This window comes from Klebsiella sp. (genome assembly GCF_027492335.1).
GTDB classification, from domain to species: domain Bacteria; phylum Pseudomonadota; class Gammaproteobacteria; order Enterobacterales; family Enterobacteriaceae; genus Klebsiella; species Klebsiella huaxiensis.
On sequence record NZ_JAPUEW010000050.1, the window covers coordinates 1 to 57,671 of the forward strand.

At 53.5% G+C, this 57,671-nt stretch carries 57 protein-coding genes and 1 other annotated feature (1 of these 58 running past the window's edge); of the genes, 24 read left to right on the plus strand and 33 right to left on the minus strand.

Features of this window, described 5'->3' with window-relative positions:
• On the minus strand, positions 1–312 hold a 312-nt coding region (locus QVF11_RS15925), incomplete at its 3' end, for a winged helix-turn-helix domain-containing protein (protein WP_287858182.1).
• A gap of 784 nt (positions 313–1,096) precedes the next feature.
• Here QVF11_RS15925 and QVF11_RS15930 point away from each other — a divergent pair.
• The 9 genes from QVF11_RS15930 (at position 1,097) to QVF11_RS15970 (ending at position 9,700) form a co-directional block, all read left to right on the plus strand.
• Positions 1,097–1,597, plus strand: a complete 501-nt coding sequence (locus tag QVF11_RS15930) for a helix-turn-helix transcriptional regulator (protein ID WP_110275407.1) — start codon at positions 1,097–1,099, stop codon at positions 1,595–1,597.
• A gap of 40 nt (positions 1,598–1,637) precedes the next feature.
• Positions 1,638–2,180 (plus strand): type 1 fimbrial major subunit FimA, encoded by a 543-nt coding sequence (fimA, locus tag QVF11_RS15935; RefSeq protein WP_110275408.1) that lies wholly within the window; start codon positions 1,638–1,640, stop codon positions 2,178–2,180.
• 72 nt (positions 2,181–2,252) lie between these two features.
• Entirely contained in the window at positions 2,253–2,792 is a 540-nt protein-coding gene (gene fimI, locus QVF11_RS15940) for a type 1 fimbrial minor subunit FimI (RefSeq protein ID WP_130624362.1), read from the plus strand.
• Between the two features lie 66 nt (positions 2,793–2,858).
• On the plus strand, positions 2,859–3,548 hold the full coding sequence (locus QVF11_RS15945; protein WP_376767697.1) for a fimbria/pilus periplasmic chaperone: 690 nt from the start codon (positions 2,859–2,861) through the stop codon (positions 3,546–3,548).
• A gap of 76 nt (positions 3,549–3,624) precedes the next feature.
• On the plus strand, positions 3,625–6,252 hold the full coding sequence (locus tag QVF11_RS15950) for a fimbrial biogenesis usher protein (protein ID WP_112216570.1): 2,628 nt from the start codon (positions 3,625–3,627) through the stop codon (positions 6,250–6,252).
• A 13-nt stretch (positions 6,253–6,265) separates the two neighbouring features.
• On the plus strand, positions 6,266–6,793 hold the full coding sequence (gene fimF, locus QVF11_RS15955; RefSeq protein ID WP_287858235.1) for a type 1 fimbrial adaptor subunit FimF: 528 nt from the start codon (positions 6,266–6,268) through the stop codon (positions 6,791–6,793).
• A gap of 12 nt (positions 6,794–6,805) precedes the next feature.
• Positions 6,806–7,309 carry a type 1 fimbrial minor subunit FimG gene (gene fimG, locus QVF11_RS15960; protein WP_112216572.1) on the plus strand — a complete coding sequence of 168 codons (504 nt, stop codon included), beginning with the start codon at positions 6,806–6,808 and terminating at the stop codon, positions 7,307–7,309.
• 17 nt (positions 7,310–7,326) lie between these two features.
• Entirely contained in the window at positions 7,327–8,232 is a 906-nt protein-coding gene (locus QVF11_RS15965) for a fimbrial protein (RefSeq protein ID WP_112216573.1), read from the plus strand.
• Positions 8,219–9,700, plus strand: a complete 1,482-nt coding sequence (locus tag QVF11_RS15970; RefSeq protein WP_407657793.1) for an EAL domain-containing protein — start codon at positions 8,219–8,221, stop codon at positions 9,698–9,700. The genes QVF11_RS15965 and QVF11_RS15970 overlap by 14 nt, the downstream gene beginning before the upstream one ends.
• A 15-nt stretch (positions 9,701–9,715) precedes the next feature.
• On the opposite strand, the gene QVF11_RS15975 is transcribed toward QVF11_RS15970, so the two are convergent.
• The 10 genes from QVF11_RS15975 to QVF11_RS16020 all read right to left on the minus strand — a co-directional run bounded on the left by QVF11_RS15975 (position 9,716) and on the right by QVF11_RS16020 (position 20,553).
• Positions 9,716–10,321: a hypothetical protein gene (locus QVF11_RS15975; RefSeq protein WP_287858183.1), complete on the minus strand. Its 606-nt coding sequence runs from the start codon at positions 10,319–10,321 to the stop codon at positions 9,716–9,718.
• 28 nt (positions 10,322–10,349) lie between these two features.
• Positions 10,350–11,615, minus strand: a complete 1,266-nt coding sequence (locus tag QVF11_RS15980; RefSeq protein WP_287858185.1) for a fimbrial protein — start codon at positions 11,613–11,615, stop codon at positions 10,350–10,352.
• Positions 11,612–12,337, minus strand: a complete 726-nt coding sequence (locus tag QVF11_RS15985; RefSeq protein WP_287858186.1) for a fimbrial biogenesis chaperone — start codon at positions 12,335–12,337, stop codon at positions 11,612–11,614. Before QVF11_RS15985 ends, QVF11_RS15980 begins: the two co-directional genes overlap by 4 nt.
• Before the next feature lie 49 nt (positions 12,338–12,386).
• Entirely contained in the window at positions 12,387–14,891 is a 2,505-nt protein-coding gene (locus tag QVF11_RS15990) for a fimbria/pilus outer membrane usher protein (protein WP_287858187.1), read from the minus strand.
• 216 nt (positions 14,892–15,107) lie between these two features.
• Positions 15,108–15,677, minus strand: a complete 570-nt coding sequence (locus QVF11_RS15995; protein WP_287858188.1) for a fimbrial protein — start codon at positions 15,675–15,677, stop codon at positions 15,108–15,110.
• A gap of 112 nt (positions 15,678–15,789) precedes the next feature.
• Positions 15,790–16,374: a hypothetical protein gene (locus QVF11_RS16000; RefSeq protein ID WP_287858190.1), complete on the minus strand. Its 585-nt coding sequence runs from the start codon at positions 16,372–16,374 to the stop codon at positions 15,790–15,792.
• An 860-nt stretch (positions 16,375–17,234) separates the two neighbouring features.
• On the minus strand, positions 17,235–17,573 hold the full coding sequence (locus QVF11_RS16005) for a DUF1869 domain-containing protein (RefSeq protein WP_110275567.1): 339 nt from the start codon (positions 17,571–17,573) through the stop codon (positions 17,235–17,237).
• Positions 17,574–17,581: 8 nt separating this feature from the next.
• A complete protein-coding gene (locus tag QVF11_RS16010) occupies positions 17,582–17,914 on the minus strand; it encodes a TehB-like domain-containing protein (RefSeq protein WP_112216580.1) in 333 nt (110 codons plus the stop codon).
• Between the two features lie 205 nt (positions 17,915–18,119).
• Positions 18,120–20,045, minus strand: coding sequence for a putative bifunctional diguanylate cyclase/phosphodiesterase (locus QVF11_RS16015; protein WP_287858193.1), 1,926 nt, complete (start codon positions 20,043–20,045; stop codon positions 18,120–18,122).
• 10 nt (positions 20,046–20,055) lie between these two features.
• The gene (locus QVF11_RS16020) at positions 20,056–20,553 is read right to left on the minus strand and encodes a putative pterin-binding protein (protein WP_110275423.1); all 498 of its coding nucleotides are present in this window, start codon (positions 20,551–20,553) and stop codon (positions 20,056–20,058) included.
• A 301-nt stretch (positions 20,554–20,854) separates the two neighbouring features.
• Between QVF11_RS16020 and shiA the strand changes: the two genes are divergently transcribed.
• Entirely contained in the window at positions 20,855–22,180 is a 1,326-nt protein-coding gene (shiA, locus tag QVF11_RS16025; protein ID WP_287858194.1) for a shikimate transporter, read from the plus strand.
• Between the two features lie 16 nt (positions 22,181–22,196).
• Positions 22,197–22,940, plus strand: coding sequence for a lipoyl protein ligase domain-containing protein (locus QVF11_RS16030; protein ID WP_142512890.1), 744 nt, complete (start codon positions 22,197–22,199; stop codon positions 22,938–22,940).
• On the opposite strand, the gene QVF11_RS16035 is transcribed toward QVF11_RS16030, so the two are convergent.
• Entirely contained in the window at positions 22,933–23,850 is a 918-nt protein-coding gene (locus QVF11_RS16035; RefSeq protein WP_287858196.1) for a LysR family transcriptional regulator, read from the minus strand. The genes QVF11_RS16030 and QVF11_RS16035 overlap by 8 nt on opposite strands.
• Positions 23,851–23,964: 114 nt before the next feature.
• Here QVF11_RS16035 and QVF11_RS16040 point away from each other — a divergent pair, with 114 nt between their 5' ends.
• Positions 23,965–24,354 carry a tautomerase family protein gene (locus QVF11_RS16040; RefSeq protein ID WP_142512891.1) on the plus strand — a complete coding sequence of 130 codons (390 nt, stop codon included), beginning with the start codon at positions 23,965–23,967 and terminating at the stop codon, positions 24,352–24,354.
• A 16-nt stretch (positions 24,355–24,370) separates the two neighbouring features.
• Here the strand turns inward: QVF11_RS16040 and QVF11_RS16045 are convergent, their stop codons facing one another.
• From QVF11_RS16045 to QVF11_RS16070, 6 genes are all read right to left on the minus strand, one after another.
• Positions 24,371–25,369, minus strand: coding sequence for a LacI family DNA-binding transcriptional regulator (locus QVF11_RS16045; RefSeq protein WP_112216585.1), 999 nt, complete (start codon positions 25,367–25,369; stop codon positions 24,371–24,373).
• Between the two features lie 123 nt (positions 25,370–25,492).
• On the minus strand, positions 25,493–26,434 hold the full coding sequence (locus QVF11_RS16050; protein WP_181485696.1) for a sugar phosphate isomerase/epimerase family protein: 942 nt from the start codon (positions 26,432–26,434) through the stop codon (positions 25,493–25,495).
• Positions 26,431–26,880, minus strand: a complete 450-nt coding sequence (locus tag QVF11_RS16055; protein WP_112216587.1) for a PTS sugar transporter subunit IIA — start codon at positions 26,878–26,880, stop codon at positions 26,431–26,433. The genes QVF11_RS16050 and QVF11_RS16055 overlap by 4 nt, the downstream gene beginning before the upstream one ends.
• 24 nt (positions 26,881–26,904) lie before the next feature.
• A complete protein-coding gene (locus QVF11_RS16060; RefSeq protein ID WP_287858199.1) occupies positions 26,905–27,915 on the minus strand; it encodes a Gfo/Idh/MocA family protein in 1,011 nt (336 codons plus the stop codon).
• Positions 27,916–27,936: 21 nt separating this feature from the next.
• On the minus strand, positions 27,937–29,361 hold the full coding sequence (locus QVF11_RS16065; protein ID WP_112216589.1) for a sugar porter family MFS transporter: 1,425 nt from the start codon (positions 29,359–29,361) through the stop codon (positions 27,937–27,939).
• A gap of 384 nt (positions 29,362–29,745) precedes the next feature.
• Positions 29,746–30,477 (minus strand): HPP family protein, encoded by a 732-nt coding sequence (locus QVF11_RS16070; protein WP_287858202.1) that lies wholly within the window; start codon positions 30,475–30,477, stop codon positions 29,746–29,748.
• A gap of 188 nt (positions 30,478–30,665) precedes the next feature.
• Between QVF11_RS16070 and QVF11_RS16075 the strand changes: the two genes are divergently transcribed.
• Positions 30,666–31,775, plus strand: a complete 1,110-nt coding sequence (locus tag QVF11_RS16075) for an adenosylhomocysteinase (protein ID WP_287858204.1) — start codon at positions 30,666–30,668, stop codon at positions 31,773–31,775.
• Positions 31,776–31,895: 120 nt separating this feature from the next.
• On the opposite strand, the gene cobS is transcribed toward QVF11_RS16075, so the two are convergent.
• The 7 genes from cobS to dacD form a co-directional block, all read right to left on the minus strand.
• Entirely contained in the window at positions 31,896–32,636 is a 741-nt protein-coding gene (gene cobS / locus QVF11_RS16080; protein ID WP_287858205.1) for an adenosylcobinamide-GDP ribazoletransferase, read from the minus strand.
• A 65-nt stretch (positions 32,637–32,701) separates the two neighbouring features.
• The gene (locus QVF11_RS16085) at positions 32,702–32,914 is read right to left on the minus strand and encodes a bifunctional adenosylcobinamide kinase/adenosylcobinamide-phosphate guanylyltransferase (RefSeq protein ID WP_110275436.1); all 213 of its coding nucleotides are present in this window, start codon (positions 32,912–32,914) and stop codon (positions 32,702–32,704) included.
• 197 nt (positions 32,915–33,111) lie between these two features.
• Positions 33,112–33,447 carry a DUF496 family protein gene (locus tag QVF11_RS16090; protein ID WP_112216594.1) on the minus strand — a complete coding sequence of 112 codons (336 nt, stop codon included), beginning with the start codon at positions 33,445–33,447 and terminating at the stop codon, positions 33,112–33,114.
• 168 nt (positions 33,448–33,615) lie between these two features.
• The gene (locus QVF11_RS16095; protein WP_287858208.1) at positions 33,616–34,674 is read right to left on the minus strand and encodes an FUSC family protein; all 1,059 of its coding nucleotides are present in this window, start codon (positions 34,672–34,674) and stop codon (positions 33,616–33,618) included.
• Between the two features lie 98 nt (positions 34,675–34,772).
• On the minus strand, positions 34,773–35,246 hold the full coding sequence (sbmC, locus tag QVF11_RS16100) for a DNA gyrase inhibitor SbmC (protein WP_112216596.1): 474 nt from the start codon (positions 35,244–35,246) through the stop codon (positions 34,773–34,775).
• A gap of 125 nt (positions 35,247–35,371) precedes the next feature.
• Positions 35,372–36,808, minus strand: coding sequence for a capsule assembly Wzi family protein (locus tag QVF11_RS16105; protein ID WP_287858209.1), 1,437 nt, complete (start codon positions 36,806–36,808; stop codon positions 35,372–35,374).
• A gap of 154 nt (positions 36,809–36,962) precedes the next feature.
• On the minus strand, positions 36,963–38,129 hold the full coding sequence (gene dacD / locus QVF11_RS16110; RefSeq protein WP_287858210.1) for a serine-type D-Ala-D-Ala carboxypeptidase DacD: 1,167 nt from the start codon (positions 38,127–38,129) through the stop codon (positions 36,963–36,965).
• Positions 38,130–38,309: 180 nt separating this feature from the next.
• On the opposite strand from dacD, the gene sbcB reads away from it, so the two are divergent.
• On the plus strand, positions 38,310–39,734 hold the full coding sequence (gene sbcB / locus QVF11_RS16115) for an exodeoxyribonuclease I (protein ID WP_287858212.1): 1,425 nt from the start codon (positions 38,310–38,312) through the stop codon (positions 39,732–39,734).
• A gap of 114 nt (positions 39,735–39,848) precedes the next feature.
• On the opposite strand, the gene fusA is transcribed toward sbcB, so the two are convergent.
• Entirely contained in the window at positions 39,849–41,951 is a 2,103-nt protein-coding gene (fusA, locus tag QVF11_RS16120) for an elongation factor G (RefSeq protein WP_142514890.1), read from the minus strand.
• Positions 41,952–42,189: 238 nt separating this feature from the next.
• On the opposite strand from fusA, the gene QVF11_RS16125 reads away from it, so the two are divergent.
• Complete coding sequence (locus QVF11_RS16125; protein ID WP_004103633.1) at positions 42,190–42,501, plus strand: ArsR/SmtB family transcription factor; 312 nt, start codon at positions 42,190–42,192, stop codon at positions 42,499–42,501.
• Between the two features lie 157 nt (positions 42,502–42,658).
• On the opposite strand, the gene QVF11_RS16130 is transcribed toward QVF11_RS16125, so the two are convergent.
• The 4 genes from QVF11_RS16130 to QVF11_RS16140 form a co-directional block, all read right to left on the minus strand.
• A complete protein-coding gene (locus QVF11_RS16130) occupies positions 42,659–44,017 on the minus strand; it encodes an APC family permease (RefSeq protein WP_287858214.1) in 1,359 nt (452 codons plus the stop codon).
• The gene (gene yoeI, locus QVF11_RS28640) at positions 44,007–44,069 is read right to left on the minus strand and encodes a membrane protein YoeI (RefSeq protein ID WP_353738530.1); all 63 of its coding nucleotides are present in this window, start codon (positions 44,067–44,069) and stop codon (positions 44,007–44,009) included. Before yoeI ends, QVF11_RS16130 begins: the two co-directional genes overlap by 11 nt.
• Positions 44,070–44,304: 235 nt before the next feature.
• Positions 44,305–45,195, minus strand: coding sequence for a LysR family transcriptional regulator (locus QVF11_RS16135; protein ID WP_287858216.1), 891 nt, complete (start codon positions 45,193–45,195; stop codon positions 44,305–44,307).
• Positions 45,196–45,234: 39 nt separating this feature from the next.
• Positions 45,235–46,059 (minus strand): SDR family oxidoreductase, encoded by an 825-nt coding sequence (locus tag QVF11_RS16140; RefSeq protein WP_142512894.1) that lies wholly within the window; start codon positions 46,057–46,059, stop codon positions 45,235–45,237.
• Positions 46,060–46,233: 174 nt separating this feature from the next.
• On the opposite strand from QVF11_RS16140, the gene hisL reads away from it, so the two are divergent.
• The 9 genes from hisL to hisIE all read left to right on the plus strand — a co-directional run bounded on the left by hisL (position 46,234) and on the right by hisIE (position 53,471).
• Positions 46,234–46,284: a his operon leader peptide gene (gene hisL, locus QVF11_RS16145; RefSeq protein WP_009654477.1), complete on the plus strand. Its 51-nt coding sequence runs from the start codon at positions 46,234–46,236 to the stop codon at positions 46,282–46,284.
• Positions 46,260–46,382: a sequence feature (His leader region), on the plus strand. (Overlaps the previous gene by 25 nt.)
• A 47-nt stretch (positions 46,383–46,429) precedes the next feature.
• Positions 46,430–47,329 carry an ATP phosphoribosyltransferase gene (gene hisG, locus QVF11_RS16150; RefSeq protein ID WP_110275568.1) on the plus strand — a complete coding sequence of 300 codons (900 nt, stop codon included), beginning with the start codon at positions 46,430–46,432 and terminating at the stop codon, positions 47,327–47,329.
• Positions 47,330–47,369: 40 nt separating this feature from the next.
• The gene (hisD, locus tag QVF11_RS16155; RefSeq protein ID WP_287858218.1) at positions 47,370–48,674 is read left to right on the plus strand and encodes a histidinol dehydrogenase; all 1,305 of its coding nucleotides are present in this window, start codon (positions 47,370–47,372) and stop codon (positions 48,672–48,674) included.
• Positions 48,671–49,732: a histidinol-phosphate transaminase gene (gene hisC / locus QVF11_RS16160; RefSeq protein WP_287858219.1), complete on the plus strand. Its 1,062-nt coding sequence runs from the start codon at positions 48,671–48,673 to the stop codon at positions 49,730–49,732. Before hisD ends, hisC begins: the two co-directional genes overlap by 4 nt.
• The gene (gene hisB, locus QVF11_RS16165; RefSeq protein WP_110275450.1) at positions 49,729–50,796 is read left to right on the plus strand and encodes a bifunctional histidinol-phosphatase/imidazoleglycerol-phosphate dehydratase HisB; all 1,068 of its coding nucleotides are present in this window, start codon (positions 49,729–49,731) and stop codon (positions 50,794–50,796) included. Before hisC ends, hisB begins: the two co-directional genes overlap by 4 nt.
• Positions 50,796–51,386 carry an imidazole glycerol phosphate synthase subunit HisH gene (hisH, locus tag QVF11_RS16170; RefSeq protein WP_112216606.1) on the plus strand — a complete coding sequence of 197 codons (591 nt, stop codon included), beginning with the start codon at positions 50,796–50,798 and terminating at the stop codon, positions 51,384–51,386. Before hisB ends, hisH begins: the two co-directional genes overlap by 1 nt.
• Positions 51,386–52,123: a 1-(5-phosphoribosyl)-5-[(5-phosphoribosylamino)methylideneamino]imidazole-4-carboxamide isomerase gene (gene hisA, locus QVF11_RS16175; protein WP_112216607.1), complete on the plus strand. Its 738-nt coding sequence runs from the start codon at positions 51,386–51,388 to the stop codon at positions 52,121–52,123. Before hisH ends, hisA begins: the two co-directional genes overlap by 1 nt.
• On the plus strand, positions 52,105–52,881 hold the full coding sequence (hisF, locus tag QVF11_RS16180) for an imidazole glycerol phosphate synthase subunit HisF (RefSeq protein ID WP_142512897.1): 777 nt from the start codon (positions 52,105–52,107) through the stop codon (positions 52,879–52,881). The genes hisA and hisF overlap by 19 nt, the downstream gene beginning before the upstream one ends.
• Positions 52,875–53,471 carry a bifunctional phosphoribosyl-AMP cyclohydrolase/phosphoribosyl-ATP diphosphatase HisIE gene (hisIE, locus tag QVF11_RS16185; RefSeq protein ID WP_142512898.1) on the plus strand — a complete coding sequence of 199 codons (597 nt, stop codon included), beginning with the start codon at positions 52,875–52,877 and terminating at the stop codon, positions 53,469–53,471. The genes hisF and hisIE overlap by 7 nt, the downstream gene beginning before the upstream one ends.
• A gap of 41 nt (positions 53,472–53,512) precedes the next feature.
• Here the strand turns inward: hisIE and QVF11_RS16190 are convergent, their stop codons facing one another.
• The 3 genes from QVF11_RS16190 to QVF11_RS16200 form a co-directional block, all read right to left on the minus strand.
• Entirely contained in the window at positions 53,513–54,628 is a 1,116-nt protein-coding gene (locus tag QVF11_RS16190) for a glycosyltransferase family 4 protein (protein WP_287858223.1), read from the minus strand.
• 9 nt (positions 54,629–54,637) lie between these two features.
• Positions 54,638–55,783 (minus strand): glycosyltransferase family 4 protein, encoded by a 1,146-nt coding sequence (locus QVF11_RS16195; RefSeq protein ID WP_287858226.1) that lies wholly within the window; start codon positions 55,781–55,783, stop codon positions 54,638–54,640.
• A gap of 66 nt (positions 55,784–55,849) precedes the next feature.
• Positions 55,850–57,671 carry the 3' portion of a glycosyltransferase gene (locus QVF11_RS16200; protein WP_287858228.1) on the minus strand. Its footprint extends 1,817 nt past the window's final position, so only the last 1,822 of its 3,639 coding nucleotides appear in the window; its start codon lies beyond the right edge, outside the window — the gene reads right to left on this strand; the stop codon is at positions 55,850–55,852.

Consider the following 57,671-nt stretch of genomic DNA (forward strand, 5'->3'; position numbering starts at 1 on the left):
AATGCTTTCAGATACCCTGAACCCAATTTTGGGCACGGTAACAATAACCTCTTCAGTACACCCCATATTCCTGAATACGGCTCTCAGGTCCGAAATATACTTATTGAGACTATGGCTGGAAGTTCGTAGCCCATGCGCATCCCAGACTTTTTCAAGGATCTCATCCCGATAAACCACACGCTCCCTATGGTCTAAAAGGAATTTAAGCAGGCGACTTGTTGTCGCTGTTAGCGCGACGTTAGAGTCATCATCGAGCCATACCAGCCCGTCATCACTCCTGAAATGAATCGTACCTTGAATTTTGTAGATCATATACTAGCCTTTCAAATAATCTTCAGACGCACACAATCCGCATAGATTTAGCATAAACAGCATCTTATGCTGAATTCCATTATAATTTTCTTATAAATTAGATTATAACATCTAAAAATCGAAAAAACAAAATACATATAACCAATAAAAAATTCAGTGGTATTATTGTTCTCATCGAAACAAGGGGGCAGCCTGACTTATCGGAGCTCACCTTCCACTGGAGACAACATGACCACGCCGCGATAAGCAGAGATAAAGAAGCCTGCTGCTGCGGTGAAGATTAAGAGACAAATACATAAGCATAAAATAATAACATCATGTAACTAATTTCATGATAACACATAGCATTTATGGTGGTATTTTCCTCTTCAGGATTAGATGCCCGGAGCGGAATATGAAGATATTTTATATGAGTATAAAAGAACAAAAATATGCTCTTAGCGTACTAATGATAAGTAACACTGGAAAGCAGGAAAGAATATTCCCTAAGAAAATTCCAATATAAAGAGCATGCCTATTGTTTTACGTAAAATGATAACTAAATCCTATCATTTTATTTATATAAAAGTCGTTATGGACATTGAAATTTGAGATTTTAAACCACCAGACAGCCAGTTTAGCAACATATAACCCTGCAATCTGTGTGTTTAATAGCCATTAAATCCTTTAGCTTATCTGCTGCGTGTCTCATAACGATATGCGATGGTAGATTACTCCTAATTCGCTGAATGGTTTTAATAACGATGAGTTAAAGGTCAACCCAAGGATGAGATTGCGTTCAGATATGAATCTATCAACTAATATTTTATCTAAGGATAAATATTTTACCCGGGGCCTTATTGAACTGCTTGGGGTAGAGTTTATTGACAATTTCTTTTTGATTATAGACCTGGACTCCAATGATCTTTCAGGCTCGGAGTGGATTTATTTTTCGAATAAGAACATTGTTGCCTTTGCATCCAGCGACTTAGCCTTTTATAAGTCGGAGCTGTTTGAAAAAATAACAGTACTAGACAAAAAGAGTAACACAAAGAGCATCCTGAATTTCTTCTTAAAGAAAGAGATGTCGGGAAACTATCATACTAAATTCCATCTGAGTCTGCGTGAAAAGCAGATATTAAGTATGTTAAGCAGAGGGGAAAGCAACCAGGAAATAGCAGAAGAATTTGGCGTGAAACTTAAGACTATTTATACGCATCGCCGCAACCTGATGAATAAGCTGGGTTGTAGAAATAGGATTACGTTTCAAAAATTATTTTTTAACAACAAATGTTTTTTTAAGTGAAGCACCGCTTCAGGATTATTTAATCAACAGGAGATTTACCATGAACAAATTAGCACTCATCGTTATTTCAGCATTGTCCCTGAGCTCTGCAGCGGCCCTGGCAGCGGATGCCACGGTGAACGGCGGGACGGTGCATTTTAAAGGTGAAGTGGTTAACGCAGCCTGTGCAGTTGATGCCGGTTCTATCGACCAGACCGTTCAGTTAGGCCAGGTTCGTTCAGCACGTCTCGCTACCGCGGGCAGCACCAGCTCTGCAGTCGGCTTTAACATCCAGCTGAATGATTGTGACACTACCGTTTCCGAAAAAGCGGCCATCGCTTTCACCGGCACGGCGATTGACAGCACCAACCCAACCGTACTGGCACTGCAGAACTCCGCTGCGGGCGGCGCGACTAACGTCGGCGTGCAGATCCTTGACCGTACCGGTGTGCCACTGGCGCTGGATGGTGCAACCTTCGGTGCGCAAACCACTCTGAACGATGGCACCAACGTCATCCCGTTCCAGGCTCGCTACTTCGCGACAGGTGCAGCCACTGCGGGTACTGCTAACGCTGACGCTACCTTTAAAGTGCAGTACGAGTAATTTCTTCATCAGGCAGGGAAGCACATCGGGCCAGGATGGCCCGTTATCCGAATTAAGACTGGGGTGATAACGATGCAAAGGATGAAGTCAGGTCTGTTGATATTTTTGCTCCCACCGCTGGCGCTGGCCGGTAACCAGTGGGACATCATGCTGCCCGGCGGTGGCATGCGTTTCCAGGGGCTTGTCATTGCCGAGTCATGCCGCGTTGAAGCGGGCGATCGGCAGATGACGGTCAAGATGGGGCAAATCAGCAGCAATCGGTTTCATTCTGCGGGCGAGGATACCAATCCCGTCCCCTTCGACATTCACCTGCAGGAGTGCAGTACCGCCGTGAGCCAGCGCGTTGGCGTGGCATTTCACGGCGTCGCGGACGGTAAAAACCCGGACGTGCTCTCGGTGGGCGAAGGACCGGGGATCGCCACCGGTATTGGCGTGGCCCTGTTTGATAAAACAGGCAATCTGATCCCACTCAATGCGCCACCAGCATCATGGACACAATTGCACACGGGTCCGACTACCCTGCATTTTGTCGCCAAATATCGTTCCACCGGGAATCAGGTCACCGGAGGAGCAGCAAATGCTCAGGCCTGGTTCTCCCTGACCTACCAGTAATCAGTACCGGTAACAGGAATAACAGTGAGTAAGAAAGAGGTAAGCATGAAAAATACACTGGGTACTATGCGCGGGATGCGCGGTTTACTGGCAGGACTTTTACTGATCGCCACCACCGGTTTCGCCGCGCAGGCGCAAGCCGGGGTCGCGCTGGGTGCAACTCGCGTCATTTATCCGTCCGGGCAAAAGCAAGTTCAGTTGGCAGTAACCAATAACGACGAGAACACCTATCTGATTCAGTCCTGGGTAGAAAATGCCGATGGCGTGAAAGACGGACGTTTTGTTATCACTCCGCCGCTGTTTGCCATGCAGGGGAAAAAGGAGAACACCCTGCGCATCCTTGATGCCACCAATAACCAGTTGCCACAAGACCGGGAAACCCTGTTCTGGATGAACGTCAAAGCTATCCCGTCGATGGACAAATCGAAACTCAGCGACAATACCCTGCAGCTGGCGATTATCAGCCGCATCAAGCTCTATTATCGCCCGGCAAAGCTGGCGCTGCCGCCGGATCAGGCTCCGGAAAAGCTGAAGTTTCGTCGCAGCGCGGGCTCGCTCACGCTGATTAATCCGACGCCTTATTTTCAGACGGTTACCGAGCTCAATGCCGGAACCCGCATCCTGAAAAATGCGCTGGTCCCGCCGATGGGCGAAACCACCGTCCAGTTACCCTCCGATGCAGGTAGCGAAATTACCTATCGGACGATCAACGACTACGGCGCACTGACTCCGCGTATGAAAGGCGCTATGCAGTAACTGAACGGGGAGCCGCGCTCTCCCCCCCTGAACTGAAAATATACCGATTGCCGGGCGACTTTGGACCGGAGGGACTATGTCACATCTGAAATATGGACTCGACTGTTTGGATACCCGGCGCATTGCTCCAGGATCTGCGCGCATATTCGCGCAGATCCCTCTTGCCTTTTTACTTGCCTCACCAGCCTTTTATGCACAGGCGGAACTCTATTTTAACCCGCGTTTTCTGGCGGACGATCCCGCAGCCGTAGCGGATCTTTCCGGTTTTGAAAAAGGCCAGGAGTTGCCGCCAGGTACCTATCGCGCCGATATCTATCTGAATGACGGGTATATGACCACCCGCGATGTCACCTTTAATGTCGACGAAAAAAACCACGAACTGGCCCCCTGCCTGACGCGTGGGCAGCTTGCCAGCATGGGCGTCAATACGTTGGCCATTGCCGGAATCGACGTACTGGCAGCGGACGCCTGCGTGCCGTTGACCGAGATGATAAAAGACGCCACTACCCGCTTTGATGCCGGGCAGCAGCGGCTCTGGATAACCGTTCCCCAAGCATTTATGGGCAACCGCGCCCGCGGCTATATTCCGCCTGAGCTCTGGGACCACGGAATTAACGCCGGACTGCTGAACTACAATTTCACCGGCAACAACGTCCACAACGACGTGGGCGGCAGCAGCAACTACGCCTACCTGAACCTGCAAAGCGGCCTGAATCTGGGCGCCTGGCGCCTGCGTGATAACACCACCTGGAGCTACAGCAGCAGCGGTAGCTCGTCGATCAGTGAAAACAAATGGCAGCACGTTAACACCTGGCTGGAGCGTGACATCACGCTGCTGCGCTCACGCCTGACGCTCGGCGACAGCTATACCAACGGCGATGTTTTCGACGGCATTAACTTCCGCGGCGTACAGTTGGCGTCCGACGATAACATGCTGCCGGATAGCCAGAAGGGCTTTGCCCCGGTAATCCACGGGATTGCCCGCGGCACGGCCCAGGTCTCGGTGAAACAGAACGGCTATGAGATCTACCAAAGTACGGTACCGCCTGGTCCGTTCACTATTAACGATCTCTATGCCGCAGGCAGCGGCGGCGATCTGCAGGTGACCATCAAAGAGGCAGACGGCAGCAGCCAGGTCATCAGTGTCCCCTACTCGTCGGTCCCGGTGCTCCAGCGCGAAGGCCATACCCGCTATGCCGTCACTACCGGTGAATACCGCAGCGGCAGCACCCAGCAGGAAAAACCGAAATTCTTCCAGGGCACCCTACTGCACGGGCTTCCGGCTGGCTGGACGCTGTACGGCGGCACCCAACTGGCGGACCGCTATCGCGCCTTTAACCTCGGCGTGGGTAAAAATATGGGCGAACTGGGTGCCTTGTCTGTGGACATCACTCAGGCCAACGCCACTCTGCCCGATGACAGCGATCATCAGGGGCAGTCAATACGCTTTCTGTATAACAAATCGCTCACGGATACCGGCACCAATATCCAGCTGGTGGGATATCGCTACTCCACGCGCGGCTATTTCAGCTTCGCCGATACCACCTACAATCGGATGAGCGGCTACAACGTCGAAACGCAGGATGGCGTGGTTGAAGTGAAGCCGAAGTTCACCGACTACTACAACCTCGCTTACAACAAGCGCGGCAAGGTACAGCTCAGTGTCACCCAACAATTGGGTCGTACCGCCACCCTCTATCTGAGCGGTAGCCATCAAACCTACTGGGGCACCGGCAAGGCCGATCAGCAGCTACAGGCTGGACTGAACGCCGCCGTCGACGATATTAACTGGACGCTGAGCTACAGCCTGACCAAAAACGCCTGGCAGCAGGGGCGCGATCAGATGCTGGCGGTTAACGTCAATATTCCGTTCAGCCACTGGATGCGCTCGGACAGCAACTCCGCCTGGCGACACGCCAGCGCCAGCTACAGCATGTCAAACGATCTCAACGGCCGGACCACCAGCCTCGCAGGCCTGTACGGCACGCTGCTGGAAGATAACAACCTGAGCTACAGCGTGCAGACCGGCTACGCGGGCGGCGGCGAAGGCAACAGCGGCGCGACCGGCTACACCGCGCTGAACTACCGTGGCGGCTACGGCAACGCCAATATCGGCTATAGCCGCAGCGACGGCATCAAGCAGCTTTATTACGGTCTGAGCGGCGGCGTACTGGCCCATGCCGATGGCGTCACCCTGAGCCAACCAATGAACGACACCGTGGTGCTGATTAAGGCCCCCGGCGCTGACAATGTGAAAGTGGAAAACCAGACCGGGGTTCAGACCGACTGGCGAGGTTACGCCGTGCTGCCTTACGCCACCGAATACCGGGAAAACCGGGTGGCGCTGAATACCAACAGCCTCGCCGATAACGTCGATCTGGACGATGCGGTGGCCAGCGTGGTCCCGACCCACGGGGCGATTGTCCGCGCTGAATTTAAAGCTCACGTCGGGCTCAAGCTACTGATGTCGCTTATCTATAACGGCAAACCGGTCCCCTTCGGCGCGCTGGTCACCTCGGACAGCAACCAGGGCAGCAGCATCGTCGCCGACAACGGCCAGGTTTATTTGAGCGGGATGCCGCTGGTCGGCAAAGTGCAGGCGAAATGGGGTGAAGGCCCGAACGCCAGCTGCGAAGCCGACTATAGCCTGTCGCCGGAAAGCCAGAACCAGATGCTGAGCCAGCTATCAGCCGAGTGCCGCTAAGGAAACCATGATGATGAGAAAAACCCTTTATCTGCTGTGCGCCATCCTGTCACTGGTGGTTGCCAACGCCAGCGCGGCGGACAGCACCATCACCATCAGCGGTTACGTTCGCGATAACGCCTGCGCCGTCGCGGGCGAATCCAAAGATTTTACCGTCGACCTGCTGGATAACGCCGCAAAACAGTTCCATGCGGTCGGGGCCACCACACCTTTGGTGCCCTTTCGCATCGTCCTGTCGCCCTGCGGCAGCTCGGTCACGGCGGTGAAAATCGGTTTTGTTGGTATTGCCGATAGCATCAATACCGACTTGCTAAAACTCGACGGCGGGGCAACATCCGCAGCGGGCATGGGCGTGCAGATCCTTGACGCGCAGCAGACAATGCTACCGCTTAACGCCACGTCAGCCACGATCCCATGGACCACGCTGACCCCCGGCCAGACCAACACGTTGAACTTTTATGCCCGGTTGATGGCCACTCAGGTACCGGTGACCGCCGGACACGTAAATGCAACCGCAACATTCACTCTCGAATTTCAGTAACCGGAGGCGCTGATGAAATTTACCCACACCGGATGGCTTCTGGCCGCGATGCTGGCAGCGACCGCCCCAACGCTACAGGCCGCCGACGTCACCATTACCGTTAACGGTAAAGTGGTGGCCAAACCCTGTACGGTTTCCACTCTTAACGCCACCGTTGATCTTGGCGATCTTTACACCTTTAGTCTGGTGTCTGCCGGCTCCTCTTCCCCGTGGCACAGCGTAGCGCTCAACCTGAGCAACTGCCCGGTCGGCACGTCGCGGGTCACCGCCAGCTTCAGCGGTACGGCAGATGCCACTGGCTACTACAAGAATCAGGGTACCGCAGGAAATATCCAGCTTGAACTGCAGGATGACGGCGGTACCACGTTGAATACCGGCGCGAAAAAAGAGGTCCAGGTGGATGATGCAACCCAGTCCGCCAGCTTCCCGCTACAAGTCAGAGCGCTGACGGTCAACGGCGGGGCCACCCAGGGAACTATTCAGGCAGTGATTAACGTCACCTACACCTACGCCTGAGCCAGGAGAACAGAGTAATGAGAAAAATATTAACCCTGCTGATGACGCTGCTGCTGGCGGGCTGGTCGCTAAACGCCTGGTCATTCGCCTGCAAAACCGCAGCTGGCGTCACCATCCCCATCGGCGGTGGTACAGCGAACGTTTACGTCAACCTCGCTCCAGCGGTCAGCGTCGGGCAGAACCTGGTGGTAGATCTCTCAACGCAGATTTTTTGCCATAACGACTATCCGGACACCATGATCGATTATGTGACGCTACAGCGCGGCTCGGCATACGGCGGCGTGCTGTCGAGCTTTTCCGGTACCGTCAGATACAACGGCACCAGCTATCCGTTTCCAACCACCAGCGAAACGGCGCGGATGACTTATGATACCAAGATCGATAAACCCTGGCCTACGGTCCTCTACCTGACGCCCATCAGCACCGCAGGCGGGGTGGCAATTTCCGCCGGGTCATTAATCGCCGTGCTAATCCTGCGTCAGACCAACAACAAGGATAACGACGACTTCCAGTTCGTGTGGAATATTTACGCCAACAACGACGTCGTGGTTCCGACGGGCGGCTGCGACGTTTCTGCCCGCGATGTGACGGTGACGCTGCCGGAATACCCCGCTTCGGCCGCAATTCCGCTGACGGTTTACTGCGCACAAAGCCAGAATCTGGGTTATTACCTCTCCGGCACCACGGAAAACGCGGCTAATTCGATATTTACTAATACCGCGTCGGCCTCCCCGGCCCAGGGGATTGGTGTTCAGTTGACGCGTAACGGCAGTGTCGTTCCCGCTAACAGCCTTGTGTCGTTAGGATCCGTGAGCACCTCAGCGGTCAGCCTGGGATTAACCGCCAACTATGCACGTACCAGTGGACAGGTGACGGCGGGCAACGTGCAATCTATTATCGGGGTGACCTTTGTTTACGAATAATTCGCCCATACCAGACTGCGAGTCGAGGGGGGATTATATCTTGTCTCCCTGCTCGCTGGCCGCCACGGGACTAGTCGCCATGATGATTGAAGGCGGGATGCCGCCCGTGGTGCTGTCCTCTGACGACCTGGTGATACCCGTCAACACCCACGTTCACCGTATCGTGGTGTTTTTGCCCGACGCGCCAGGCAAGCTCCTTAGCACACTACGGCAAGCCGCAGACCTGCTGGAGCACTCCGACATGCCGCTACCAATGTTGCTCCTTAGCCGCAGCCCGGCCAACTGGCTGTGGCACACACTGTTGCATCAGGTTACAGACCGGCATCTGCTTTCTGAAGTGCGTGCCGCCGCCTCCGACCTCCCCGTCTCCTGCCTGTCAGCACTGCTTCAGGACCACATTCTCGAGAGCTATCCTTTACTTGAGCAATTATCAGACGAAGAGGCACAAGTTCGTGGAAAACGCCCCGGCGGGCTAACCAGGCCGGAGCTCAACGCCATTCTTGGTTTATTCAGTGAATACAGCGCTATCGTCCAGGCAAAACGCCGCGGCATCAGCCACAAAACCCTCTACAACCAAAGAACTGCAGGACTGAAAAAGATGTTGGAACACCACCCTCAGCTGGCCGCTTGTTTTCCCGGCGGTCATCTCAAAGGAACGACAAATGAAGCCCTCAACGCGCTGTCCACTTTTGAGCGCGAATTTGTGCATGCTATTTACAGTCGGCAAATTTTCCCGGTTTTCCAGCCGATCACCGATGAGCATCTGCAGGTACGGGGAATAGAGATCCTTTCCCGCTGGCGTCGGAATGGCGATGTACTGCTTGCCGGCGATTTTTTGCCACAGGTACATTCTGAGTACGCATGGCTGGTACTGACCGCGTTTGTGCTTCAGGAGGCGGTACAGAATATTAATCAGCATCCTGGCGAGTGTTATTTCTCGGTGAATATTCCCACCGCTATCGCCAACAATGAAAACCTGATCAGAATGATGGAAACGGCGCGTCAGCAGCTACGTCATCCCCGAATGTCTGACCGACTAGTGCTAGAATTTGCTGAAACCATAGACCCTAATCAACATGGAAAAATAGCTGAAAATATCGCCCGACTACGCAAGCGCGGCTTTCGTATCATGTTGGATGACTGCTTTTCACAAAGCAGCGTGATGTTTCCGGTGCGCACGGTCATATTCGACGCATATAAGTTAGATATGAGTATTGTGAAAGATATGCAGTGCGACCTGCACGCGCTGACTCTGATAAAGAGTCTGATCTATTATTGCCAGCTTACCGGTAGCCGCTGCATTGCCGAAGGCGTAGACAGCCAGGAAAAATTCAACCAATTACGTGCACTGGGAATCAATCGCTTTCAGGGATATTACCTCTCGCCACCGGTCAGCAGGGACAACGTGGCGGATCTTATCCAGAAAATCTCACCAGGGGTTAACTATCAATCCTCCGGCGTGTATTGATAAAACATAAACAGATCAGCGGCCCGCTAACGGATTCATCCTAATAATATCCCAGCACAGCAATAATCCATGCACACCCGTCAATCCACCAATACGGGACATCAGGCGGTTTTTTAAGATATTAACATATCGCGGTGAGCATCCGGTTTTCAGTGAAATTTCCTTCAGCCCTCCGCCCTGAAGCAAACTTTCAATAATACAATACTCGCTGCGGCTAATCCGTATATTTAGCGATCCGCTACTAGCGGTGAAAACACACTGTAAAAAATCGCCAATAGAAATATTTTCTGGAATAACAACAACCTCATGAATATCGAGCCAGTGCTGTCCCCGACTGAATAACCCTGGGGGAGATAAAACCAGCACATTCCCTTTGCACATCCCCAATTCATTTAAAATCGTTTTTCGTAGCCGAATACATCTCACCGACAGGATAATTAAGGTCACCGGGTATTGTGCTATTCTCTCCCGAAGCTCGCTAAGATTACCCCCTTTTTCATCCAGCAGGGTGGTATAACATGCAGCAACTTCAGTGACGGTCTCAGTTAATACCGAAAGAATACCGTTCCCCAGATAATAATTGTCGGTAATAATATGATATGACTTATCTCTTACGGGCATCACTCGCCTCCCATGATTATTCTGCCAGCTAATCGTAAGTCACATACATGTTCACTTTACCCGTTACAGGTCCGGTGTAGTTAGCTCCAGAACGCGTCACGGCAGCATTCTGGACATAGCGGGCATGGAAAGCCGCCGTGCCAAAAGAATCAAAAGCGGGTGTCAGAGAAACAAAAGCGCCGTGGCTTCCGGTATCCGTTATTGTCGTATTATCAACATTCACCTTACTGCCGTTGTATAACATTTCAATTTCCAACCCCTCAATCTTGCTTCCTCCGGCAGTATCATACAGGCTGATATTCTTGTTGCTGGAAAGCGATGTACCGGTATCTTCGAATCGAAAACGAACATGATTTACTTTACCCGTACACTCAAGAGAGAGATTAACCGGCACCTGCGCGCCGTAGGCTGGCGCACCGGTATAATTAATCACGTCTGCCGCCCAGCGCCCCATCGGTAAAGTGTAATCCGTGGTTTTCAATTGGCAGGCAGGTGGGGCTATCGTGATACCCGAACCATCTAAAAACCCGGTTAAAGTCGCCGTGTTTGTATTCTGGCGAATGGTGTTACGCATGGCGATGGCTGGAGATTTTGCGGTCAGTGCACCATTATATTGTATTGTGCCTATTTTAACTAACGACATTCTTACTGAAACGCTTCCCGTATGAGTAGGAAAAATATAATTCACTGGGGAAAAGTTAAATCTGTACTTCCTCATAGCTTGCGTTACCCCCTGAGATGTATATCCTGCTAAAGTACCATCAACCTCAGTACCAACGGGGACCTTCTGAGTATAGGAAGGAGAGTAATAAGAGGTATCATAGTACTCACACTGAACGGTTACCCCCCCACATCCCGTATAATTAAATCCTGGCGAAGTATTATATCTGAACCAGAGTTTCAGACCCAGTCCGCTGTCGCTAAGTGGAATATAACCTCCAGTATCATAAGACATAAGTATGCGACTATCTAAATAGCCATCAATGTCTGCGCCGCCGCCGCTAATCCCGCTGGAGGTACAGAGAACAATAAAATCAGAAAATGCCTCACCATAGCCCCACGAAAAAATCTCGGTTCCGTTCGGCACATCATTACCGACAACAAATGTTCGAGGTACCGTCAGCGGTCTTTCGTCAGGCACAATATAATTACACCAGGCAGCTACCTGCCCCACCACAGTTCCGCTAGACCATGCAGCAGTGAAACTGTGAGTCGCGGCAGAGACTTCCGCGACAGTCATTCCAGCGAATGCGACTATACCTGAGCATGTTACCGCCTTTAATAAACCGTTCACTGGTGCACCTCCGCCGTCTGCTCTTTGCCTGCCCCACCCCAATCGTTCATCCCGCTCCACGTCACACTAATGTTATTGCCCTTGATTGAGGATGGCAGTTCATAACGTTCACTTCCTCCCGGCGGCACCATCAGATACTTATCGTCCAGACGTTTTGCCGTACCCAGCCCTTTTACCGAAAGCTCACCGAAGCTGACATAGTAAACGCTGGGGTTCGTCGCCCGTAGCCAGCGCTTCCCGTCCGCCTGCTCCATTCGCCACGTCAGCTTTGACGGTGCATCGACATTTCCCTGGGCATCCAGCCCCGCTGGACGAACAAATACCTTCAAGCGACTGCGAATCGCAATCACCAGGCTATTGCCATTATCATCGGCTTTAGGCGGGATTTCCTGCAGGGACAGCCAGTACACAGACTCCTTGTCCTGAGGAATATTGCCTTTCATCACCACCAGACGAAGCTTGCCATTCTTTTTGCCCTCAAGTTTCATCACCGGCGGGGTCAGCACCAGCGGGATATCTTTATCTTTTCCGTCGGTATCCTCCAGCCAGGACTGCACCATGTAGGTTTCCGTACTCTCATTGACAATTTCCACCGGCGTTTCCCGGTCTTCGGCATAGGCCACGATACGCGTTAGCTGGGGACGAACCGCTGACTCTGCTGGTACGGCTATTGCGCCAGCCACTAACATTACGCCCAGTATCGATTTGGTGTTGATCATCATGCTTATCTCCCTTCATCCTTTTTATGCTGCCGTTTGTGACTTAACGTCATCAACGGCAGTTCACAGTTTGTTTCTTGTACCAGTCTTCCGGTGACTGGCGTCCTTCAGGCAGCGCAAGTAGCGTAAAGCTGCACTGCTCTCCCTGCTGCTTACCCCATACAACGCTCAGCTGCTGGTCATTACGGGCATCGAGGCCGCTCAGATAAGCCTGGCCGTGATTGCCGACAATCCCCGCTTCCTCTTTTTCCCCTGCCAGGTACACCATTGCACCGAGCGGGATTTTTTTATGGCTTTGAATATCCACCATCGCGCGGCGACCGACGCGGGTAGCAAATTTCAGTAATACCGCCGCGCCTTCGCTAGGCACGACCCGGCGGGAAGACTCCTTCAGTTCAACATTTTGTGATTTGGCGCTACGACCGGTATCCAGACTGATGTCGTTGTAACGATACGGCGTCAACCAGGTCACCATGGCGTGACCAAAATAGTCGGTCTCAGCATTACCCGCCCCTGAGACGCTGATACCTGATGCGCCAGGCGTTTCAATAATAGCTACCGTGTTGCCCAACTGCGGGGAAAGCACTACCCCGCCGCGATACAAGGTGACACCGCCGCTCATGCCAGCCGAATACTGGCTATGACCGCTGCTGTGGCTCATCCCCCCGGATATGCTGGCCAGACTACCGTTGTAGCCCACCGTTCCCGACTGGCTATACTCCCCATGCGCATCGCGCATCACGTTGGCGGAATAGTTGACCCGGCTGTCCAGGGTGCTACCGGAATAGCCCATCGACTGGCTGTACTGATTATTACGATCGCGATTAATGCTGTAGTTAATGGAGCCATAATCACGGCTGCGCGCGTCAAAAATGCCCAGCGGCAGGCTAACGGACAACCCTATTTGGGTATCTGAATTATTGGTATCCCGGGTCCTCGTCAGAGACAGAGAGACGCTGGCAGAGCCTATCGTGGTCCCGGCGCCTCCGCTAATCGAGGTGCTTTTACGACTGGTCCCGTAGTAGCGGTCCTCACTCATCCCCAGATAGAGACTGCCGTATTGACTCAGGCTTTGGTTGAGGGTCATCTCCACCCGGCTGCGTTTACGCTGCATCCACTCTGAATCGCCCCAGGAATATCCCCCGATACGCTCATAGCTCTGGCGAGAAAGAAACTCCGGAAACTCCAGAAAATCAGCAGAACGGTACTGATAGCCGAGGATCTGCAAGGAGGTGCCCGTCGCATCAAAGTGACGGGCATATAAAAAGCGTACCGCCGAACCATCGCGAATGTTGCCTTCACCCCAGGTTTCCTTATGCCGGGCATGGGCAATTTCGGTGGAAAATGCGCCAATACTCCCCACGTTCCACGCCACTCCGGCAGAAAGAGACTGATACTCTTCAGAGATCAGGGAGGAACCGCTGAGGGTGAATTTTTCCAGCCCGTACTCGAGGCTTCCGCTCGTTAACCAGGGCTCTTTCGTGCCGTGTCCCTGATTGCGATAGCGCCCTAACGCCAGGCTATAGCGTGAGGCCCCTGGTCGTATCATGTTCGGCAATGCGGTATAAGGAACATGGAATACCTGTACCTGACCATCCGACTCTTCGACGGTGACTTCCAGGTCAGCGCCCACCTGGGCACTGTACAAATCATCGATGGCAAAGGGCCCGGGCGTCAGGGTGGTGCTGTAGATAATATTTCCACGCTGGCGAATCACCAGGCGCGCGTTAGTCCTGGCGACTCCACGTACAACCGGAGAGTAGCTGAACTGATTATCCATAGACATTTTTTGACTGGTGGCCAGCGATACCCCGGTCATCGGAATAGCGCCAACCATGTACCCTGATGTATCAGTATAAATCTCACCGGCCTGCAAGCTGCTGCGCAGAAGCGCAATATCGCGGCTCAAATAAGAACGATCATGATTCGACTCCCAGCCGCTTCCTGGGTTGCGATAAAAGGAGTCAATGCTGAACAGCCTCCAGGCGCCAAGAGAGCCGATGGTATTCAGGTTAAGATAGGCGCTGCGCGAAGTGGTATCATCGCTGTCCCCGTTTTCACCCGAATAACCCTTGGTTTTAGTCGTATAAAAATAACCGTTATAGCTGGTTCTCAAGCTCGGCACACCATGATCCCACTCTGCTGGAGCAATCATAATAAAACGCTGCTTATCAATTGCCTCCTGCGGAACCGTCAGGTTCAGCACCTGCTGCGCGGCATCATAAACCACTGTGGATGAGGGGATCTTCTGCTCCACACGTTCGCATTCTGTTAACGCATCTTTCCCGGTAGTGGCCGCATCATCATATAATTCAATCTTGATTCCCAGCGCCTGCAACTGTTCGCGCGAAAGGCAAGGGATAACCCTTTGTTTGCCGTTGTCGACGAAACGAACCTCCATATGCTCGGCCAGATTTTCGTTTACTCTGATGTCGACAGGTTTCATTCCCGGAGTGATGGCATCACGCCAGATAAAAACCTCTGGCGATGCCTCACCTCTGTCCCTGCGTAAAAAGACCTCTTCAAAATCTGTGTCAGCCAGAGTACTTGTGGCCACACAACCGAAGACACAAAGAATTCCCGGGCGAAGCCATCTTGCAGAGAAACACCGGGAATTCTTTCTGTCCGTGGCGAATGAAGACGGGCTTGCTGTTGGCATTCCGTTACCCTCTTTACTGTATTATTGTTTTTCGTGTTGCCGATTCTGGTCTGTCAAACACGCCGCTGCGTAATAAAGAAACAGCCTGCCCAAACAGGCGCAGGCTGTGGGTCATCAGAAGTAAGAGATGGTGTAGTTGGCAGTGCCGGCAACCGGGCCGGCAGTGACGCTGGTGCTCAGGGATTTATACGCCGCGACGAAGTCCATATTGATAGCGCCAGAAGTGGATGGCAGCGTATAGCTGGTTGCCAAAGAAGTACCGCCGTTCATGTCAATCTGGGTACCGCCAGAGGTCAGGATAGCAACAGCCACATCAGCCGCACCTGACGGTGCGGTGTTACCTGCCACGTACGCGTCGCCTGCTGGTGCGAAAGGTGTATCAAACACAGCACGGACGTTTGCCAGGGCGCCAACTGCCGCACAACCGGTCAGTTGAATCTGGAACGCGGTATGGCCCAGATAAGTACCTGATGCAACGTTCAGAGCCGGAGCCGGAACGGCAGGTAATGTAATAGTCTGGTTAACCGCAGGTGCACCGCCGCCTACTGATACACCAGCAACCGCAGTACAAGCGCTTGCAGTAACGGTGCCCGCAAACGTAATCGTACCGTCAGCCGCCATCGCGCCAGTGGAAAGCATTGCTGAGGCCGCAACCATAGAAGCAAAAATACGGTTTAATTTCATGGTAAATACTCCATTATTTATATTTTACAAAAACCCTGACGACCACTGTTTTAAATGTGGCTAGGGCAACTTAAAATCACTTAGAAAATGAATCCAGTAGTGATAATTAATACTACGAGTGACAAACAGGCATTTTATTCCCGCTCACACCTGAAAGTTCTGTAATGAGATTAATATCCCGACAAATGAGCATTGCAGTACGATTGCAATCGGCCATTCCGTAACGCATAACCTCTTCCCGAGTGACGCGGTAGATATAATCTCTGGTGAGATGTGAGCAATTTGCCACATCTTCTACCGACGCCCCTTTGGTTATCAAATCAAATATATTACGTAGTTGTCGTGTTTTACTCTGATACTTGACTTCCGTTATTCTGGCCATCCTGATTAACGAGAGTAAATCTTGTATCGAAACCGATGCATTCACTAACCATGGGAAATATGTTCTAACAGACCGGAATACCGGGACGTCCACGAGGATAAAAACCCGACACAGCCGCAACGAACAAAAACGCATAAATTGAGTGCGATAGCGATGATTTGAAATATAGAGAACAACAACATCGCCAGGAGAAATACTTAACCATTTAATATCAAATGGTAATTTCACCAATTCCACGGCATGTCCATCCTGTTCACTGAGCCATTCCATGCCGGACAGAAAAAAGCTATTATCTGATATCAAATGATATTTCATCCATGTAATCCTTTATTTGTTATCCCGTCCAAATCATTAACAGAAAAATACCCCGTTACCTGATGAATTTATTTGTAACACGATGAACTCATTTTTATCAATCGTTTATAGCGATCAAAAAACAATTAAATAATAGATTATAACTATCAATAAGAATGTATTGATCGCAAATTACAATTAAAATTAATTAGCATTATTTACCATTGACATAAATCAATATGCCCTGCTCTCATGCATTAAAATTTCTTTTAAAATCAAATGGTAACAATAAGAAATAAACAGAAAAATCTTATTTATCCACCATGAATGGAAGCAATACAATACGTAATTGAAGAGTTTTCTTCATCAAATCGATAATTACAGCATAAACAGTTAATCAATAATTATGCTTGAGTATAATTATCTGGACTACTATTCCTAAGGTAAAGGCATAATGAATAACATATATTTCGGTGACGCTTTTTTGCCCGATTAAACATTCAGATATAATTGATGTCGAATTCTTAAGCGCAAGACAGGATGGAATTATATTTATCGGTTGTAATATGACCATTCTCTGCCCATATAAGCCATTTCTTCATTACAGGAGAAGCGAGGAACATGCCGTCAGAAGATGGCGCGATGCGAAAAATTGACCAGGGAAGCTGTTAGCTGGACATATCCTGGACCACCGCGGGAAAGTTATGGATGGGAAAGTTCTCAAATATGGCTAATGTTGACGGACGCCAGCGAGCGCCCGATCGGGCCTGCAAATACGACAACCTCATCAGGTTGTACGTTTTCTAAAGGCCCACACATGTGACGCGCCGCTGCTCGTTACAAGTAGCCTGGTCAGCAAAAAGGATGGTTCCGGTAAACCACTACCAGCCGCAGACGTTGGTCTCTTCATCAGACTCGTAGCCGCGCACGATGTTGATCAGGTCTTTAACCGCATCAGCGGCGATGGTCGGATCCTGCAACTCAGCCAGGGTAGCGAATTCATTGTCTACCGATACACCATTATTATTGTTGGTGACCGTCAATATAAACCCTTTTCCTCCAGCATTATCCGCGGACAGCGTAGAAATAAGCTCCGATACGGCTTGCACGGCGATGTCAGGGACATAAAGCGCCATCGGCTTAAGATAGACTTTCTCTTTTTTATCTTTATTGTTGCCGTTAATCACCGCTAATGAGTAACCCAGATTTTCACTGTTCATCTTCTTCCTTAGCCCTCAATCAGAATTTTAGGATCGACATAAAAATCGACATTAAAAACGGTATCCTCCGTTAACGCCTCAATGCAGTGCCATTTTTCGGGCGGGAAAACGCCAAATTCACCTTCGGCAATGGTTAACGTTTCCACCGGATCGGCGCTGGTCTCATCAGCAAAGCCCAGATAGCGTATCGCCCCTTTCATTACCGACAGCCGTGGATAGACTCCCTGCCGGGTCCCGGCATCAAGATGTCTTTTCCAGATTGACGCCGGAGCGGTCTCTTTGGTCCACAGCGGCGTGCTACGGGTATGCACATAGTGGGTCGGGATAATGATTCGCTGCATGATTCTGCCTCTCTTTACGCACTATCAGTACGATCGGGAACGGGAAAATATGTTGCATATCATATACCCCTTTCAATCACTGAGGGGATTATTTTTTGGCAAACGTTGCACCTACCCCTATTTATACCCACCAGGAGTTAGGTACTCACTAAAATAGATACGAGCGATTCTATAAAATCGAAGTCGCCCGCAAAAACAAGATAATTTAATTATTCCCAGATGAGTTCAGCGGCCCGGGCTTACCAATTAAATATCCTTGCACCAGATCGCATCCTAATTTCTGTAACGACTTCAGCTGCTCTTCTGTTTCAACACCTTCGGCAACGATGCGCATATGCAAGCTTTTACCCATGCTGATAATCAAGCGGACGATATCGAGATCATCTTTCTGACCCGGAATATTAATCACAAATGAACGATCGATTTTTATCTTATCAAAGGGGAAATAACTCAAGCGCGATAGCGATGAATACCCGGTACCAAAATCATCAATAGAAATTTGAACGCCCAGTTCGCGCAGTTGGCTGAGGATCTCTAAGGAACGGGTGTTTTCGTTAAATACATCCGACTCGGTAATCTCCAGATCGAGGCGGAGTGGATCGAGCCCGGTACTTTTCAGTATCGAAATGACGGTATCGGTCAGCGAACTGTTAATAAGCTGAATGGGCGAAACGTTAACCGACACCTTGAGCGGCGATGACCAGCTGGTGGCCTCCCGGCAGGCGGTTCTGAGTACCCACTCGCCCAACGGGTTAATCAGGCCAATTTTCTCAGCTACCGGGATAAATTCGCTCGGCGATACGCTACCGCGCAGCGGATGAAACCAACGGACAAGCGCTTCATAACCGTAGATTTCACCGTTAATCGTATCGGCAATGGGTTGGTAGTAAACCCTGAACTCACCTTTATCCAGCGCCTGCAGCAGATCGTCTTCAAAGGATTTATTCTCCTGCAAACGCTCAAGCATATCGGGACGGAATATCTGTACTTTGCCGGAACCCTCTTTTTTCGCTTCGTACAGCGCCAGATCGGCACACTTGTATAAATAATCGGTACGGCTCTCGCCATCAGAAATAACAATCCCGATGCAAGCGCCGATATGGATCAGCGAATCATAAATCTGATACGGCTGACTGATTTTTTCGCGAATGATATTCGCCCTCTCCAGCGCCATCTCCTCGCTTAAATCATGCGAAACAAGCGCAAACTCATCGCCCCCCAGCCGATACAGGGTCTCTGACGTTTTGCGAAAGAAGGAGAGACGGCTGGCTAAATCCTGCAAAAGCTTATCCCCGGCATCGTGGCCCTGGGTATCATTCACATCCTTAAAATTGTCGAGATCGAACAGCATCACCACCGCCGAGCCGTTATAGGGCCGGACCTGGTTAACTATCTCCTGCAGCCGTTGCCAGAAAGAGAGTCGGTTGGGCATACCGGTCAGTGAATCATGATAGGCGTCGTACTGCAGCCGACGGTTCTGCACCTGCAGTTTCTCTTTTGATGTCTGCAGATCGTTGGCCAGTAATTTCATCCGCACATGAGCACGGCGCAGCGTATTATTTTGCCGCAACATCAGCAGACCCAACGTGATACAGAGGGTAATCAACAGGATAGAAATGGCCGAATAGATATAATACAGGTTCTGTATTTTATCGTGGGTCAGATTAACAATATTGATGTCCTGAGCGAGCGAGGTTGACGCTATTGAGGTCATAGGTCCGTCCAGCGTACTCATTTCGCGCAGTAGCGGTTTTAACTGCGCGGTCGTCATGGTATCCAGTTGCTTATCCAACTGATTCAGGATACGCACCAGGCGGGCAACCGTCGCCTTACGCTGCGCATCTTTACCAATAAACTTTCCCAGATCGCCCTGCTGTAGCAGCGCAATCTGGCTCATCATAATTTCCAGGCGCAGGCGCACCTCATCGCGATCGCTCCCCTCAACGCCCATCCCCATCGCACTCAGCCGCGCTTCAAGGCGCATGTACTCGGAGACTATTTGTGAGACTGACCACGAATCGGTGTAACGCGTTAATTTTTGCAGCTCACTTTGTCGCTCATGTACCAGATAGGTAATGTATCCGGTAACAATGAAAAGCGATAAAATAATGGCAGTGAGTATTCGATTCAAGATCAAACCCTTACTCAATTATAATCTTCGAAACCTGCCATGCTGAACGGGAATAATAGATTTGATTCTGCAATTCCGGGCTGCTGTCATAGGGGTAAACAATAAATAAAGGCCCTTTATCGCGAATGCGCATATATTCGCCATTCATTTTTAAAGCCAAAATAACAGGGAATTTTTGAAAATCATCAAGCGGAACGATGGTGGTATAATCATTTAGCGCCAGCACCCTGGCGGACTTACCTTTAGCACCGACTAAATCCATGAGTTTACTAAGGGAAACCCCGTCAAAGCGGACTTTCCCGGAATACCATGGCGTCGTGGTCACTGTCGTTTCCATGCCCAGTTTTTCTAATGCTGCGACATCAAAAACGGCCGTATCGCCTTCATTCGTATTCCCAATCAGCCCGGAAATAGTTAAAACGGGTTTCCCCACAGGCATCGGCAGTTTTTCTGCAAAAGCGGAAGGCAAAACCATGACACAAAATAAAGCTGCAAAAAATAAACGCATTTAACTCACCATTCCGAAATTGGAGACATGTTAATTGTAAACCATTTGCGTGAATTCTTAAAAGATGTCCCCATCGAGACTAAAAAATAAATTAAAGACAATAAGCCAACTCTGAAGCTCACATTCTGAGCAGCCAGGAAGATCGTTGTCCTTTCCTCTGTCCAGGTGCTATATGCCTTTCAGAACAAAGCCCAAGTAAAAATCTTTTCTCTTTTCCATCAGCGCGGTAGTCTCAATAGAACGCTAATCAGGAAAGCGTCTCATTCCAAAAATTATAAATTCAGCAACAGACAGGACAAGTATGGACTCAACGCTCATTTCTAATCGCCCCGGCAAGGAGGCAAACTCACTCAATCGCGCCCGCAGGGCGGCCTGGGGCAGCTTCGCCGGGGCCGTGGTCGACTGGTACGATTTTCTCCTCTATGGCATTACCGCCGCGCTGGTTTTTAACCGGGAATTCTTTCCGCAGGTCAGCCCGGCGATGGGCACCCTGGCCGCCTTCGCCACTTTCGGCGTAGGTTTCCTCTTCCGCCCGCTCGGCGGAATTATCTTCGGCCACTTCGGCGATCGCCTTGGGCGCAAGCGTATGCTGATGATGACCGTCTGGATGATGGGGATCGCGACCGCCTGCATCGGCCTGCTGCCTTCGTTCAATCAGATTGGCTGGTGGGCACCAGCGCTGCTGGTTCTACTGCGTGCCGTGCAGGGTTTTGCGGTAGGAGGTGAATGGGGCGGCGCGGCGCTGCTGGCGGTAGAAAGTGCGCCAAAAAATAAAAAAGCGTTCTACAGCAGCGGCGTGCAGGTGGGCTACGGCGTCGGCCTGCTGCTCTCTACCGGCCTGGTGTCGCTGATAAGCTCTTACACTACTGATGAACAGTTCCTGAGCTGGGGCTGGCGTCTGCCGTTCTTGTTTAGCGTGGTGCTGGTGTTGGCGGCGCTGTGGGTCCGTAACGGCATGGCAGAATCGGCTGAATTCGAACAGCAGCAGCGTGATCAGCAGAGTGAAACGAAGAAAAAGCGTCTGCCGGTGGTAGAAGCTCTGCTCCGCCATCCGGGCGCTTTTTTAATGATCATCGGTCTGCGCCTGTGCGAACTGCTGACGATGTACATCGTCACCGCCTTCGCACTTAACTACTCCACGCAGAATCTTGGCCTGCCTCGCGAACTGTTCCTTAATATCGGCCTGTTAGTCGGTGCCATCAGCTGCCTGACCATTCCCTGCTTCGCATGGCTGGCGGACCGCTTCGGGCGACGTCGGGTGTACATCACTGGGGCGCTGATCGGTACGCTTAGCGGTTTCCCATTTTTTATGGCGCTCGAAAGCCAGTCCTATTTCTGGATCCTGTTTTTCGCGCTGATGCTGGCAAACATCGCCCACGATATGGTGGTTTGCGTCCAGCAGCCGATGTTTACCGAGATGTTTGGTGCCAGCTACCGCTATAGCGGGGCCGGGGTGGGATATCAGGTCGCCAGCGTGGTTGGCGGCGGCTTTACACCGTTTATCGCCGCCGCGCTGGTCACCTTCTCAGGTGGTTCATGGCACAGCGTCGCTATCTATTTAACCGCAGGCTGCCTGCTCTCCGCCCTGACGGCGATGTTAATGAAGCCCAGTCGCCACGCTGAATAGTCGTTAAGGAGACAAAATGACTCAGGACTCTCGCGGCGAGGCATGCTGGCCGACGCGTTTTAATCACCAGCTTCTGCCGATTCAATATTGTTCCGACCCGACGCTGGCGGAGCAGCCGCTGTTTGATCGGGCTATTAACGGGGAAGCCGTCGCTCAGCTATGGCAGGCTCCGCAGGGGTTTGTGGTCCCCGGAAGCTACCGAAAGTTCACGGAACTGGCGGCGATAAGTAAGCAATTTGCCCGTCAGGGTTGGCCGGTCTGGCTGCGCCGCTCCGGCGGCGGGCTAGTGCCGCAGGGGCCGGGGATTATCAATCTCAGCCTCGCCTGGCCGGTTTACCAACCGCTGGGCGACGCGGCAGAGCCGATTTATCTGTTCCTCTGCGGCCTGCTTCAGCGCACGCTGGCAACTTTTGGCGTCGCCAGCCACTTCCAGGCGGTGAGCGGTTCGTTTTGCGATGGCCGCTACAATCTGGCCTGCGGTGAAGGCGAGCAGGTGCGTAAAATCGCCGGTACGGCTCAGTATTGGCGACCAATGGCTGGGGGTAAAGGCCATGTGGTCCTCGCCCACGCGGTGATATTGCTGGACGCCGATCTCTATGCAGCGCATCAGGCGGCGAATGCCTTTGAAGCGCATCTGGGTAGCGGTCGAATCTACCGCACCGATAAAACCGTGGCCCTGGCGGAGCTTATCCCTGAAGAGGCTGATTTGCTCCCCCGCTTTCGCGAGGCGCTGGTGCAAGTGCTGCAAAACATCAGCTAAAAGTGGTCTTCAGATAGCGGCTAAAGGTCTCTACCGCCCGCGATACCCGCGGCGTGTAGGGGCGAATGACGTAAAGATTTTCCGCAAACACATCCACCGGCTGCCAGCCCGGCAACAGTTCCTGTACCAACCCACGGCCAATCGCCTCTCTGGCGCTAAAATCCGGCAATAATGCAATTCCCAGCCCAGCCAGCACCGCATCGCGCAGGGATTCACTGTTGTTGGTCGAAAACGGCCCCTGCACTTTCACGCTGACTCGTTCATTGCCGCATTCGAAGGTCCAGTGCGGGCTTTGCGGCCCACGCGGATAGGTCAGGCAGTGATGCTGGCGCAGCGCGTCTGGCGAGTCGGGGCGACCAAAGCGACGAATATAATCCGCCGAGGCAACAACCAGGGTTGCCGTCCGACAGAGTGGCCAGGCCACATGGGTCTGTGGCAGCAGTTCGCAACGGCAGTGGCGAATGGCAAGATCGAATCCTTCGCTAGCCAGCGACACCAGCCGGTCGGTAACTTCCAGTTGTAGATGAAGCTGTGGATGCTCATGCAAAAAGGGCGTGATAGCCGGGACCAGTTGCTGGCGCGAAAAGGCCACCGGTGCGGTTAGCCGTAGCGTTCCGCGCAGTGGCCCGCCTTCATCATCGCAGGTGCCGGTGAAAATCTCGCGGATCTGCCCGAAAGGCTCGTTAAGCTCCGCCACCAGCCGCAACCCATCTTCGCTTAACGTGACGCTGCGAGTGGTTCGGTGCACCAGCGCCTTGCCGGTCACCCGCTCCAGTTCGCTGATCTTCTGGCTAATGGCGGACTTACTCACCGCCAGCTTTTCAGCCGCACGGGTGTAGCTTTTTTGCTCCTCCAGTACCGTTAGCCAGTACAGGTGAGTCCAGTAAATTTCCGGGCGGATCTCGTTCATGCCGATTGTTCATGTAGGAAAACAATGAGTTCAAATATAGCGGTTTTTACCCGCATCAGCATGGGTTAGCATCACATTCATCGCTCGTTAATCCAACAATAAGGACCACCTGCCATGCCGTTACTGACGTTTGATATTATTGAAGGCCGTAGTGAAAGCGAGATAAAAACCCTGCTGGATGCGGCTCACCGCGCCGTGGTGCAAGCATTCAAAGTGCCTGAGCGCGACCGTTACCAGATTGTTCACGAAAACAAAGCTCACCATATGGTGATTGAAGATACCGGACTGGAACTAACGCGCAGCAAAGAGGTGGTAGTGGTGAGAGTTTATACCAGCCCGCGCAGCGAACAGCAGAAGCAGCTTTTCTATGCCACTCTGCAAGCTCAATTGCAGGAGCACTGCGGACTGAGCGGCGATGACCTGATGATCTCGGTGATAAGCAACCACAAAGGCGACTGGAGTTTTGGCCGCGGCGTCGCACAGTATATGACCGGCGAGCTGTAGTCGAGCGGAAACGGCCTTATTCTCGATGCGACTGGCGCACGATCAGTTCCCCGGTGCGCCACGCCGCTGGCAAGCCTTCAGTTGCATCGATCAGTCGATTCAGTGCCTCTTCAACCAGCCGCTCGCGCCGCTGATCGTAAGTGGTCAGCTGCCACTCAGGCGCTGCCGCTTCGTCGATATTATCGAAACCGACAATACTCATGGTTAAATCCCGCTCACGCAGCGCCTGCAGCGCGCCAATGGCCAGAATATCGTTTTCGCAGAACAGAGCATCGACTCGCTCGGCTTCAGGCGTAGCGTCAAGATAGTCGCTCATCGCAGCATATCCCCGGGTGCGCAGATACTGCCCGGCCACCAGCAACGTATCAAGTCGACAACCGCCCTTCTCCAGCGCCGCCTGATACCCTTCCATTCGCAGTAAATGATGCGACGGGGTGTCAGGCCCTTTCATATAACCAAATGTACGATGCCCCTGCCCCAGCAGCAGTTCAGCGATCTGCTTGCCAGCAAGCCAGCCGTCGATATTCACCACCTGGATTTCCGGATTCTCGGTATTACGACCAATCTGCACCAGCGGTACCCGGTGAATTTCGGTGGCGATCGCAATAAGCTCCGGCGTCAGTACCGTTGCCATAAACAGAATGCCGTCGACCTGGAGCTGGTAAGCCAGCGCCATCGCCGTGCGGTTGCTTTCCTGATCGGCGACGTTAATTACCAATGCCATATAGCCGCGATTTTGTAGCTGGCGAGTCACTTCATTGAGCAACAGCACCATATTGGGATTGCGCAGCTCATCAACCGCCACGCCGATGATGTGGGTTTGCTTTTGCGTCAGGCTGCGCGCCAGCAAATTAGGCCGATACCCCAGGGTATTGGCGGCCTTCATGACATCTTCTCGCGTTTTCGCCTGGATAGATGCCCCGGGAGTAAACGCCCGGGAAACGGTCCACTTTGAGACGCCCGCCAGTAACGCAACATCGCTGGCGGTCGCTTTTTGTCGTTTAGAGGCGCTCATTCTCGGTTTTAACGTTCCTGATGATTAACATCCAATAGAACGTAAAATACAGCAAGATAGAATCCGCTCAACAAAAAACGCACCGCGTTCTCCCGCCCCCCGGTGGAAGAACGCGGCCCGTTATCACTGACTTAAGGTTGCGTTAAGGGCATCAATCGACGTCCGTAGCCCCGCTTCAACGCTCATCGTCAGGTCCTCCATCTCCAGCGATACATAACCGTTGTAACCGGTCATGCGCAGCACTGAGAAGAACTCTTTCCACCACTTCAAATCCTGTCCGCAGCCAACCGCCACGTAATTCCAGGTCCGGGTTTTGGTTTCAGTCACCGGCTGATACTCCAGCAGACCGTCAACGTCCGCCAGCCCGCGCTCAATACGCGCATCTTTGCCGTGAACGTGATAAATCACTCCTTCCAGCTTCCGGGCAGCGGCAATGGGCTCAGCCCCCATGGCAATCAGGTGCGACGGGTCGAGGTTCATGCCAATGATGTCACCCACCGCATCGCGCAGGCGCAGCAACGTGCTTGGGTTGTACACCAGCTGGCTGGGGAACTCTTCGAGGGCAATCTGTTCGATCCCGTGTTCAGCCGCATGGCGGGCAAAAGCCTGCCACCAAGGTATCGCCACCTCATTCCACTGGTAATCAATCACCCCTGGCATATAGTCGGGCCAGGAAACCGTTGAGGTTATCCAGTTAGGGATTTTGTCGTCCGGGCCGCCGCCGGGCAGACCGCTCATCATGACGATTTTTTTGACGCCGAGCTTCGCCGCCAGCTCAACGGTGCGGTAGCTGCTGGCGGTATGTTTCTCGCCCAGCGCGCCGGGTGCCAGCGGGTTACCCGAACAGTTCAGGGCGACGATTTCCATGCCGCGTTTTTCCAGTTCCCCGCAAAACGCCGCGAGCTTCGCTGGGGAAGCCAGCAGCTCTTCGGTTTTCACATGCGGGCAAGGCGACCAGCCCCCTGCGGTCATCTCTACGCCGTTAATGCCATACTGCTTCACGCGGTCGAGCATTTCAGGGAAAGCCAGGTCGGCGAGAACATCAGTACAGAGTGCCAGTTTCATATTCTATCCTTCTTAAATGAGTGACCTTCGAGGATCTGCATAAACGCGTCTTTGCTGTCGGCGCTGGCGAGCAGCGTCGTTTTCACTTCGTCATCAAGCAGGTCTGCCAGATCCGCGATAACATCAATGTGTTCATTATTTTTTGCCGCCACGGCGACCACCAGGAAAGCCACTCTGCCTTCCCCCCAGCCCACACCATCCGGAAACTGAAACAGCTGGAAGCCAGTTTGCCGCACCAGGTCAATGCCCTCTTTGCTGCAATGAGGCATCGCCACGCCCGCCCCGAGCCAGGTAGAGAGCGCCTTTTCGCGATCTACCATCGATTCAAAAAAACCGTCGCTGACGTAGCCGCCAGCCTGCAAGGAATCCGCAGCAATGCGCAGCGCCTTCTTCTTTGAATTCGCCCGGCAGCCAATAAAAATATCTTCTTGCTTAAGGGTTAACATGCGCCTCTCCCGTACGTTAAAGGGTTAGCGATACAGCGCCGGGCATTCCGGCAGGGAGACGGTGTGCTTCTCGCCATCCTTCAGCGAAGCCAGCCCGGCATCGCACACCATCGCCACGACAAACCCATCCCACGAAGATGGCCCAGTCATTTCACTGCCTTCATTAACGCGATCAACAAAGTTCTGCACTTCACGATCGTAGGCGGTGGCGAAACGTTCCATGCAGGTCTGCGGGATCGCCCGGCTGTAGCCTTTCGTTGAACGAGTGGTGGTGAGCGCCTGCTCGGTCAGCGCGCTAATGGCGTTTTCACCGATCACTTCACAACGGATGTCGTAGCCGTAATCACAGTTCACAAACAGTTCATCATCGATGCGCACGCCGGATTCGGTTTCAAAAATCACGATCAGCGGATCCTGCAGGTGCGCACAGGCTCTGCGGGTCTTCTTACGCGGTTTGTCGACGCGCACCGACACGATATTTTCGTCGAGCAGATAGCGAATAATGTCTATTTCGTGGGTCGCGGAATCATTAATCGCCATTTCCAGGGTGTAGCTTTCCGGGACTGAGGCGTTGCGGTGGGCGCAATGAATCAACAAAATTTCGCCCAGTTCGCCACCGTCCAAAGTGGCTTTGAGCTGGTTGTACCCGGGGTCGAAGCGACGCATAAACCCCAGCTGCAACATGCGTTTGCCGCACGCCACTTCAGCATCAATAATCGCCCTCGCTTCATCAGCGGTTGGGGTCAGCGGTTTTTCGCAAAATACCGGCTTGCCCGCTTTAATCGCTGCCAATATTTGCTCTTTGTGAACCGGGCCGATTGAGCAAATAAAAACGGCATCTACGTCGTCTGATTGAACCATCTTCACCGCATCGTAATAAGCCTGTGCGCCATATTCGCGGGCAATAGAGTCGGTCACGTTACGATTGATATCACAGACGGCGCTGACTCTGGCGTTCTGAATAACCGACTTGAAACGCTGTAAATGATCGCGCCCAATCATGCCCAAACCAATTAAACCGATATTGACTGTCATATGTTCCTCCACATTTCTAAATCAGAATCTGAATTTTTGTTCAATTTGCTCAAGGGTTAATCCGCGGGTTTCCGGAAGATATTTCACCAGCAGAATCAACATAATGACGTTGGTACCGGCGAAGAAACCGAAGGTCATTCCGCCGCCATAGTTGTTAAGTAAAATCGGGAACACGGACTGGATGATGAAGTCAAAAATCCATAGCCCGAATACCGCAAAACCCATCCCCAGGCCGCGCATCCGCAGCGGATAAATTTCAGCGAGCATTAGCCAGAACACCGGTGCGATCCACCCCTGCATAAAGGTGAGGAACACCAGCATCAGAGCAAGAATGATGTAGCTGGCACCGGCAAAGTTGGCCTGCAGCCCGCTAACGCCATCAACGGTTTCCATGTGGAAGAAGAGTTTGAAAGAGAGGCCGATCAGCACCAGGCTCAACGTGACGCCTATCTGCCCGGTGAAGAACATTTTCCGCCGCGAGTGTCTACCAATCAGCAGCATCCCTAATAGAGTCGCGAGGATAGAAACCACGCCGTTGGCCACCGCGCCAGTCACCGCCGCCGCATCGCCAAGACCGGTGGATTTCAGCACCGTCGGGGCGTAGTACATAATGGTATTAACCCCGGTGACCCGCGTCGCCAGCACAATCATCAGGCCAATTAAAATCAGCTGTAGCACCCATTTCTTTTTCAGTTCGTCGATAAACCGACCATGAATAGCGCCAGCCTGGCTCACCTGCTGAATATCGCGGATCTCCTGCTCCACTTCTTCCGGACGGCGAATCGTTTTCAACACCGCAACCGCTTTGTCGATTTGCCCCTTACGCACAAAGAAACGCGGAGACTCCGGCATTACCAGCATGCCTATCCACAGCAGTGCCCCGGGCAGCGCCGGGATCGCCAGCATTAAGCGCCAGTTGTGCGACATGTCAGGGTAGAAATTGACGATGGCGGCGTTGACCGAATAGGCGAGAAACTGCCCGGTGACGATCATCAGCTCGTTGACCGTGACCAGCCGTTCGCGCTGCGAGGGCCTCGCCAGTTCGGAGATATAAATCGGTACCGTCACCGACGCGCAGCCCACCGCCAGGCCAAGGATAAAGCGAGCGATAATCATCGATGACATATCCCACGCCACGGCGGTGCCGAGCGCGCCAAAGATAAAGATAATCGCCACCCAAAGGATATTTTTCCGCCTGCCCTGCCGGTCCGACAGCCAGCCGCCACCAACGGAGCCGATTGCAGCGCCGAATAATAAGAACGATGTCACCAGCCCTTCCTGCAACGGGCTGAGGCCAAGGTCGTTCTTCATAAAAATCAGTGCGCCGGAAATAACCCCGGTGTCATAGCCAAAGCACAAACCGCCGATGGTGGAGACGAGGGTTATTAATCTGATTTTCTTATCATTATCTGTTTTACGACTTTCAGTTATCACATGATCGGTCATTTTGTTGTCCTGTCAGAGATGAGCGTTCTATCGTTTTGTTTTTATGAATAAAAAGATCACATCGCCAATGCAGAGACAGCAAGTTCTGGCATCGGAAATCAGCTGCACACCTTTTTGCACCCGGGTGCATAATTTAACAACTTGTTATACGCTTACGAATTAAAAAATCCATATCAATTTATTTTGGAATTTTCATTTCGTTAAGGGCGTCAACTTTTTGCTCATCAAATGGACGATTTTCTCGATCGCAATCACGATCCGCAGAGTTTTGCGCGTATGGAGATGAAAAATGGCCTGGTTCAGCCTAATCGCGGGGAGGAAAAACAATAAACAAGGGGAACGTGGAGATGAAATCACGCCTCCCTTGATGGTTGAAAGGGAAAATCAAGATCGTTGCGTACTGGCGATCCGCAGCCTGGCTTTCTGCTCGATATTTTCCAGCAGTTCCTGCACATCGTCTTCATCGATATCGAGAAACTGACCGTCGAGCAGCGCCGCGTGGATATCGTCACGCGTCACTACGATGCCCAGCGGCACCGATTTCACCTTCACTTCTTCCGCCGCCAGCGGGTGCGGATAGCGGCGTCCAACCAGATTATTGAAGACAATGGCCAGCAGCGCCAGCATTAAGGAGTTGAGCAATACCGGAGTTAAAACAAAATGATAGCCTTCACTCTGCACGCCAGCGCCGCCAAGGATCGCGGTTAACGCCACCGCCCCGCCCGGCGGATGCAGGCAACGCAGGAAATACATTCCAGCGATCGCCAACCCTGCCGCCACGCCGCAGGCGAGCGCGAGATCGGGGACCAGTATCCCCACCGTCACCCCGATGAGCGCCGATAATGCGTTGCCACCGACAATCGACCACGGTTGGGCTAGCGGACTGCTCGGCACGCCAAACAGCAACACCGCCGATGCGCCCATTGGCGCGATAAACCAGAGATTGACTTCGCCCAGCAACCAGTGGCTGAACATGCTGGTTACCGCCAGCCCCGTCCCGGCACCGATCGACGCCAAAACAATGTGTTTTCTGGCGACCGGCAAAGCATGTGGTTTCAAACGGCCAAGGAAGATGCGGATCCGTGAAAAGAACGATCCGGGTAAAACGCTTAACATCGTACAACTCGCTTACGTCATAATAAGAACTTATGTTTCATTTTCTTTTTTTAACCATAATTTAACAACCATGTCTTTATCGTGGCTTTACAGTATTCATTTTGTGAATATAAAAAATTTACACGCTACGTTAAAATCACTCTCCCCGTCGGGATATCACCTACTCTATGGATTTAAGGTCAACCACATTGAATAACAAAACAAACTTAGAGAAAGAAGTGGCATGGGCCAGTCAGAATATGCCGCGCACCCTGCGCCAGGTTGCCGCCCTGCCCGACCTCAGCCAGGTCCGCCTGGCCTGCTGCATGCATCTTGATATGAAAATGATCCCGCTGGTACAAGGGCTCCTCGAGAAAGGCGCAAAAGTTTTCCTCACCACCTGTAACCCAACGACCGTGCAGGATGACGTTGTCGCCTGGCTGGTGGAACGCGGCGCAGAAGCCTGCGCATGGCGCGATATGAGCGATGCCGACTGGCAGCAATCCTGGGAAAAAGCAATTGCCTGGCAGCCGACGCATCTGTGTGAAATGGGCGCGGATATTACCACGTTACTGCATCAGCGCGGCGAGTTCGGCAACATCGTGGCTGGGCTTGAAGCAACGGGTTCCGGCGTCAGTCGCCTGGGCGATATCCGTCCCGGCTATCCGATTTTTAACTGGGATGATTTACCGGTTAAAGAGGGGCTACACAACCGCCATATGGTCGGTTTGACCGCCTGGCACACCTTCTTCCAGACCACCCATCTGACCCTGCATGAGAAAAAAGTACTGGTGATCGGTTATGGTCTGGTTGGTCAGGGCGTAGCGGCGGCAGCAAAAGCCTTCGGCGGCCAGGTGATGGTGGCGGAAATCGATCCGGCCCGTCGACTCCAGGCGGCCTACGACGGCTGGCACGTAGTTGAATTACAGGAAGCGATTTCCTCAGCAGACGTCGTTGCCACGGCGACCGGTGGTAAAAAAGTGGTCAATAGACAGGCGCTGGATAAGGCCAAAGATGGTGTGTTTATCCTCAACGTCGGGCACGTGGCGGAAGAGATTGACTGCGAGTACCTGCGCCAGTTCAGCCATGAAGAGGTGATGCCGTATATTAACGCCTATCGGATGGGCGATAAAACCGTGTATCTGATGGCTAATGGTTCAATGCTCAACCTGACCGCCGGTTTTGGCGATAGCCTGAACGCCTTCGACGTCACCCTGGCGGTGATGACCAGCGGCATTCAGCACATCGTGACCGACGGAATGAACGCGCCAGCGGACGTTTATCTGCTGCCGCAGAGCGTGTGGCAAACGGCGCTGTAGGCGTTTGCGCTGAATAATTTCCCGGAGGCGGCGCGATGCGCCTGTCCGGGCTACCCAGTTTGTCGGCTGTACCAATCCGTAGCCCGGGAAGCCACAGCGCCACCGGGAAGAAAGCAATTCCTACAGCAGCGCCAGCAGAAATATCACTTCACCCAGCTCTATCGCCGCGCCTAATGTATCGCCGGTTTGCCCGCCCAAAGTACGCTTCAACGCCTGACCCAACGCCCAGACCAGCACCACCGTGATGAGTGCCGCTCGCAAACCGTTGACTCCGAGCAACAGCGTCGTCAGCACCAGAGCTATCCCCATGGTAATCAGCGTCTGACGCAGCGTAATCTTGCCGATAAACAGATTACCCAACCCCTCTTCGCGGGCGTAGCGCTGGCGATACATCAGCAGCACCGCCATACCGCGCCCCACGGCGCAGGCAGCCGCCAGCGCAGCAATTGCTGGCGTCCCGCGTAGCGCGACTTCGCTCACCACCAGCACCTTAGCGACCAGCACGAAGATCAGCGCCAGACCGCCGTGGGTTCCTAGCCGACTGTCACGCATGATTTCCAGCATCCGCTCACGGCGACGGGCGGAGAAGATGCCATCGCAGGTATCCGCCAGACCATCAAGATGAAAACCGCCGGTCAGCAGCGCCAGCGCCAGCACGCCGAGCAGCGCGGCCAGCGGGCCACCACACCACAGCTGGAGCAGCATCACCACCGCGCCGCCGATAGCCCCCAGCAAAAGCCCGACGAACGGAAACGTAACGATACTACGTTGATATTGTTCTATCTCCAGTCCCTGGGACAAACGCGCCGGGACCGGCAGGCGGCTGATAAACGATAATGCGGCAAAAAAAGACTTAATCATTGAAGTGAGACTCCTGTCGATAAAACCCACGGTCGGCGATGATTTATCGCCGACCGCTACCCGATTTATCCGCGTAGCAATTTTGCAAAAAATGCCTGGCATCCATCTTCCAGACGCCAGTGAGCCAGCCGGGTATCACGGTGGTGTTGGATACGAGCGGTTACTTGATTGTCGGAAATCCAGGAGGTGATGATGTAGGCAGCCGAAACGAAGGTGTTGAGTATAGATTCGGCATCACGGCATTGGTCGCTATGCGCGCCACCGGCAATCAGTATCATCGCGGCGGCACCTGTTGCAGGGACAGCATGAGATAAACCCTTCCGATATCAATATGTTTACGGCGGGAGTATACCAAATTATAGGGGATTGGATCAGCGTTGCGCGGGCTGTTTTGCTGAGGATTTGAGAGATAACGCAGATTTGGAGAAAGATGACCCCGGCGGCGAGAACCGCCACCGGAGCGCTAAACCGGGGATTACTCGGCAGATTTATCTTCTACTTTCGCTTCGCCCATCGCTTTCAGCTTTTTAGAGATGTCGCGACGTTCTTTGGAGATTTCAGCATTTTTGATGATGTAATCATCAACGCGATCTTCGTAATCGCTTTTCATGCTGGCAATGATGCCTTGAATAGCTTCAACGCTCATGCCCGGCTTGATGTAGTCGCTGAGGTTATCCAGCAGCAGTACACGCTTCTGGTTATCACGGATCTTTTTCTCAACGTCCTGAATTTCACGCTGCAGCTTGTTCTTACGACGGTACAGGCGAACAAACTCCAGTACGTCCTGGAAAGAAGGCTTAATTGTTTCCATTTTTACACCCCTAATATTTGAGATTCGGATTCGCTAAAGCGACTGCTACATAGGGCTAACATAACTGTTAGCAGCCGCTGATGACAATGTTTTTTCCTTTGCCCTAATCATAACCCTAAACGCTGCTGAATCGAAGCAAGCGATGGGCAAACCGCGCGTATCTGGTCTTTATTTACGCAACGCCCGGCAGATTAAATGCGACAGCAGTTCAAGCTGGCGCGCCAGCTCTATGGTTAACCAGACATAACCATGGATCGGCGTTTCGGAGAAATTCTCATCCTGCTGCTCTTTGATAAGCAGACGCAGCTCGGCAACGATTTCATTCAGCTTTTCATTATTGGCGAGAATTGGCTGCGGGTTACCTTCGTAGAGTGCATGAGCGATGGTCAGCAGCGTTTGCTGTGTCATTTGCTGGGTTTCACGCAGCGTATGGGCATTAAGCATCACGAAGTGACCGGGCCTTGAGGCCCAGTAAGCATTGATTTGCAGCTCCAGCATACAGACCAGATTGCGGCTGACGGTCTGGATCGCCTCGAAGATGGATTTCTGGATGTGCGTCTCTTTGCTGGCCGGGGTGATCAAACCACGCATTTTCACCACGTCGTTGAGCACTTTTTGCAGATGTTTTTCCAGACGCGGACGTTCAACGAGATTCGGCGAAAAGCCCGCCTGATAGAGCCTGTTAAAAGTGGTGACGTAGCTGGCCATCTGGATACGCCAGTGCAGAAACGCCCGCTGCGGCCAGATACCCGTAAACAGCATCGCCAGCAGGGAACCAAAGATAACGTCGCCGCTTCGCCACAACGCAGTATTCATGTCTCCCGGCGGCGCACCGACCACCACCGCCAGCGTAATACCGATAAGCAGCGCCTGGTAAGGCTTTTTACCCAGCGCCAGCCAACCGCAAAGGAACATTGCCACCGCGCACCACAGCAGCATAATGGGCAGCGAGATAAGCTCCAGCTTGAGCGCCACCAGCCCGAGTGCCGAACCAAGAATGGTGCCGCCGATACGCTGAAACGCACGCGGCACCACGTTTCCCCAAAAGGAGATGGGCCCCATCACCACCACCAGGGTGATAAGAGGCCAGGTCCCTTCCGGAACCTTAAGCAAACGCACCAGCAGAAAGGTGAGCACAAAGGCCAATGCTATTCGCACACCATGAACTATGCGGTAATGGCGATACAGCCGAATTTCAAATGGCTTTAGTGATTTATCCGCGCGCACAACCGACTCCGACACAACGAAAATGCCAATTGTAACTGCTTTTTCGCCGCAAGCATCACGCGAATGTAAGAAACCTTGTCCACTGAGGGGACAAAGCCTTATTTCACCGAGGGCTCGACCGCAATGTACATCTCGATATCCCAGTAGCCATCCTTATCACCATCGTTAAGATAGACTTCAAAGCAGGGATCCATCGTCATCTGATACTCTTTGCTTTGCATCAGGCTGTCGAAGAACTGACACCACGGCGTCTTGAAATCAAAATTTTCGACTCTGGCGCGGGCGACAGCATAATCTCCGGCGGCGATTTCGGTCATCATCACACCTTCGCTGTTAGCGGGGAGCTCATAGCCTTCCGCCACCGTGACGGCAGTATCGCAGCGTAGTTTTTCCGCCGGGACTTCATCAGGGTTGTCGTAATAGACAGCAACCCATTCCTGCGCCGGAACCTGGCTGTTATCAACCCACATCATCAGCTGTTCAAAGCCCTGCTTTACTGTCTGTTCCCAGGGACCGACCAGATGAAACCCAGCGATCTTTCTTTTGCCCACGGATTTAACGTTATAGTCCATACTGCCTCCATTGTTGATAAATACTGTATGAATATACATGCAATCTAACAACACTATCCCCCATAGTATGTGCGGTAATTCACAAAAATCGCGTGTGAAAAGCCTAAAAAACAGCCGCCATTCGATTACAAGCTGAACGGCAGTTCGAGACCGATACTGGCCCCAAGATCATCGCTGGCGCTATGGTTAGCATCGGTGTACCACACGGATGTACTCAGGCGTACCGTCGGCATGACATCACCGCTCCAGCCCAACTGCACGCCTTTGAGCGTATCGGCGTGCGGGAAGGCTTTGTTGATCCGTTGGTTCTTCGGATTCACCTCGGCGTACACCAGACGCGCGCTCCAGCGCTGGTTCTCTTCGGTCACCAGTTCCACCTTCCCGGCATACAAGCGTCCGTCGCCCCCCATTGCATCACCCAGCGGATATCCCTGCTGGTAGTAACCATCTTTGTAAATGAAGTGGTTATAGATATAGTTGGTGCGTCCCATATTCGAACGGGTATCGTGGGCTTCCAGGTACCAGTTAACCGCGTTGCTGTTCCATTGATGATGCCCTTCCACGCCGCCAAGATAGAGGTGCGCCGAGGGTAAATACCCGGCTTCATCTTCGCCGATCATCTGACCGTAAACGCTCACCGGCCAGCCCAGCGTTGGCGCCAGCTTCAGTTTGAAATCAAAACCAGCCAGCTGATTGCCTGGATCGTCGGCTGATTCGCCAGTGTTGTCATTGCCAGTCAGACCATCCCAAAAGCTGCTAAACGAAGAAGGACGTCCTTCTCCACCCCACTGCATGATGCGCGAGGCCCCCAGCTCCAGCGAGGTCAACGGCGAAAACGTCAGGCGACCGCCGAATATTTTGGTATGCGGTACGGCGGCATACTGGTTCATCTGGCTGGCGGAAAGTTGATACTGCCACGGACCAATCCAGCTTAGCCATGACGTCTCTGGCGCGCTCTGTTCGGCACGCTGCAGCAGAAAACCGGTCATCGGTCGCGCGGCATCGGAACGAATCAGGCTGCCCTCATAGCCTGGCCCCCACCACTGCGGGATCTGCCCGAACGCCAGCCACTGGTTCCACAACTTTACCGCGCCGTATGCGCCGTTAGTGTTAACGTTTGAACCGTTGCTAATGCGCTTGTCCCCTTCAACGTTGCCCTGTAAGTGCAGATCCCACCATTCGCCGCTGTTATTCAGCGCAATAGAAAGCGACTGATCAGCGGGATAAGACTGGGCGAAGCCCTGCGGCGTTCCTGGTTTGTCAGTGGAGCTGTAGCCGGTGAGGCGCACGTCGGCTTTTAGTGATCTTAATCGCTGATTCACCCGACTCAGCACCACCCGCTCTGCGGATGTTGTCGGATGGGCATTCGCCAGCGCCCGGTTAATCTCCTCCTCGCTCAGGGGCCAGGTCGACAAACTTAAAGAGAGGGTTCCACGGTCGGACAACCAGGCTAAATCATTGCGGAATTCGTTATCGGCCAGAACCAGGCCAGAGGCAAAGCAAGAGGTGCTAAAAACGGCGTACAATCCCAGAGAAAGCGCACTACGCGCAAAATATTTCATCTTCCCAGCTCCATGTTTGGCGCAGAAGCGCCAGGTTATTTCCTGAACGGTGACCGGGTAAGGTAATGGATTGAAACTAAACGAAGCGCCAACCAAAGTGGCATAATAATCAAACAGCTACGAGGTGCCGCTCCAGAACGGAGCGGCCGGAGAGTTACAGCTTCTGATGTAAATAATCGCTAAAGCGCGAGAAAACACCGCCCTTGCCGACGCTTTCCAGCGTCACCAGCGGCCAGTGGGCCACAACTTTATCGCCATCATAAAGCGAGATTTCGCCGACCCGCTGATGGGCGGCAATCGGTGCTTCCAGCACTTTTTTATCCAACACATATTTGGCTTTAATACGCGACACTTCCGACTTCGGCAATGCCAGCCAGAAGTCCTGATCGGTGCCCAGCGTTATCTGCTCTTTATCACCATACCAAATACGCTCAACCCCGACCTGTTTGCCGTCCTGCAAAACCTGTACGGTATCGAAATTTTGCTGACCCCAGTGCAGTAGCTTCGCCGCCTGTTGTTCCCGTCCTTTCGGGCTTTCAGCCCCCATCACCACCGCAATCAGACGGCGCTGACCATCCACCGCCGAAGCGATCAGGTTAAATCCTGCCCCGGAAGTATGGCCGGTTTTCAGGCCATCGACGTTCATGGTTTTATCCCATAGCAGGCCATTACGGTTCTGCTGGGTAATGCCGTTCCAGGTCAGGCTTTTCTGACTATACATATGATACACGTCCGGCGAGCCATGAATAATCGCCCGCGAGAGCACGGCCAAATCGTAGGCCGAACTGTGTTGCCCAGGCGCGTCCAGACCGTGAACGGTTTCGAAGTGGGTATCCTTTAAGTGCAGTTTCTCTACGTAGCTATTCATCAGCGCGACAAACTGTGGCTGACCGCCCGCAACATAGTCTGCCAACGCCACGCAGGCGTCGTTACCAGAGTCAACAATTAGCCCGCGGCTCAAATCACGCACGCTGAGGCGGTCGCCGGGCTTCAGGAACATCAACGAGGAACCATTAAATACCGGGTTACCCTGCGCCCAGGCGTCTTTACCCACCGTGACGATATCATCGAAGGTAATACGGTGACTGTCGATGGCGCGGTCAACCACATAGCCAGTCATGAGTTTGGTCAAACTCGCGGGATTGCGCTGCTGATGCTCGTTACCCGCAGTCAGGATCTGACCGGTGGTGTAATCCATCAGCACCCAGGAACCGGCCTGAATGGAAGGCGGTGTCACGTTGACGGGGAAATCATTGGCGGCAAATGCGCAGGAAACGCTCGCAGCGAGCAAAGTTACAGCAATAAACAAACGGCCTTTCAACGGCATATCCTCTAAATTGACAGATTCGCCGTCCTTTTTACGGAACTTCTCGTTTCATATCAGGGTTTAATTGCAAGAAAATATGACATCTCAGACGATGGGCAAAGCCGATGCCCTTCTGATGGCCCGGTAAATCGTTTACCATGATGGCTGCTCGCCACCAGGGATAATGAACAGATTATGCAAGATAGCGCCAACCAGCCCGGATTTTTGTTTCACGACTACGAGACTTTCGGCACCAGCCCTTCGCTCGACCGACCGTCGCAGTTTGCCGCCATTCGCACCGATGAAGATCTGAACGTTGTCGGTGAACCAGAGGTTTTCTACTGCAAGCTCGCCGATGACTATCTGCCTCAGCCGCAAGCGGTAATGATAACCGGAATAACGCCGCAGGAAGCTATCGCCAAAGGCGACAACGAAGCCGCCTTTGCCCGCCGCATTCACGATCTGTTCACGGTGCCGAAAACCTGTATCGTCGGCTACAACAACGTGCGCTTCGATGACGAAGTGACGCGCAATATCTTTTATCGCAATTTTTACGATCCTTACGCCTGGAGCTGGCAGCACGATAACTCTCGTTGGGATTTGCTGGACGTGATGCGCGCCTGCTATGCACTGCGCCCTGAAGGGATCAACTGGCCGGAAAATGAAGATGGCCTGCCAAGCTTTCGTCTGGAGCATCTGACCGTCGCCAACGGCATCGAGCACAGCAATGCCCACGACGCAATGGCCGACGTTTACGCCACCATTGCGATGGCAAAACTGGTGAAAACCCAGCAGCCGCGCCTGTTTGACTATCTATATACCTATCGCAACAAACGCAAGCTGGCGACGTTGATTGACGTTCCGCAGATCAAACCGCTGGTGCATGTTTCCGGCATGTTTGGCGCGGCGCGCGGCAATACCAGCCTGGTGGCTCCGCTGGCGTGGCATCCGGATAATCGTAATGCGGTGATTATGGTCGACCTGGCCGGGGATATCTCTCCGCTGCTGGAGCTGGATGCCGATACCCTGCGCGAGCGGCTGTATACGCCGAAAAGCGAGCTGGGCGACCTGGCCTCAGTACCGATTAAGCTGGTGCATCTCAATAAGTGCCCGGTACTGGCGCAGCAAAACACTTTGCGCCCGCAGGATGCCGACCGGTTGGGGATCAATATCCAGCGCTGTCTGGATAACGCCCAGCAGCTACGGGCTAATCCGCAGGTGCGCGAAAAAGTGGTGGCGATCTTTGCCGAAGCAGAGCCTTTTGTGCCGTCCGATAACGTCGATGCGCAGTTGTATAACGGCTTTTTCAGCGATGCCGATCGCGCGGCAATGAAAATCGTGCTTGAGACCGAGCCGCATAACCTGCCGGCGCTGGATATCACCTTCGCCGATAAGCGTATTGAGCGTCTGTTGTTCAACTATCGTGCACGCAATTTCCCCGGCACGCTGGATGAAACCGAGCAGCAGCGCTGGCTGGAGCATCGTCGTGAGATGTTTACGCCAGCGTTTTTACAGGCCTATGCCGATGAGCTGCAGATGCTGTATCAACAGCATGCGGATGATAAAGAGAAGCTGGCGCAGTTGAAGGCGTTGTGGCAGTACGCGCAGGAGATTGTTTAATTGGGAGATATTCCCGGAGGCGGCGCTTGACGCGCCTGTCCGGGCTACGAGCCCGCAGGTTTTGCGGATTTTGTAGCCCGGACAGATGCGCAGCATCGCCTTCGGGAAGGTTACTTAGCCTTTGGCGCGACTGGCGATAATCGCCTCAGCCACGTTGTGCGGAGCTTGTGCGTAGTGGTGAAACTCCATACTGTAAGTCGCCCGGCCCTGAGACATCGAACGCAGCGTGGTGGAATAGCCAAACATTTCGGCCAGCGGCACGTCGGCGCGGATAATCTGGCTACCAAACCGCTCTTCCATCCCCTGCACCATCCCACGACGGGAAGAGAGATCGCCCATAATATTACCGGCGTACTCCTCCGGCGTTTCCACTTCCACATGCATCACCGGTTCGAGAATCACCGGATCCGCTCTGCGCGCCCCTTCCTTGAAGCCAAAAATCGCCGCCATGCGGAAGGCCATTTCCGAAGAGTCGACATCGTGATACGAACCAAAGGTCAGGGTCGCTTTGATATCCACCACCGGATAGCCCGCCAGCACGCCGGTGCCCAGCGCTTCGCGCAGCCCTTTTTCCACTGAAGGGATGTACTCGCGCGGCACTACGCCGCCTTTGGTCGCGTCTTCAAACACAAAACCGCTCCCCGGCTCCAGCGGCTCAAGGGTTAATACCACATGACCGTACTGCCCTTTCCCACCGGACTGGCGGACGAACTTGCCTTCCACCTCTTTCACCGTTTTGCGGATCGTCTCGCGATAGGTTACCTGTGGACGACCGATATTCGCCTCAACGCCAAACTCGCGCTTCATGCGATCGACGATGATCTCCAGATGCAGTTCGCCCATCCCGGAAATAATCGTCTGGCCGGACTCCTCGTCAGTATGCAAACGAAACGACGGATCCTCCGCCGCCAGCCTCTGCAGGGCGATGCCCATTTTCTCCTGATCGGCTTTGGTTTTCGGTTCAATCGCCAGCGAAATCACCGGTTCCGGAAACTCCATCCGCTCAAGGGTAATCACCGCATCCGGGTCGCACAACGTGTCGCCGGTAGTGACATCCTTCAGGCCGACGCAGGCGGCAATATCCCCGGCGTGCAGCTCGTCCACCTCGTGGCGATCGTTGGCCTGCATCAGTACGATACGCCCGATGCGTTCTTTTTTGCCTTTGACCGGGTTCCACACCGCATCGCCTTTTTTCAAGGTTCCGGAATAGACGCGGATAAAGGTCAGCTGTCCGACGTAGGGGTCGGTCATCAGCTTGAAGGCCAGCGCCGAGAACGGCTCGTCATCACTCGGGTGGCGTTCTGCAGGCTGCCCTTTCTCATCAACGCCCTGAATCGCCGGAATATCCAGCGGCGATGGCATCAACTCAACCACCGCATCCAGCATCCGCTGCACGCCTTTATTTTTAAACGCGCTACCGCACAGCACCGCCTGAATTTCACCCTTCACGGTGCGCTGACGCAGCCCGGCGACGATTTCCGCCTCGCTCAAATCGCCGGTTTCCAGATATTTATCCATCAGTTCGTCGCTGGCCTCCGCCGCCGCAGAGACCATTTTTTCTCGCCACAAGCGGGCGGTATCCACAAGATCGTCCGGCACCGGCACATAGCTGAAGGTCATACCTTGAGTGGCGTCATCCCACAAAATGGCGCGCATCTTGATAAGATCCACCACGCCGGTGAAGTGCTCTTCGGCGCCAACAGGAATGACGACAGGCACCGGATTGGCCTTCAGGCGGTCGGTCATCATCTGCACCACGCGGAAGAAATCCGCACCGGGGCGGTCCATCTTGTTGACGAAGGCCAGCCGCGGGACATGGTATTTATTTGCCTGCCGCCAGACGGTTTCCGATTGCGGCTGTACGCCGCCGACGGAGTCGTAAACCATCACTGCGCCATCAAGTACACGCATTGAGCGTTCTACTTCAATGGTGAAATCCACGTGCCCGGGGGTGTCGATAATGTTAATTCGATGCGGCTCAAAGCTGCGGTCCATACCGGGCCAGAAGCAGCTCACCGCAGCGGAAGTGATGGTAATCCCGCGCTCCTGCTCCTGCGCCATCCAGTCGGTGGTTGCCGCGCCATCGTGTACTTCCCCCAGCTTGTGGCTCATCCCGGTATAAAACAGGATACGCTCGGTGGTGGTGGTTTTGCCGGCATCGATATGCGCGGAGATACCGATGTTGCGATAACGTTCGAGGGGGATGGGTCGGGGCATGATGCGTCCTTAGTCATTTTGACTGTCAGTAAGCGGCCGGAATTGGCCGCGATTCATTTAACGCCATCTATCATAGTACAACTGTACGAGTATATTCGAACTATTTTTGCTATCGTTACTATTGGTGAAGCTGCGACGACGCGCGTGGCTTTAGAAAAGCAGTTTGGGTATATTACCGGCCAGCCGCCGACACGGGCCGCTGCTCGCGAAGCAGCGCAACCGCCGACACAGGAATATTATGATCGCCAATCACCCCGAACGTGAACAAATCCGCCTGGAAAATGTCCTTTTTGCCCTCGGTAACCCGCTACGACTTGAGATTATCCGTATCCTTGCCGACGGCAGCGAACAGAGCTGTAACGCTCTACGCCATGAAGATGTGGCCAAGTCGACCATGACCCACCACTGGCGCGTCCTGCGCGATAGCGGCGTGATTTGGCAACGGCCTCAGGGGCGGGAGAATTTGATTTCGCTGCGCCGGGAAGATTTAGACGCGCGCTTTCCTGGATTGCTGGATACGCTGCTTAAGGTGATGCAGCAGGAGAAGTAAACCGTCCACATTTTTGCCGTATCTCCCGGAGGCGATGCTGTGCATCTGTCCGGGCTACCAGACCGCAGAAACCCGTAGCCACTACCGGGGAATCAGCGAATGCCAGATACAAAAAAGCCGGAGGTTTCCCTCCGGCTTTTCTCATCACATTGTGTGATTAAGCAACGTCTTCATACTGCGGTACCGGGTTGCGGAAGCTTTTGGTTACGCAGGCCAGGTAGAGCAGACCAATACCGCCCCAGATCAGACCGAGAACCATTGAACTCTCTTCCAGGTTGATCCACAGTGCGCCAACAGTCAGCGCGCCGCACACCGGCAGAACCAGATAGTTGAAGTGGTCTTTCAGCGTCTTATTGCGTTTTTCCCGGATCCAGAACTGAGAGATCACCGACAGGTTAACAAAGGTGAACGCAACCAGCGCACCAAAGTTAATCAGCGCCGTCGCCGTCACCAGGTCGAATTTAATCGCCAGCAGGGCAATCACGCCAACCAGCAGTACGTTCCATGCCGGGGTACGCCATTTTGGATGAACATAACCGAAGAAACGGCTTGGGAACACGCCATCACGGCCCATTACGTACATCAGACGGGAAACGCCCGCATGCGCGGCCATACCGGATGCCAGCACGGTGACGCTGGAGAAAATCAGCACGCCCCACTGGAAGGTTTTGCCCGCCACGTACAGCATTATTTCAGGCTGCGACGCGTCCGGATCTTTAAAGCGCGAGATATCCGGGAAGTACAGCTGCAGGAAGTAGGAAGCGCCGATAAAGATCAGGCCGCCAATCAGCGCGGTCAGGAAGATAGCCTTCGGAATCACGCGCTCTGCGTCTTTGGTCTCTTCAGACAGAGAAGAGATACCGTCGAAGCCGAGGAACGAGAAGCACAGAATAGTCGCGCCGGTAATCATCGGCACCACGTGCGCACCCTCAGACCAGAACGGACGGGTGCTGGTCAGCGTGCCCGCGCCTTCGCCGTGTGCAACACCGTAGATAATCAAGCCAACAATTACCGCTACGATACCCATCTGCAGGATAACGATCAGCGTGTTGAAGTTCGCCACGGTCTTAATGCTGCGCAGGTTCGAAGCGGTCATAAAGGCCACCAACCCGACAACGAAGATCCACGATGGTACGGAAGGCACCAGCGCTTCAAAGTAAATTTTAGCCAGCAGAATGTTGATCATCGGCATGAACAGGTAGTCCAGCAGCGATGACCAGCCAACCATAAAGCCGACAGCCGGGCTAATGGATTTCTGTGCATAGGTATAAGCGGAACCCGCTGACGGGAAACGACGAACCAGTTTACCGTAGCTCAGTGCCGTGAAGAGAATGGCGATCAGCGCGAAGGCGTAGGCCGTCGCAACGTGACCATCAGTCAATCCAGAGACGATACCAAACGTATCGAACAGCGTCATTGGCTGCATATAGGCCAGGCCCATCATAACAACCGGAATCAACGTAAGCGTTTTACGTAATTCCACGCGAGAGGTTTTTGGAGTAGCGTTATGCGACATAGTTATCCCCTTTTACGGCGGATGCCAGCGCGTAAGCAAAAAATTGCCCCATTTCTTTGTATTCCTCAGCGACAACCACTGTCGGTTTTTAGTAAATATCTATCCGGTACGAAGCCCGGCCTCTTGGTATTGAATGATGTGTCTTTCAACCAAAAAAATAACCGACACTTTAAAAAAGCGTCGGCCAGTTTCTGATTTTCAGGACGCGTATTTTGCAACAACTACTGGCACGATGACAAGATGTTGCAAAGCCAAAAAATGACGGCAATTATTTAAAAGCCTAATATTCATACGATTTTAGTATTATAGATGTTACGGATAGCACTATTTGCTAATACCTCGTTTCGCCACCATTCGCCTGCTGGTCCGCAGGCATCTTCATTCCAGCCGATCCAGGCACGATTTAAAGGCGCAGCAACCGTCGCTGTTATTATCTGTAGCTCGCCGCTCTCTAATAACGCCTGTACCTGAAATAGCGGCAAATAGCCCCATCCCAGTCCTGAGCAAAGCAAGGCTAACTGACTGGCGATATCGAAAACTGTCAGGCTGTCCGGACTATCCCCTTGTGGCCAGGGGTTAACGGTCACAATAGCGCGATGGCGTCGCAGCGTCCGCCAGCTCAACGGTTCAGGGGCATGGGCAAGCGGATGCTGTGGTGAAACGACAAACACCTGCTCCAGCGTCCCTAGCGGGCTAAAGCCGTAACCGCTTAACGCCAGCGGTTCACTCAGCGCGCCAAGCACCAGATCCGCCTCTCCGTCCACCAGCGTTTGCCAGGCAGACGAGGCTATGTCACGGCGAAAATGCAGGCGAGTGACGTCATGCAGGCGGTAAAACGAGGTGATTAGCGGGGCCAGTAGAAAGAAAGGAAAGGTGTTATCGACGGCCAGCACCAGCGCATTTTCCCAGCCCTGATGCAGCTTAATGGCCTGTTTTTCCAGTTCGCGGGCGGTGTGCAGCACGTCGCGCCCCTTTTCCAGCAGCATCTGCCCGGTCCGGGTAAAACGCGCCCGATGGCCGCTGCGGTCAAGGAGCTGAATATTGAGGTCGCTTTCCAGCTTATGGATGGTGTAGCTCAGCGCCGAGGGCGTTTTAAATAGCTTTGCCGAGGCGGCGGCAAAGCTGCCCTCTTTTTCGAGGGCATCAAGAATGACGAGCACATCCAGCAGTGGTTTCATCGTCGTCCCCCTTACGGTACGCGATTCGCCGCTGGCGGATTACTCCATCGGCATCACCAGCGGGTCGGGGTACTGGTATTCAAACCCCAGTTCGTAGCAAATACGGTTACCATCAACGATCTTGCCTGCGCCGTTTTCCGGATTATCACTAAATATAGGCTCAGGAAGCCCCAGCTCACGGGCCATTTGCGGATAAAAAACGCCGCGCGCAGGGTGCTTAGGCGCACATATATTATAGATGTGCCCACCCTTCGGGGCCTGCAATAACAGCTCAATGGCGGCAATCACATCCTGGAGATGTACCAGATTGACGCCGTGCTGGCCGTCCGGCGCGGATTTCCCGGCAAAGAAGCGCCCCGGATGACGGGATGGCCCCACCAGCCCGGCGAGGCGTAAAATATCCACCGAGGTACCGGGAAGATTATGCAGCCAGTCCTCCAGCTCTTTCAGCACCCTGCCGCTAGCGGTTTGCGGGTCGCGGGGGGAGCTCTCTTTCAGCATGCCGCTGGCGTTGCCATAAACAGAGGTTGAACTGGTAAAAATGATCCGCGGCACGTGGTGGGCCAACGCGGTATCGACGATTTCCTGTACCGCCTGAAGGTAAAAATCCTCCCCCGGCCCGGTGCGGCGCGCCGGTAAGGTGATCACCAGCGCATCAACATTCATTAATGCATCCAGGTCGTCGGTATCGCAGACCAGCTGCGGCTCCAGGCGAAGCGGATAGCTGTCGATACCGCACATCCGCGCCGCCTCCACGCCATCTTGCGTGGTCTTACTGCCGGTCACCTGCCATCCACGCGACATCAACGACAGCGCAAGCGGCATACCCAGCCATCCCAAACCTACGATCGCGACCTTTTTCATCCCCTTGCTCCTGACTTTTCGCTGTACTGACTTAAGGCTACGCCAGGCAACGGCAACTGACAATTTCTTCGGTCAATATGAAATGAATTAATGATAGAAAAAAGCCCTTGCTTTATGCGAGTAAAGTGGTTTAGGTTAAAGGCATCAAATGCATAGTCATTCACAGAGAATTTTATGAACAGCGTTCAATTTAAAAACCACCATCATCACCATCATCCTGACTAGTCTTTCAGGCGATGTGTGCTGGAAGACGTTTGGATCTTCCAGTGGTGCATGAACGCAAAGAGAGCCCCCGGAAGATTCACTTCCGGGGGCTTTTTTTTGGACCGAATTCGGACAGATTCAGACAAGGTTACAGAGGAAAACAAGAATGTTAGACAACAGCCGTTTACGCATAGCTATTCAGAAATCAGGGCGTTTAAGTGAAGATTCACGCGAATTACTCAGCCGCTGCGGCATTAAAGTGAATTTGCACACCCAGCGCCTGATTGCGATGGCGGAAAATATGCCCATCGACATTCTGCGCGTGCGTGATGACGATATCCCGGGCCTTATCATGGATGGCGTGGTCGATTTGGGGATTATCGGCGAAAACGTGCTGGAAGAAGAGTTGCTGAGCCGCCGCGCTCAGGGCGAAGACCCGCGTTACTTCACCCTGCGCCGTCTCGATTTCGGCGGCTGCCGCCTGTCGCTGGCGACTCCGGCAGATGAAAAATGGGACGGCCCGGCTGCGCTTGACGGTAAACGCATCGCCACCTCCTACCCGCACCTGCTGAAGCGTTACCTTGACCAAAAAGGCATCTCGTTCAAATCCTGCCTGCTGAACGGTTCGGTTGAAGTGGCCCCGCGCGCTGGCCTCGCCGACGCCATTTGCGACCTGGTGTCTACCGGCGCAACCCTCGAAGCGAACGGCCTGCGCGAAGTGGAAGTCATGTTCCGCTCCAAAGCCTGCCTGATCCAACGCGACGGCGAGATGGCAGATAGCAAACAGCAGCTGATTGACCGCCTGCTGACCCGTATTCAGGGCGTAATTCAGGCCCGCGAGTCGAAATACATCATGATGCACGCCCCGACCGAGCGTCTGGAAGAAGTGGTGGCCCTGCTGCCAGGCGCCGAGCGTCCGACCATTCTGCCGCTGGCTGGCGACAAGCAGCGCGTGGCAATGCACATGGTAAGCAGCGAAACCCTGTTCTGGGAAACCATGGAAAAACTGAAAGCGCTGGGTGCCAGCTCCATTCTGGTCCTGCCGATTGAGAAGATGATGGAGTAATCCGGCTGGTCGGTAACGGGATAAACAGGGGAAACAAATCATGAGCTTCAACACAATCATCGACTGGAACGGCTGTAGCGCAGAACAACAGCAACAACTCTTAATGCGCCCGGCGATTTCCGCCTCCGAAAGCATCAGCAAAACGGTGTCGGAGATCCTTAGCAATGTGAAAAGCAACGGCGATGCGGCCCTGCGCGAGTACAGCGCAAAGTTCGATAAGACCGATGTCAAGGCGCTGAAAGTCAGTGAAGAAGAGATTGCCGCCGCCGGCGCGCGCCTGAGCGACGAGCTCAAGCAGGCGATGGCCGTGGCAGTTAAGAACGTCGAAACCTTCCATAACGCGCAAAAACTTCAGGCCGTTGATGTCGAAACCATGCCGGGCGTACGCTGCCAGCAGGTGACCCGCCCTATCGCCTCCGTCGGCTTATATATTCCCGGCGGCTCGGCACCGCTGTTCTCGACGGTACTGATGCTGGCGACGCCTGCGCGCATCGCCGGTTGCCAGCAGGTGGTACTGTGCTCGCCGCCGCCGATTGCCGATGAAATTCTTTATGCCGCCCAGCTGTGCGGCGTGCGCAACATCTTTAACGTTGGCGGCGCACAGGCGATTGCGGCCCTGGCCTTCGGCACTGAATCGGTAGCGAAGGTGGATAAAATCTTTGGCCCGGGCAACGCCTTTGTGACCGAAGCCAAGCGCCAGGTGAGCCAGCGTCTTGACGGGGCGGCGATCGACATGCCCGCCGGACCGTCGGAAGTGCTGGTCATCGCCGATAGCGGTGCGACCCCGGACTTCGTTGCCTCTGACCTGCTTTCCCAGGCGGAGCACGGCCCGGATTCGCAGGTGATTCTGCTGACGCCGGACGCCGATATGGGCACGCGCGTCGCCGAAGCCGTCGAGCGCCAGCTGGCTGCGCTACCGCGTGCGGAAACTGCCCGTGAAGCGCTCTCCGCCAGCCGCATCATCGTGGCCCGCGATATCGCCCAGTGCGTTGAAATTTCCAACCAGTACGGCCCGGAGCACCTGATTATTCAGACCCGCAACGCCCGTGAGCTGGTCGACGGTATCACCAGCGCTGGTTCCGTGTTCCTTGGCGACTGGTCGCCGGAATCCGCAGGCGATTACGCCTCCGGTACCAACCACGTGCTGCCGACCTACGGCTACACCGCGACCTGCTCCAGCCTTGGCCTTGCGGATTTCCAGAAACGCATGACCGTGCAGGAGCTGTCGCGCGAAGGGTTTGCCGCCCTCGCCGCCACCATTGAGACTCTGGCCGCCGCCGAGCGCCTGGACGCCCACAAAAACGCCGTTACGCTGCGCGTTGCAGCCCTTAAGGAGCAAGCATGAGCATCGAAGATTTAGCCCGCGCCAACGTCCGCGCGCTGACGCCGTATCAATCTGCTCGCCGTCTGGGCGGAAAAGGCGATGTCTGGCTGAACGCCAACGAATTCCCCACGGCGGTAGAATTTCAGCTAACCGAGCAAACGCTGAACCGCTACCCGGAACCGCAACCGAAAGCAGTGATTGAACGCTACGCGCAGTACGCAGGCGTGAAGCCGGAACAGGTGCTGGTCAGCCGCGGCGCTGACGAAGGTATCGAACTGCTGATCCGCGCCTTCTGTGAACCAGGTCAGGATGCAGTGCTCTACTGCCCACCGACCTACGGTATGTATAGCGTCAGTGCCGAAACCATCGGCGTGACCTGCCGCACCGTGCCGACGCTCGCCGACTGGCAGTTGGATCTGCCGGGTATCGCGGCGAATCTCGACGGTGTGAAAGTGGTGTTTGTTTGCAGCCCAAACAACCCGACCGGGCAGATTATCAACCCGAAAGATTTCCGCACCCTGCTGGAGATGGCGCGCGGTAAAGCTATCGTGGTGGCGGATGAAGCCTATATTGAGTTCTGCCCGCAGGCGACGCTGGCGACCTGGCTGAACGAATATCCGCACCTGGTGGTCCTGCGCACGCTGTCCAAAGCGTTCGCGCTGGCCGGACTGCGCTGTGGCTTTACCCTCGCCAACGCCGAAGTGATTAACGTGCTGATGAAGGTGATCGCCCCCTATCCGCTCTCCACGCCGGTCGCCGATATCGCCGCCCAGGCGCTCAGCGCGGAAGGGATTGCCGCAATGCGGGCACGCGTGGCGCAGATCCTCGACGAGCGCGGTTATCTGGTCAGCCAGTTGCGCAACATCGCCTGCGTTGAAGAAGTGTTCGACTCCGAGACTAACTACGTTCTGGCGCGGATTACCGCTTCCAGCGCGGTGTTTAAATCTTTGTGGGATCAGGGCATTATCTTACGTGACCAGAATAAACAACCTTCATTAAGCGGCTGTTTGCGTATCACTATCGGTACTCGTGCAGAGAGCCAGCGCGTCATTGACGCTTTGACTGCGGAGAATGTATGACCCAGAAGTTTCTCTTTATTGACCGTGACGGTACGCTGATTTCCGAGCCACCGGTTGATTTTCAGGTAGACCGCTTTGATAAGCTGGCCTTTGAGCCTCAGGTAATTCCGGCCCTGCTGAAGCTTCAGCAGGAAGGCTACAAGCTGGTGATGATCACCAACCAGGACGGTCTGGGGACTGCCAGCCTGCCGCAGGACGAGTTCGACGGTCCGCACAACCTGATGATGCAGATTTTCACCTCGCAGGGTGTCAATTTTGACGAAGTGTTGATTTGTCCACACCTGCCGGCCGATAACTGCGACTGCCGCAAGCCAAAAACCAAACTGGTGCTGCCGTGGCTGGCAGAAGGCGTGATGGATACCGCCCACAGCTACGTGATTGGCGATCGCGCGACAGACATCCAACTGGCGGAAAACATGGGTATCATTGGCCTGCGTTATGACCGTGAGAAACTGGACTGGCCAACCATTTGCGAGCAGCTGACCCGCCGCGACCGCTATGCCCACGTCGAGCGCAACACTAAGGAGACGCAGGTTGATGTCAAAGTGTGGCTGGACCGAGAAGGCGGCAGCAAAATTCACACCGGCGTCGGCTTCTTCGATCATATGCTCGATCAAATCGCCACCCACGGTGGATTCCGCCTGGAAATCAACGTCGGCGGCGATCTCTATATCGACGATCACCACACCGTGGAAGATACCGGTCTGGCGCTGGGCGAAGCGCTGAAGCTGGCGCTCGGCGACAAGCGCGGCATCGGTCGTTTCGGTTTTGTGCTACCGATGGACGAATGTCTGGCCCGCTGTGCGCTGGATATCTCCGGTCGCCCGCATCTTGAATACCGCGCCGACTTTACCTATCAGCGCGTTGGCGACCTGAGCACCGAGATGGTTGAGCACTTCTTCCGCTCGCTCTCCTACACCATGGCGGTCACCCTGCACCTGAAAACCAAGGGTAAAAACGACCATCACCGCGTAGAGAGCCTGTTTAAAGCCTTTGGCCGCACGCTGCGCCAGGCGATTCGCGTCCAGGGCGACACGCTGCCGTCTTCAAAAGGGGTACTGTGATGAACGTGGTGATCCTTGATACCGGCTGCGCCAACCTCAATTCGGTGAAATCTGCGGTAAGCCGCCACGGCTATGAGCCGGTGGTCAGCCGCGACCCGGACGTGGTGCTGCGCGCCGACAAGCTGTTTCTCCCGGGCGTCGGTACCGCTCAGGCGGCAATGGACCAGCTGCGCGAGCGCGATTTGATCGAGCTGATCAAAGCCTGTACGCAGCCGGTGCTGGGCATCTGCCTCGGTATGCAGCTGCTGGGAAAACGCAGCGAAGAGAATAACGGCGTCGACCTGCTGGGCATTATCGAACAGGATGTGCCGAAAATGACCGACCACGGCCTGCCGCTGCCGCATATGGGCTGGAACCGGGTGTACGCCAAAGCGGGCGACCGTCTGTTCCGCGGCATTGAAGACGGGGCGTATTTCTATTTCGTCCATAGCTATGCAATGCCGGTTAACACCAATACCATTGCTCAGTGCAACTACGGCGAAGCCTTCACCGCGGCGGTGCAGAAAGATAACTTTTTTGGCGTCCAGTTCCACCCCGAACGCTCCGGCAGCGCCGGGGCGCAGCTGCTGAAAAACTTCCTGGAGATGTGATGATCATTCCTGCTTTAGATTTAATTGACGGCACGGTTGTTCGCCTCCATCAGGGCGATTATGGTCAACAGCGCGACTACGGCAACGATCCGCTGCCGCGCCTGCAGTCTTATGCGGCGCAAGGGGCCGAAGTGCTGCACCTGGTCGACCTGACTGGCGCAAAAGACCCGGCGAAGCGCCAGATCCCACTGCTTAAAACGCTGGTGGCAGGCGTCAATGTGCCGGTGCAGGTTGGCGGCGGTGTGCGGACGGAAGAAGACGTGGCAGCCCTGCTTGAAGCGGGCGTGGCGCGCGTGGTGGTGGGTTCGACGGCGGTGAAGTCGCCGGAAGTGGTGAAAGGCTGGTTTAAACGTTTTGGCCCACAGCACCTGGTGCTGGCGCTGGACGTGCGCATCGACGCCGAAGGTAATAAGCAGGTGGCGGTTAGCGGCTGGCAGGAAAATTCCGGCGTCACGCTGGAAGAGTTAGTGGAGAGCTATCAATCCGTCGGCCTGCAGCACGTACTGTGTACCGATATTTCCCGCGACGGTACCCTGGCCGGGTCAAACGTCTCGCTGTATGAAGAAGTTTGTGCTCGCTATCCGCAGGTGGCGTTTCAGTCCTCCGGCGGCATTGGCGATCTCAATGATATCGCCGCGCTGCGCGGTACCGGGGTGCGCGGGGTGATTGTCGGTCGCGCGCTGCTGGAAGGTAAATTTAACGTAACGGAGGCCATTCAATGCTGGCAAAACGGATAATCCCCTGTCTCGACGTTCGCGACGGCCAGGTAGTGAAAGGCGTGCAGTTCCGTAATCACGAAATCATCGGTGATATCGTCCCGCTGGCAAAACGCTATGCCGACGAAGGCGCGGATGAGCTGGTGTTCTACGATATTACCGCCTCCAGCGATGGCCGCGTGGTGGACAAAAGCTGGGTGTCGCGGGTCGCGGAAGTGATCGATATTCCGTTCTGCGTCGCTGGCGGCATTAAGTCGCTGGACGATGCAGCGCAGATCCTCTCCTTCGGTGCGGATAAAATCTCTATCAACTCCCCCGCCCTCGCGGACCCGACGTTGATTACCCGCCTCGCCGACCGTTTCGGGGTGCAGTGTATTGTGGTCGGCATCGATACCTGGTTTGACGTCGAGAGCGGTAAGTATCACGTCAATCAGTATACCGGCGATGAGAGCCGCACGCGGGTGACGCAGTGGGAAACGCTGGACTGGGTGCAGGAAGTGCAGAAGCGCGGGGCCGGCGAGATTGTCCTCAACATGATGAATCAGGACGGCGTGCGTAACGGCTACGACCTGGAACAGTTAAGCAAGGTACGCGCCGTGTGCCATGTTCCGCTGATCGCTTCCGGCGGCGCGGGCACCATGGAGCACTTCCTGGAAGCCTTCCGCGACGCCAACGTCGACGGTGCGCTGGCCGCCTCGGTGTTCCATAAGCAAATTATCAATATTGGTGAACTGAAAACGTACCTGGCAGCACAGGGCGTGGAGATTAGGGTATGTTAACTGAACAGCTGGATTGGCAAAAAACCGATGGTCTGATGCCGGTCATCGTGCAGCACGCCGTTTCCGGGGAAGTGCTGATGCTGGGCTATATGAACCAGGACGCGCTGGCGAAAACCGAAGAAACCGGCAAAGTGACCTTTTATTCACGGACTAAACAGCGTCTGTGGACCAAAGGTGAAACGTCGGGCAATTTCCTCAACGTGGTCAGCATCACCCCGGACTGTGATAACGACACCCTGCTGGTGCTGGTCAATCCGATTGGCCCAACCTGCCATAAAGGCACCTCAAGCTGCTTCGGCGATACCGGCCACCAGTGGCTGTTCTTGTATCAACTGGAGCAGCTGTTGGCGGAACGCAAACACGCTGATCCTGAAAGCTCCTATACCGCGAAGCTCTATGCCAGCGGTACCAAGCGTATTGCGCAGAAAGTGGGAGAAGAAGGCGTGGAGACCGCGCTGGCCGCGACGGTGCATGATAAGTTCGAGCTGAAGAATGAGGCGTCGGATTTGATGTATCACCTGCTGGTGCTGCTGCAGGATCAGGAGTTGAACTTGACGGATGTGATTAATAATCTGAAGAGTCGTCACTGATGCTGTTTGCCCCCGCGAAGGCGGGGGCAAAGCGCTGAAGTTCAGGATTTCTTTTCCAGTAATGTGTTGTAGAGATTAACGTAAGCATCAATCATATGTTCTGCGGTAAACATCTCCTCAAAGCGACGGCGTGAATTAGCGCCATAGCGCGCAGCCGTTTCATCACTGTTCCACAACTCGTTCATCGCCTCAACCAACGCCGCGCTATCATCGGGTGGGATGACGCAGCCATTGACCTTATCCTGATTGATAAACGAAGTTCCAGTACCAATCTCACAAGAGATCAGCGGGCGGGCGAAGCGCGCGCCTTCCAGCAAGGTAATGCCAAAAGCTTCGGAACGCAGGTGGGAAGGGAAAACCACCCCGCGACAAAGCTGAAAGAGAATATATTTATCCTCATCATTCAGGGTGCCGGTAAAGACCACGTTGCTCAGGCCGCGTCGCTCTGCCTCCCGGCGAACCTCCGTTTCAAGCGGGCCGCCGCCGACAATCACGATTGGCAGCCGACTACGTTCGGCGGCATCCAGCAGAATATGCAATCCTTTGTAATAACGGAATGCGCCAACAAACAGGAAAAAGCTATCGCCGACTTTCTCACGCCAGTAGGCCACGCGCTGCGGGTTATGCTGTACATCCTTTTGCTCAAGGCCAAAAGGGATTACCACCGTTTTATCCATGTACTTTTGCAACGTCTGGCTGGACGCAACATAGTTAGGTGACGATGCCACAATACAGTCCACGCTGGAGAGAAATTGCTCCTGCAATGGCTGATATAATTTCATTAACCGCTTTTGTTTCACAATATCGGAATGATAAGTGACGACCGTTTTCGCTTTTGGATGCCCCATAAGATGCAGCATATCCATAAATGGAAACGGAAAGTGGTAGTTAATAATATCGTAGTTATTTTTAATTTTATTAAATCGCTTTAACGCGCTCAAGGAAAATGGCGTAGAGGCGATTTCAATTAATTGCTTATTATAGATAACCTGGTGCTCTTCATAAGCCACAGGCCCGGTATTTTTATCTGGTGAAAAGGTAAATACGTCGGCAGCGATTCCCCGGCGAGCGCTGCCCTGGCACAACTGATAAATGACCTGTTCAATACCACCGTAGGTATTCGGATAATAGGTCTTATAGACGTGTAAAACTCTCAACTTGCACCCTTAAAGTAATTTATAGGCATTGATCGTCTGGGCCGTACAGGTTTCCCACGAAAACTGTTGTGCCTGAATAAAACCGCGCGCTACTGCTATCTCCCGCCAGTATTCATCCTGCAGACTTTGCAAAATATGAGCGCTTATCGCATCTACATCATTAGGGTCTGATAACAACCCTGCATCTCCGGCAACTTCAGGTAATGAAGTCACATTGGAGCATACTACCGGAATACCGCAAGACATTGCTTCAAGAATAGGTAATCCGAATCCTTCATAAAACGAGGGATAAATAAATGTTCTGGCTGCCGCATATAAATACGGGAGATCGTCATCCGGCACGTAACCCAAATAACGTATCCATCCTTCACGCGTTCCGCGTTCAACAATCTGCCACAGCGCATCGTCTTCCCACCCGCGGTAACCGCTAAGGATCAGAGGGTAACGCATACGCGTCTCCATTGGCAGAAGTTGATAGGCCTGCAATAAACCACGAATATTTTTCCGTGGTTCCATAGTGCCGATATAAAGCGCATAGCGCTGCCACTCCAGCTGATATTTCTGCAGTACTGGCAGACATTCAACCGGGCTACGTGGAATATAGTCGCTGCTACAGGCAAGCCGGGTCGTCACAATCCGCTCAGCGGGGTAGTTAAACAGCCGAATAATCTCACTGCGGGAAAAGTCAGACACGGTCAAAATCAGCTTTGCCGATGCCAGACTTTCACGTAGTGACTTTTCCATATAACGAACCCGCTCTTTGGGATGAAACTCAGGGCGGGTAAATATAGAAATATCATGGAAGGTGGTCACTGCCCGATCTAGTCTATGCGGCAGATAAAAATTAGGGCCATGATAAATATAATCTTTATAATCGCGCAAAGCCCATGCCTGACGACGAGGGTGTAATATACGGTAGGCTTCAATAAATAATGGCTGGCGACGTAAAAAAGCCGATAGCTTACCGTGGTTACTGGCCTTAGTATCCGTCTTACTTTCAACCTGCGGAATGCTGTCAATAAATGAAGAACCGTGAAATAACTTAAGTTCTTCAATTTCGCTGGCAACAGTCAGTCGCTTTACCAGCTCAAGAGAATAACGACCAATACCCGTTAGTGGATATTTAATTGGCTCAGTTGCAAATATAATTTTCATAATGAATGGCACATCATTAAGCAGATACGCCCCTGCATTAAAAGGCAAAAAATGCAGGGGGCTATTTTATTTAAAATATTTAGCTTTTGCTAAGCCTTGACACATATTAACCAGGCGACGGGATACGGCGTGGTAATCATGTTGCTCCCGCCAGGCATCAGCGCGTTTCTGAGTACTAAGCGCCCAGGTATCCTGCTGACGAATAGACTGCAGAATACGGTCAATTCCCTGACTGATATCATCCAGGCCGCAGCCATCAAATTTAAAGACGGCATCGTCCAGATCATCAAATATCGCCAGCGGCGTGACGGCAACAGGCTTTTGCGTCGCCATACCGTAGCGTACCGCACCGCTCGCTGACTCACCGGTATTCTGATAGGCAAAAATCAGCAGGTCAGCTTCTGAGAGCAAGCGCAGACTTTCATCATCAGGTAGAAAATCATTATGCATCTCAACCAGATCCGTTACGCCAAGACGCTGAGCCGCTGCTTTCAATTCAGCCACCAGGTCACGCGATTCTCCTACCGGATATTCGGCATTCACCAACCGCAAACGAACCGGCTTTCCAGCCTGTTTCAGCCGATGAACGGATTCAACCAGCTCCATCAGCCCCTTATGTGGTAAACAAAAACCGTAGCTGGCGATTAACGGTAATGTCTGCGGTTTGTTCTGAACAACCGAAGCCGAATAATTAATGACCCCATGAGGGAACAAGGCGACGTTATCGGTCAGACCCAGCCCTTTTAGACGGTTCATATCGGCAATGGAATGCACCAGCAACCGATCGCACAGCGCCAGCGCATCTGCCATTTCAGCAAGGCGGAAGTTCCACGTTGGCTCTTTTTGCGGATCCACCGTCGAATGCATCGCCATAACCACGACGCGCCCGGCATCATGCTGGTGACGAATAAACGCAGCCAGTTCACGATGATTAAAGAAACCGTAGTTGAACTGAATCACAATCACGTCAAGGCGCAGCGCATCAATTTGCTGCTGGAGATTTTCCAGATAGTTGTTCTCTTTACCGACTATCCAGTTGCGCAGCACAAAGCCTTCATCAGGATTAACCAACTCTTCGGCGCTGACCTGAGGAGCAAATATCACATCCGCACCCTGCGGCGCGCTTTCCACTAAATGCTGAGAGTAGGTCGCGATGCCACACTTAGTATTCCAGGTGGTCAACCAGCCGATCCGCGCCCGGTGCTGAGCAATATCAATGTGCGCTCGCAAGGTTTTAACCGCCTGCTGAGAACGCTCCGCAACTGCCGCCCACGTAAACTGAGACAAAATGAGCTGACGCCCGGCATCAGCCATTTTTCGCAGCGCCGGTTTGTCCGTTGCGGCGGCTTGCTTCAGGGCAGCGGTTAAATTATCGATGTCCACACTGGCCCAGGTGGAAGCAAACAGTCCAAAATGCGTTTTTACCCGCGTAAACTGATAATCCACCAGCCAGGAATTTTGTGAATTCACAAAATCAAGCTGACCACTCCAGTTGGTGACAATCGCCGGTAGCCCGCTAAGCATCGCTTCAGCAATAGGCAGACCAAAACCTTCTGCGCAACCCGGCGCAACCAGCACATCGCAGCTTTCGTAAAGGCCTTTCAGCTCGCTGGCCGACATATCCGCTTTGATCACTTCAACTGCAGGATAGTCAGCAAACTCGCTTTGCGCCTGCGCAAGCCAGGCGTCGATTTCGTTATGCGGATTGTCGAAGGTTTTAATGATAAGGGAGACGTTATCGCGACGGGTAAACGCCCTGCCCCAGGCCTGCAGCATTGCCTGTACGCCCTTACGCGGGAAGCAGGAAGAGACATGCAGGAAACGGAACGTGCCGTCTTTGGCCTTATTTGCAGATTTTGCCGGTGTATTCAGCCAGTGATCGCAGCCA

Coding starts and splice junctions, on each gene's coding strand:
- fimI (WP_130624362.1), top strand. CDS start 2,253: ATGCAAAGGATGAAGTCAGGTCTGTTGATATTTTTGCTCCCACCGCTG.
- hisA (WP_112216607.1), top strand. CDS start 51,386: ATGATCATTCCTGCTTTAGATTTAATTGACGGCACGGTTGTTCGCCTC.
- QVF11_RS16000 (WP_287858190.1), bottom strand. CDS start 16,374: ATGAAATATCATTTGATATCAGATAATAGCTTTTTTCTGTCCGGCATG.
- QVF11_RS16040 (WP_142512891.1), top strand. CDS start 23,965: ATGCCGTTACTGACGTTTGATATTATTGAAGGCCGTAGTGAAAGCGAG.
- QVF11_RS16140 (WP_142512894.1), bottom strand. CDS start 46,059: ATGAAAAAGGTCGCGATCGTAGGTTTGGGATGGCTGGGTATGCCGCTT.
- QVF11_RS16010 (WP_112216580.1), bottom strand. CDS start 17,914: ATGCAGCGAATCATTATCCCGACCCACTATGTGCATACCCGTAGCACG.
- QVF11_RS15985 (WP_287858186.1), bottom strand. CDS start 12,337: ATGATGATCAACACCAAATCGATACTGGGCGTAATGTTAGTGGCTGGC.
- hisC (WP_287858219.1), top strand. CDS start 48,671: ATGAGCATCGAAGATTTAGCCCGCGCCAACGTCCGCGCGCTGACGCCG.
- hisD (WP_287858218.1), top strand. CDS start 47,370: ATGAGCTTCAACACAATCATCGACTGGAACGGCTGTAGCGCAGAACAA.
- cobS (WP_287858205.1), bottom strand. CDS start 32,636: ATGATTAAGTCTTTTTTTGCCGCATTATCGTTTATCAGCCGCCTGCCG.
- QVF11_RS16020 (WP_110275423.1), bottom strand. CDS start 20,553: ATGCGTTTATTTTTTGCAGCTTTATTTTGTGTCATGGTTTTGCCTTCC.
- QVF11_RS15950 (WP_112216570.1), top strand. CDS start 3,625: ATGTCACATCTGAAATATGGACTCGACTGTTTGGATACCCGGCGCATT.
- QVF11_RS16030 (WP_142512890.1), top strand. CDS start 22,197: ATGACTCAGGACTCTCGCGGCGAGGCATGCTGGCCGACGCGTTTTAAT.
- QVF11_RS16085 (WP_110275436.1), bottom strand. CDS start 32,914: ATGATACTGATTGCCGGTGGCGCGCATAGCGACCAATGCCGTGATGCC.
- fimA (WP_110275408.1), top strand. CDS start 1,638: ATGAACAAATTAGCACTCATCGTTATTTCAGCATTGTCCCTGAGCTCT.
- QVF11_RS16035 (WP_287858196.1), bottom strand. CDS start 23,850: ATGAACGAGATCCGCCCGGAAATTTACTGGACTCACCTGTACTGGCTA.
- QVF11_RS15975 (WP_287858183.1), bottom strand. CDS start 10,321: ATGCCCGTAAGAGATAAGTCATATCATATTATTACCGACAATTATTAT.
- fusA (WP_142514890.1), bottom strand. CDS start 41,951: ATGCCCCGACCCATCCCCCTCGAACGTTATCGCAACATCGGTATCTCC.
- QVF11_RS16070 (WP_287858202.1), bottom strand. CDS start 30,477: ATGTTAAGCGTTTTACCCGGATCGTTCTTTTCACGGATCCGCATCTTC.
- QVF11_RS16130 (WP_287858214.1), bottom strand. CDS start 44,017: ATGTCGCATAACGCTACTCCAAAAACCTCTCGCGTGGAATTACGTAAA.
- QVF11_RS16005 (WP_110275567.1), bottom strand. CDS start 17,573: ATGAACAGTGAAAATCTGGGTTACTCATTAGCGGTGATTAACGGCAAC.
- QVF11_RS16125 (WP_004103633.1), top strand. CDS start 42,190: ATGATCGCCAATCACCCCGAACGTGAACAAATCCGCCTGGAAAATGTC.
- QVF11_RS16135 (WP_287858216.1), bottom strand. CDS start 45,195: ATGAAACCACTGCTGGATGTGCTCGTCATTCTTGATGCCCTCGAAAAA.
- fimF (WP_287858235.1), top strand. CDS start 6,266: ATGAGAAAAACCCTTTATCTGCTGTGCGCCATCCTGTCACTGGTGGTT.
- QVF11_RS15930 (WP_110275407.1), top strand. CDS start 1,097: ATGAATCTATCAACTAATATTTTATCTAAGGATAAATATTTTACCCGG.
- QVF11_RS15965 (WP_112216573.1), top strand. CDS start 7,327: ATGAGAAAAATATTAACCCTGCTGATGACGCTGCTGCTGGCGGGCTGG.
- QVF11_RS16065 (WP_112216589.1), bottom strand. CDS start 29,361: ATGACCGATCATGTGATAACTGAAAGTCGTAAAACAGATAATGATAAG.
- QVF11_RS15995 (WP_287858188.1), bottom strand. CDS start 15,677: ATGAAATTAAACCGTATTTTTGCTTCTATGGTTGCGGCCTCAGCAATG.
- hisIE (WP_142512898.1), top strand. CDS start 52,875: ATGTTAACTGAACAGCTGGATTGGCAAAAAACCGATGGTCTGATGCCG.
- QVF11_RS16050 (WP_181485696.1), bottom strand. CDS start 26,434: ATGAAACTGGCACTCTGTACTGATGTTCTCGCCGACCTGGCTTTCCCT.
- hisF (WP_142512897.1), top strand. CDS start 52,105: ATGCTGGCAAAACGGATAATCCCCTGTCTCGACGTTCGCGACGGCCAG.
- QVF11_RS15945 (WP_376767697.1), top strand. CDS start 2,859: ATGCGCGGGATGCGCGGTTTACTGGCAGGACTTTTACTGATCGCCACC.
- QVF11_RS16195 (WP_287858226.1), bottom strand. CDS start 55,783: ATGAAAATTATATTTGCAACTGAGCCAATTAAATATCCACTAACGGGT.
- hisB (WP_110275450.1), top strand. CDS start 49,729: ATGACCCAGAAGTTTCTCTTTATTGACCGTGACGGTACGCTGATTTCC.
- QVF11_RS16055 (WP_112216587.1), bottom strand. CDS start 26,880: ATGTTAACCCTTAAGCAAGAAGATATTTTTATTGGCTGCCGGGCGAAT.
- sbmC (WP_112216596.1), bottom strand. CDS start 35,246: ATGGACTATAACGTTAAATCCGTGGGCAAAAGAAAGATCGCTGGGTTT.
- hisG (WP_110275568.1), top strand. CDS start 46,430: ATGTTAGACAACAGCCGTTTACGCATAGCTATTCAGAAATCAGGGCGT.
- QVF11_RS16045 (WP_112216585.1), bottom strand. CDS start 25,369: ATGAGCGCCTCTAAACGACAAAAAGCGACCGCCAGCGATGTTGCGTTA.
- QVF11_RS16060 (WP_287858199.1), bottom strand. CDS start 27,915: ATGACAGTCAATATCGGTTTAATTGGTTTGGGCATGATTGGGCGCGAT.
- shiA (WP_287858194.1), top strand. CDS start 20,855: ATGGACTCAACGCTCATTTCTAATCGCCCCGGCAAGGAGGCAAACTCA.
- QVF11_RS16105 (WP_287858209.1), bottom strand. CDS start 36,808: ATGAAATATTTTGCGCGTAGTGCGCTTTCTCTGGGATTGTACGCCGTT.
- sbcB (WP_287858212.1), top strand. CDS start 38,310: ATGCAAGATAGCGCCAACCAGCCCGGATTTTTGTTTCACGACTACGAG.
- fimG (WP_112216572.1), top strand. CDS start 6,806: ATGAAATTTACCCACACCGGATGGCTTCTGGCCGCGATGCTGGCAGCG.
- QVF11_RS16090 (WP_112216594.1), bottom strand. CDS start 33,447: ATGGAAACAATTAAGCCTTCTTTCCAGGACGTACTGGAGTTTGTTCGC.
- hisH (WP_112216606.1), top strand. CDS start 50,796: ATGAACGTGGTGATCCTTGATACCGGCTGCGCCAACCTCAATTCGGTG.